Genomic DNA, 50066 nt, shown 5'->3' on the forward strand with positions numbered 1-50066 from the left:
CCAATGCGGTCGCGACGAAGCCTTGCGCCCGCCATGACATAGCTGCACGCCAAATGCGCCAGCGCTGTTTTCATGGAAGAACTTGCATATTCGGCCAATCGCAGCCTCTTGCGCGTCGGTGTACAGCGCCAAACTTGCTGGATTGTTGCGGGCAATCGCCTCCACATAACATGATTCGGTAAACACCATGCCGGCCCCAGAGACCGCGAACTGCCCGAGATGCATAATATGCCAATCGCCGGCCACACCTTCGTCGGCGGAAAATTGAGTCATCGGTTCAACGACAATTCGGTTGGGCAAGGTCAGGCCTCGCATCGTCACAGGTTCAAACAGTCGAATAGTCATCAATCAACCTTCTTAGATCGGATTAGTCGAAACGCGCTTTCCCACGACTATCTTTGAATAAAATTGTGGAAATCAATGCAAAAAGTCCCGGTTGAGGCTCCTGCCCAGCACTGCACCAACTTCTCACGTGCCATATAGACGAGCAATAATTTAATTGTTAAATGACGAATTTGAAGACAAAATTTTATTTAGTCGTGACTGCGATATTAAAGACATCCTAAACTCGGTATTTCGGGGGCGTAGTATATAATCAAGGCCAATCTATATGAGTGATAATAAACGCGCGGCTGAACGCTATGAACTGCCGACATTGACGGCTGAAGTCGACGGCATGGAATGCGTGTTGCTGAACGTTTCTTCAACTGGCGTTCTGTTAGGGGATATGGCGAACAAGTTTGCGCTCGGCGAACCCATAACCGTTTATATTTTCATCCCCCTTAAACACGGCATGACCAACCTGAAGATCAAAGGCACTGTCGCTCGTTCAGACGGTGTGAGTATTGGCGTAAATTACAAGACCCCCACCAGAACCTGGGACCGATTGCTTAAGGTCTTATCAACGCTCTGAACATAGCGCTACTAGGCGACCGTCGACACTTCATCCGAAACTGTGGTGCGGCGCATGTCGCGGATATCTGTCGGTTCGTGCCAGCGCCCTCTGTGCATGGTGCAGCGGTTGTCCCACATCAGCACATCGCCTTGTAGCCAATGGTGGGTATAGACGTATTTCCGTTGCGTCGCGTGCTCCATCAAATCAAGCAGCAAAATCTTCGCTTCGGGAACTGGTAGGCCCTGAATGCTGCCGGCATGGGATGCTAAGTACAGGCTTTTGCGCTTTGAGCCGGGATGGGTGCGTACCAATACCTGCGGCACCGGCGGCAAGCCTTCGTGTTCTTCCTTGGTGAAGTTCGTAAACCCCAAAATGGCGCGAGAGTTAAAGATTGAATGCTCACAAATATAGTCTTCGATCTCCGCCTTGCGACCCTCTGACAGATCATCATAGGCCGCCCGCATGTCAGCCAGTTCGGTTTCGCCGCCCTTGCTTGGCAAGGTGCGGGCGGACAACAAGGAATAGCGGGCGGGAACGCGCTTGAAACTGCTGTCTGTGTGCCATAAACGATTGGCCAGACTGCTCATCAAGCGATAGTCATTCGGTTCCAAAATCTTGCCGGTTTCATCCAGGTTGGAGATATCCGACATATGAATATCAAGCCGGACTGGGTAGTCCAAGCGATGCGCCCGGCGCGATGTCTCCAATGGTCCAAACAGCTCGCTAAACCGCATCTGCGCGTCATCATCCAAGGCCTGATCACGAAAAACCAGCGCGCCATGGGTGTCCATGCCAGCAATTATTTCGGCTTGAGTCTCCGCGTCAACTGGCTCGCACAAGTCAATTCCCGTGACTTCTCCGACGAACGGTGAATTGAGAGCGGTGATTTTCATGGCGTCCTCATCGTGGTGACCTTCTGGTATAAACCTGAAATCTATGATGCCAAGCCTTGATTAAGAACATCTGCGATATTTTTAAGCTTTCCCTTCATCTCAAAGCCGCTAAGCGAAATTGAGGAACTGTCGAGCCAAAAAAATATTTTTTTAATGAAGGGTGCGCTTCTCCTTCGATTGGCGATGAGGGCTTCCAAATTCTTTGGAAAAATTTCGAGCGTGCTATAGTCCGCCAATCCAATTCTATTTATGTCGAGATCAATTCTGTCAATATCATCCCACGTCACCCGTCCGGCCCTAAGCCCTGATATATTATCGATAATGCCTTCGTCATCGATGATGAACACCGGAGAAAACTTTATTAAAAGCAAAACAGATCGGATCATCCCAGCGCCGAAAACAAGGGCAAAAATTAAACCGAACAGCATGCCCCACGAAGGATCAAATCCGTCTTTTCCCGAAAACCCGAGAGCTGCAAAAGCAACAAAACCATAAACAAACGTCCCCAAAAGCGACTTCACCTTTGACGTATAAAATTTATGAACACCGATATCTTTAGGCAATTCCAGACCTCCCCACTCAAAAGGTGGCTCTCGTTGCGATGGGGAAGTATGAACCTGTTCGCGGCGAATTCCAATGGCGTGAGGTTGGCAAGTGGTTTAGTGAGGGCTGACGATTCGCTCCAAGGGGAACTGAACTGTTACCGTTGTTCCCTCTTGCGGGATGCTTTCAATATCAAGGGTTCCGCCATGAATTTCCACAAGCTGCTTTGATAAGGGGAGCCCCAATCCGGTGCCCTCTTGCTTCCGCACTAAAGAGGACTTTGCCTGCCCAAAGGGTTCAAGTGCCTTCTTGATTCCCGCCGGGGTCATGCCCAGCCCCGTATCAGACACCACAAACCTGATACCTTCAGCCTTGTCCTGATGGCACGAAATCGATACATCGCCGTTCTCCGGCGTGAATTTTACCGCGTTGGAAAGCAAGTTCAGGAGGATTTGCTTAAAGCGACGAGAATCGGCTCGAATGGCGAACAGACTTTCGTCAATCTCATACGACACATTCACCTTGCCCGAATCAGCGCGGGTTTGAATTAGCGTCACCATTTCTTCCACAACAGGGATCACCATGACCTCTTCTTCGTGCATTTCCAGCTTGCCAGCTTCGATGGCCGAAATATCAAGGATATCGTTGATGAGTTGCAGCAGATGATTGCCACTGTCGAGGATATTTCGAAGGTAATCATCTTGCTTTTCCGCCAAGCGTTCTTTCGGCATATTCATCATCAATTGCCCAAACCCCAAAATAGCATTCATCGGGGTGCGTAATTCATGGCTCATGTTGGCCAAAAATTCCGATTTTACACGGCTGGCATCTTCGGCATCTTTTCTCGCTTCGGTTAGTGCCTGTTCGGTCTGCTTGCGGGTGGTTAGATCATGAAGTGTTCCGATGAATTTGACGACGCCAACGTCGATGAATTCGTTAACCGATAAGTCCAAAGGAAAAACTGATCCGTCTTTTTTCTTTCCGCTAACTTCCCGGTATCCACCGATGATTTTTGGCTTCCCTGATTTTAGAAAATTGGAAATGTAATTGTCATGATCCGCGTGATACGGCTTAGGCATTAATATTGAAATATTTTTTCCCTCTAACTCCTTAAACGAATAGCCAAACATTTCCTCTATGACGGGATTGACGTACTCAACATCTCCCTTAGCGTCGATTGTAACAACGCCTTCAGCCATGCTGTCGAGCAAAAGGTTCAGGTGGTCTCTCGCTTCCCTCACACGCAGTTCAGCGATATTGCCCTTAATAAGTTGCGCGCGAAGTTCGTCGGTCCGTTCTTTAACCCGCCCCTCCAATTCAACATGGGATTTACGGAGCGCTTCTTCGGCACGCTTGCGCTCTGAAATATCTGCCCTGATTGAACAAACCGCAGGCTCGCCGCCCCAATCAATAACGAACGAACGGCGAATTTCCCAAAACTCTGAACCATCTCTCCGCCGGCCCCTGACTTCCTTGTCCCAGCTAACGCCATCTCCCGCCAGCACCCGATTATGATCGCCAATGTTGAATTCTGGACTGGTCAATACTTCGGTTGAGTCAAGAGACAGAATTTCATCACTCTCCGCGAAATCATACATACTCGCCAATGCTTGGTTGGCATACAGCGGCTTATAATTTCGATGAACGAGAATACCTTGACTTGAACAATCTATCAGCGAACGGAAACGCGCCTCACTTACCCCCAAAACCGCTTGGTCTTGTTTCTGCCTGATCAGCAATAATGCCGTCGTCCATATGACGAACAGTGCCAACCCACGATTGGTCAGCACAACCCAACTTATGCCGCCCGATGGAGAGAACAAATATCCGAAAACCGTCATGATAGAACCGACGATTGCTAGTACAATGATATGTTTAGGTTTTGGAAACCAACCGCCCAATAGAACCAAAAGGACGTACGGAACCCCACCGGCAACACCAAGCGGCAAGGAAAAGTCAAATATCGCGATTAGCCCGACCAGCAGCGCAGCCAAACCAAATAATCGACTCGAATTTTTATTTTCGCTATGAGTCATCTAAGCGTAATAAGTTTTAATAACATTATAAATTTGCCATCAAACTTTATAAGGAAAAATGGCACACTGAACATAATCTGAATAACCTAAAGTAATATAGATAAGCAAGCCTAAAGTAATAAATAAATTAAGGAATCTGCCTTAAGAATTCACTCCACCATCAAAACGAGAAAAGTATTTTTAAATCACATCGTTAACAATGCTGTGATGCGGGGAAAGAGAATAAAATGGAAAAATAATACGGTTTCCGGCAGCACCATCAGTGCGACCAACGCCGCCAGCCCGCCGCCAAGCCGACGCTCAGCTAAATTTACCAACGGACTGACAATCACAGCACCCAGCACCAAAGCCAACGCCGCCTGCACCCAATATCCCATCCCCACAAATTCGAAGTCGCCAAGATACCATGGCACTAAAACGATTCCTAAGGAGACAAGGAGTATACCTTTCCAGCTTTTTTTCATGGTTAGGCTCGGCTTTATCGGATGTTGTGCTTACCTACCCCACCCCAGCAACACTCTCCGCCCCAGGTGCCCACAACTTCGTAGACCCCCGCTCATACTGCACGGGCCAATCCATCTCTACACCCAATACTTGCGCTGCGTGCAGACCCCATCTTGGGTTGAACAGGAAGGCGCGCGCGAGGGAGACCATGTCGGCTTCTCCGTTACGGATGATGCTGTCGGCTTGTTTAGGGTCGTAGATCATACCGACACTGGCTGCCGTCATGGTAGAGTTGGCTTTGACGGCGGTTGCAAATTCAAGCTGATAGCCGGGGCGGATGTCGATCTTTGCGCCCGAGTCCACACCACCACCTGAAAGCGTCACCAAAGATACCCCGGCTTCCTTGAGAGCGTTGGCATAGATCACGTCTTCGTCGGCTCCCCAGCCATCGTCGGTGAAGTTGGTGCCGTTAAATTTTACACCCAAGGGCTTGTCGGCAGGCCAGGCTGCGCGGACAGCACTGATAACTTCGAGCGGGTAACGCATGCGGCTTTCAAGGTCGCCGCCATATTCGTCGTCCCGCTGGTTGCTGTGCGACGACAAGAAGGTGCTGAGCAGATAGCCATGGGCACTATGGATTTCCAAGTAATCGAAATCGAGTTCGGCTGCGCGCTTCGTCGTGTTGATGAAATCTTGTTTGATCGCCGCCATTTCGTCTTGAGTCAGGGCCTTGGGCACGGGCCACTTATCAGCGAAGGGAATGGCGGAAGGTGCCACCGTGGCCCAGCCACCATCGGCCTCAAAGATCGGACCGCGGCCATGTTCCCAGGGGCGATATGTCGACGCCTTGCGCCCGGCGTGACCAATTTGAATGCCGATTTTGGTGTCAGAGTATTCCCGAACCGCACTGACCACGCGACCAATGGCGTCTTGGGATTCGTCATCGAACAGACCTAGGCACTGCGGCGTGATGCGGCCTTGCAGGTTGACACCTGTCGCCTCCATCACAAACAAGCCTGCCCCGGACAAGGCCATGGAAACCCCGTGCGCCACGTGCCATTCGGTGGCGACACCTTCGTTGGAACTGTATTGGCACATGGGGGCGACCATGATGCGATTGGGAAGGTCGAGATTGCCGCCCACATTACCGAGGGAAATCGGCGAGAAAAGATGATCCGTCATGTAATTTATACTTTCACGCTGGTGATGCTTATACTTTTACGCTTGTAATACTGGCACCGCCGCACACAAACAGCGTCTGGCCAGTAATGAATGAAGCTTCCTCGGAAGCAAAAAAACCAATTGCATTGGCGATTTCACGCGGCTCCGCCAAGCGCCCCATCGGCACCGTTTGCGCCATAACCTCTAAGTCCGGGTTGTTGAATTTCAGCATTTCTGTTGCCGTCACTCCAGGGGCAATAACATTCGCCGTCACGCCTTCGTCGGCCAATTCCAGCGCCCAGGACCTGAACATGCCCGTCATGGCAGATTTAGCAGCTGAATAACCGGTGCGGGTCACACGACCGAGTGCCGCCCGACTGGAAATCCCCACAAGTCGCCCATAGCCGCGTTCGCGCATCCCCGGCAGGACTGCTTGGGCGACCTGCACACAGGCGGTCAGGTTGATCTGGAGGGTCTGGCGAAAGGTTTCCAAGTCGACGTCTTCGATCAATTGCGGATTGGCGATGCCGGCGTTGTAGACCATATGATCGACTTGGAATTTTTTGGTGATTTCACCAAGAGCCGCTGCGGTTGAGGCGTCATCCATAAGGTCCGCCTGAAAACATTCCCCAGGGAAATCCTTGGGTGCCGCACTCCGGGCGATACCTACAACAATGTCCCCTCTCTCATGACACAAATCAGAAACCGCACGACCAATGCCCCGAGTTGCCCCGGCGATGAGGGTGGTTCTTTGGCTCATGGTAAGGACTCCGTCAAGATTTAGGCAAAGAATTAGGCGTTAGCAAGGATACACCAAGCAAGACCCGCCGGCGCAGCCAGGGGCTGGCACGATATCGGGGATCATGGGTGAAGTCGAACATATCATCCAGAATATCGAGCACGACCTCCGGCCCCACCTGATCGCCCCACTCCAATGGCCCAAGCGGGTAATTCAGGCCGAGCTTTACGGCGGTATCAATATCTTCAGGCGCAGCGATCCCCTTGGCCGCGACTTGGCAGCCAAGATTGACCACCATCGCGATCACCCGTTGGGTGACGAAGCCCGCACTGTCAGAAATTAACGTTACCGGGGCGCCATCTGACGCCAACAACGCCCAGACCGCATCCCGTGCCGACGGGTCCGTCAGGGGCGTCGTCATCACCGTCCAGCGCGTGTCAGAGCCGATAAAGGTATCAACAGCGACTGTGCGCTTGGGGTCTAAATTCAGTTCTACTGCCGCCGTCGTCGCATCGCAGCCAATAGGAGTGACCACGCATACGGCTGTGGCGGGCGGATCAAAAGCCTCAATCAAGTTCGCGCCGGCATCGCTAAGAACTTTGCCCAAATGATCCGGCGCATTTGGATCGAGCCAAATATCAACGTCTTTGACTTCAGGGGGAGCCGCCTCCGAAGGAACAACGGCCTTCCCGTCCTGATACTCATAAAATCCCGCCCTTGATTTTCTGCCTGTCACGCCGCCTGCAACCCGGGCTTCGGCAATTTCTGAGGGTCGATAGAAGGGATCGTTGTAGAACTGTGCGAATATTTGTTCGGTCACTGGATGGGAAATATCCAACCCGGTGAGGTCCAACAGCTCAAATGGCCCCATCTTGAACCCTGCGGAATCGCGGAGAATTCGGTCGATATCAACAGGTTCCGCGACACCTTCGCTTAATATCGCAAACGCCTCCGTCGCCAGCGCGCGCCCCACATGATTGACGACGAATCCAGGCGAATCCTTGATCCGAATGGGTATTTTTCCAATTTTTTCAACAAATTTTTCTATATTATCAATTAGTTGAAGTTCGTTCTTAATTGAATATATTAATTCAACGAGCGCCATAAGTGGTGGTGGATTGAAGAAATGCAGGCCAACGACCCGTTCCGGCAAACGCGTGGCGGCAGCGATTTCTGTGACGGAGAGCGATGATGTGTTGGTGGCCAGCACGGCATCTTCAGAAACGATCTCATCAAGCGCCCGAAAAAGGTCTTTCTTTACATCAGGGATTTCGGCAGCAGCTTCGATCACCAACCCACAGCCCGCCATGTCTTCCAGCCTGTCCACGATGCTAATTCGCGCCACGGCTTCGTCCGCTGCGTCGCCACTGATACGTCCCTTCTCAACCGACCGAGCCAAAATTTTCTGAATGAATTCAAAGCCTTCTTGGGCCACATCCGAAAAACTATCGTGCATCATCACGGCGTATCCAGCGACGGCACAGACTTGCGCAATGCCGCGCCCCATGGTGCCAGCACCAATTACGCCGACTGTCAGGCCTGGAGAGTCCGGATCAAACACCCGCCTATTTCCCCTTGAACACAGGTTTGCGCTTATCGAAGAAGGCTTGGATGCCTTCTGCCCGGTCTTCCGTCGCCATCAGTTCATAAAACAGTTCCCGCTCTTGCTTCATCGCGTCGGAAAACGGCTCTTCCTGGCTCATCAGCACCGCCTGCTTGACCTTTTTGGTCGCTAAGGGGGGCATGGCCGCGACGGTCTCGGCGACCTCAAGAGCGCGGCTTAATACCGCGTCATCAGCCACCACCTCGCTGGCCAATTCCATCTCCAGGGCATCTGCAGCGCCAATACGGGCCCCGGTCAGGATCATCTGCATGGCGCGATATTTACCGACGGCACGAGGCAGGCGCTGGGACGCGCCCCCACCCGGCATGAAACCCAAGGTAATTTCCGGCAGGCCGATCTTTACGCCTTCGCCCATAATGATAATATCGGAACACAGCATGACCTCACACCCGCCGCCCAAGGCATAGCCATTGACCGCAGCAATCAGGGGCTTTGGAAACACACCAAGGTCATGCCAAAATTTCTCATGGTTCCAGGATCTGATTTCGGCTACGTCAGCCGCAGCAAAGGCCTTCAGGTCAGCGCCCGCGATGAAGGCCTTTTCGTCCCCGGTCATAACCACCGCACGCACATCATCGTCCGCCGCCGCCGCATCCAACAGGCGCATCAATTCGTCCCGCATTTCCTGGTTCAGGGTGTTAAGTTTTTCCGGATTGTTAAACCGCAGCAACAGCACTCCAGATGATGGAGCCTCGGTCAAAATTATCGGCACTGTCGCCTCCCACTTTCGTAGACTTTACAGAACTTATTCTAGCGATGTTTAAGATCACTACCAGTCCCGCATTTAGGCCTTAAGAAATCTGTTTATGCGAAAGTTATAATATAATAGACTGCTCGGCAGAAAAATTTTTAGCCCCTCGCATTACCGAAAGGGCGCAACCAAAATAAATTGGAGCCTACTTGATGACCATCGAACTTGATACCCAAGGAATGAACTGCCCGCTTCCCATCGTAAAAACAAAAAAAGCACTAAAAGGAATGAGCGCTGGAGAGGACATTAAGGTTCTGGCGACCGATCCCGGTGCCGTTGCTGACTTTGCAGCGTTCTGCCGCTCAACCGGAAACGAGCTTGTCAGTGAAACTGAAGCGGATGGCGTCTTCACTTTTGTCATTCAAAAGAAGTGATTGTAGGCGCGGTGTAACGCAAACCCGCCGAACATCGCCAACACAAACCAGACAGAGCCCATGTGGCCGTAAGCCAGCCCCGCAATAGCTGGCCCCGGGCATAACCCGACGATGCCCCAGCCAAGGCCGAAGATTCCCGCGCCCAGCAATAGTTTTGCGTCAATGTCGTGCCGCGTTGGCACATGAAAGCTGACATCAAACAAAGGCCCTGGACGTTTCAGGATGAAACCGAACGTTCCGCCTGTCACTAGCAATGCACCGCCCATGACCAAGGCGAGGCTGGGGTCCCAATTTCCGGCAACATCCAGAAACCCCAAAACCTTTTGCGGATTGACCATTTCTGACACGGCAAGCCCCAGTCCGAAGATAAGGCCTGCAACTGCTGCTACTAGTAGACGGCTCATAACGCGGCTCCCATCAAATGACGGGTCACATAGACCGTAATGCCTGCGACCCCCATAAACGTCATGGTCGCGGCTAAGGACCGGCCCGAACGCCGCCCAAGGCCACACACGCCGTGACCACTGGTGCAGCCACTGCCAAGACTGCTACCAAATCCGACCAAGCCACCGCCCGCCAACAGGAACAGCAACGACGACGTGATCTCAATGTCTTGCAGCGCGCCCCCAGCAGAGCGATAGATAAACACGCCAGCGATCAATCCCATCGCAAATAAAATGCGCCAGGTTACGGAACCGATATCGCGCGAAAGAATGCCGCCCATAATGCCGCTGACTCCCGCAATTCGACCATTACCCCACAACAATATTACCGACGAAAGTCCAATTAAAACGCCACCTAATATCGCCTCAAAAGGCGTAAAATTTTCCATTTCCAATGACCAACCTACAAATTCACACAAAAAAATCGTTGTTAGTCAGTGACCTAAAGGGTTGATCGATTAAAATCAAATAAAAAACATTGTATTATCATAACAACCCCATAACTTGTGTGTTATAGTTCTTGATGAATCTTAGAGACGGATAAAAGGGGAGTATCGGTCTCTGTGATAAATTAATTTTTTTTTGTATCTCGTTGCTCCAAAAATTTTGGGGCCAGAAGGTGGTATGCGATGATGGCAATCGGTGGCGAAAGCGGCCCTACGTTGCGCTTCCTCATTGTTGAGGATGACGCAGACTACGCCAATTATTTGGAAACGATGATTGCTAGCGTGTGTCCAACCAATCGTGGCATCAAAAGAACGGAAAGCGCTGCGGAAGCTATTGATCTTTTACGGGGGTCCTTTTTCGATGTTTGCTTTCTGGATTATTTCTTAACCGATGGCGGCACGGGCTTTGACGTGCTCAACGGCCTCAAAGATAAAAATCTACTGACCGCTTTCGTGTTCCTGACGATGAATACCAAACGTCAAACCGCGTTTGAGGCGCTTCAGTTGGGCGCGATGGATTACCTCATAAAAGCCAAGTTTGATGAATTTGAGCTTGCGAAGTGCATTTCTTATGCGCTGTATCGCAAATACAAAGAGGTCGAGCTTCAGACCTCTGCTCTGAAAGATTCCCTGACCGGCTTGGGCAATCGCGTGCTGTTCGAAGAAAACCTTCAGATGGCGGCCTTACAAGCCAAACGCTCGGACGAAAACCTCGGCGTGCTGTACATCGACATCGATGATTTCAAGGAGATCAACGATACGCACGGACACGTTGCTGGGGACTAAGTTTTGAAGTCAATCTCGGAACGTATCGTAGATCAAACCAGAGAAAGTGACGTGGTCGCACGGCTGGGCGGTGATGAGTTCGCGGCGGTTCTAGTCCGCGTCGATAAACCTGAGCGCGTTCAACAAATTGCACAAAATATAGAGCAAGCGATCTCCAGCAAGCCTTATGAGATTGACGGAAAGATGGTTTCCGTTGCCGCCAGCGTCGGGGCGTCGGTCTTTCCAAACGATACCTCCGACATCAACGAATTGGTCAAAACCGCTGATATGCGCATGTATGGCAGTAAGAAGTCCAAGAAAGATAAAAAGAAAACCGATTCAAACGTCCATTTTTACAACCCCGTCAGCGGCGATGTAATGTAAGCCTGACCGGTTTTCCGTTTACGCTCGGTAAACACTGCAACTCGTACGCACGACATCGGCGTCAATGAGGCGCTCGTGCATTCGTTCGCCGTAGATTCTTTTTCTCATATATACATACCCCGAGCCATCATACATCCACGCCGTCTTATCAAGGTCATGCCAAGTCGTTCGGGTAAATACACGATCACCTTCATAGGTCATTTCAATCTGTACGGTGCAGGAAACATTTGCCCGAAAAGACCTTTGCTCGTCCGTCTTTATATCCACCCAAACACGAAGGCCGCAGCTTTCTGCCCCGCGCCCGAATTGTTTGCGTCTACAATAAGTGTATTCGGATGAAATCGTATGCTCGAACCCTTTGTTATTGTTTGAAGACGACCGATGGGAACGTCCATGATGGCGTTCCCTGTAACGCGGGCGATCTAGTTCCCAAGGTTTTCGGGCGCGCGCTCTGTTGTCTCGACGGTACTCCCCGGCTCCATTCTCAGAAACCCGAACGCCGCCAACGCGGGTATCTGCGGCTTCGACTGAAGCCGTTTGAAACAACATGGCAGTGGCGAAAAGTGCGCTGATAATTTTGATCGTGGTCATGGTCAAGGTCCCCCAATTTAGATTTCACTAAACCCTATGAAAGGGTCAGGGGGCTTTTCTCTAAGTCTCAGATATTGCATAATAAATTCAAGCAACTTAATTGGGAGACGCCTTGCCATGCCCAACGTTTCAGCTCTCGCAGCACCCATTCACGTTCTTGCCGCCATTGTTTGGGTCGGCGGTATGTTTTTTGCCTACTTGGTCTTGCGGCCGGCGGTTGACCAAATGGAGGGACCAGAGCGGCTGAAACTGCTGAACCGTGTGTTTGAAAGATTCTTCGCCTGGGTCGCACTGGCCGCGGCGTTGTTGCCAATGAGCGGGTATGCGCAGATTTATCTGGATTTCGGCGGGTTTGAAAACGTCGGGTCCCACATCACCACCATGCAAATCACCGGGTGGATCATGATCGGGCTTTTTCTCTATATCTACGCCGGGCCCTTCCAGGTATTTAAGCGCCACGTCGCCGCCGAGGAATGGCCAGAAGCGGCAGCTCGGCTAAACACCATTCGGCTGATCATCGCGGTTAATCTGGTGCTCGGGTTGGTAACGTCAGTGTTTGGCGCGTCAGGGCGATTCTGGGTCTGAACCCTTCCAGTACAGAAGTAAATCTTCGCGCTCTGCAATCAAGGACGCTCCGATCCCCGCAACAATTGCCCACACGGCAGAGGTGATCCCAGCCACCGCGAAAGGCGTCGCAGAGACCGCAAAGGCGACCAAGGCACCAAACGCGAGCTTACCCTGAAAGGCTTTTTCAACGGCCCCCTGTAAAGATGTAAAAATCGCCAACCCGGCCAAGGCAAAAACGAACGACTTCGGTAAAATTCCTACCAAGGCAGCAACAGAACTCGCCGACAATGCCATGAATATTACCAATCCTGACGCGACCAGATTTGCACAATACCGTTTCTCCATCGGCCCGGCATCTTCGCTGGCAACAATCGCCGCCCCCGCACGGGCCACAGTTCCTGGATGCCCGCCGAACAACGCATTGATCATGGAGTTAATGCCAACAGCCACAGTGACCTGAGTCACCGGTACCTTGTAGCCTTGCGCCACCAAGAACCCCAAGCCCTGTATATTGCCAAGCCCCATGGTGAGGATGATCAGCGGTAGGCTAACGGCGATCATGGCTGACGGGTTAAATGACAACGCATAAAGTTCCACATTCGGCAATTCGAACGGTACAGCAGCCGCCTTAATATCCCCCCATAGCCAAGCGGCAATTCCGCCAATAACCACGGCGAGCCCCATCGGTGGCAGCTTTGGATTCTTGAGCCCACGCCCCACCAGATACGCCGCAACAGTTAATCCGGCAACCGACGCATCGGTCACCGTCGCTTCGACCATGCGCGTGACATAGATCAGAATACTGCCGGCAAACATTCCCATGATGATCGGCAACGGCATCCACGTCATGATCCGCTGCCCAAATCCGTAGATACCAAGAAAGGTAATGGCAATCCCGGCAACCAAATTGGCCCCCAAGATTTCAGCAAAGCTATATTGCCCTGCCAGGGTGCCGATATAAATCATTCCAGGGATGGTCCAGGTGATGGGAATGGGCTGGCGATACTTTATGCTGAGGAAGATCGACGTCACTGCGCCTGTGAACCAGACAATAAAAACCCAGCTTGATGTCTCAGCCGCGGTCAATCCCAATTGCACCGATACCGCGACATGCAGCGGCAAAGCTCCAAACGCATACCAAACAAAACAAGTCAGCCCAGCCCAAAACGCAGACATGGAGAAATCGCCGTTGATCGAAGGCCTAGACACGTGGAAATTCCCCTGTATCCCGAACACACACGCATGTGACGAGGAAGTATAGGGTGGAAATTGGTAAGATGTAAGGCTCCCCCCCTAAAACAAATTCTTCACATCCGACGAAAACGTTGGGAAGGCGAAGATGTCGTCTTTTAGGGCGCTGGCAGCAATTCCGTGGCGCATGGCCATGGCGAACAGGTGAATGAGGTCTTCGCCGTTGTGGCCGACCATGTGGGCGCCGACGATTTTGTCTTCTTTCTCATCCACAAGCACCTTCGCAAAAGCAACTGATTCCGCGTAAGCCTTGCCTGAAAACCAGTCGTGCATGTCGTTGGTGGTGACTTTGACGTCCAGACCTTGGTCTGCGGCTTCTTGTTCGGTCAGGCCCACCGTGCTGAGCGCGGGCACGGTGTAGACGCAACTGGGGATAACACTGTAATCCGGCTTAACTGAGGCTCCATTTACAATATTCTGGCCGACAATCCGGCCTTCGTAGCTGGCAATCGGCGACAGTTGAGCTGATGTCACCAATGAATCGCCACAAACCCAGACGGACGGGTTCGAGGTCGAGCGCAAATATTCATCAATCTCAACCGCTAAGTGATCGTGCTTTACGTTTCCAGCATCCAGATCAAGGGTGTCGACGTTGGCCACCCGGCCCGCGCCATTTACGACCCGATCAGCGAGCACTGTGTGTTCGCCGCCTTCGTCTTGATAGGCTACCTGCAGCCTGCCGTTCGTCTCAATGATCTCTTTGACTGCGACGTCGGTTTTCACCGTAATGCCAATGCGTTCGCTTTCGGCCTGGATTGCTGCCACTGCATCGCCTTCGATCTTCGGCAAAAGGCGCGACATGACTTCCAAAATCGTGACCTTGGTGCCAGCTCTGGCGTAGACATGGCTGAATTCCATGGCGATGACGCCACCGCCGATGAAGACGACTTCGTCTGGTTGGGTCTCTTCCGACAAGACTTCGTCTGACGTGATCATCAACTCCGCCCCCGGGATCGGCAGCGGGCGCGGCTTTGAGCCTGTCGCGATGACGATATTATCACCCTCAAGGACTTGGCCATTTACGTCGATGGAATTAGGGCCGACGAACTTGCCTGTGCCCTTAAAGACATCCCCGCGCTTGCCGGCCAAGCCTTCCATGGCCCCCGGAAGGAAGCCGATCATGTCATCCTTACGGGCGACCATCTTGGCCCAATCCAGCGATGGTTCGCCGACGGTGATGCCGTGAACTTCCGCAAGCTCTATTTCATGCAGGGAATGGGCAGCCGCGACGAAAACCTTCTTCGGCGTGCAGCCCCGGTTGGGGCAGACACCGCCGAAATCTAGCTCTTCGATAAAGGCGATCTTCTTGCCGGCTTCGTGGGCGATTGCGGAAACACCAAACCCGGCGTTTCCGCCCCCCAGAATGATAATATCGTACTTGTCCGCCATTGGTCCCAACTCCCTGTGCGCTTTTTTATATTTACTCCAAAAAAGACTACTCGGATTGAGAAGAGATCAAAAGCTTTACGCGGTTACGCCGCCAGTCGGTTTTCGGGAACCTCAAACAGACTTTCTTTTCCCTGAAAGTCAGCTTTGATCACGCGCCCACTGCCTCTAGATACTTGTGGCATCATACCACCGTGGCTGATTGCATTGATCTGATCCCGTCTGAGACCAAGATCGCGCAGTTGGTAATCAGACAAACCGGTCAGATCAAAGCGTTTGGAACGGTGAAACAGAGACCAAAACCCTTTTAAGGCCTTTGTGCCCAACGTTTTCAGCCGTTCTGCCTTTGAATCGTTCGATTTATAGGCGATTGCAATTAATGTCATGGTCTTACTCCTAAGTCGCGGTTCATGTTGGAGCCGACCATAGGAGGGATGCCGAAATCTAGATACTTCGTGAAATGTAGCAATCAACTATTTTTTATGTAGTTAGAAAAAGAAGCTACGCCCCGTCCTCTCTCTCGACCCCCAACCGCCGGGCGATCATGTGATCAACACTCACTGGACCAGGGCCGGTAATAATCAACCAGACGAACATAATGACGTAGAGGACTTGTGGCAGGTACAAGAACCAATCCAGCCAATCCAAAGGCCCCAAGCCCGCCGGAATGGCGTGATGAATCTCCACCGTCACGATGGCGACGATCATGGCAATGGTGAGCGCGATCGAACAGAACGTCGACAGAAACCCAACAATCAAAAACATCCCGCCAAAGCACTCGACCGACGCCAAGAACACAGACATGAACTCAGGAAACGGGATCCCTGCCTCAACCATGGTCTTGAGCAAGCTTTCGCCATGCTTGGCACTAAACAGCTTATTCCACCCCGAAATCGCAAAGAACGCGCCCAAAGATACCCGTGCCAGCAATATCGGCGCCCACTGCCACCGAGGCTCGCCTTGGAGGATGCGTTGGATCAAAGAGATAAATCTTGAGGACTGAATATTTGCCATCTACTTCCCATGAATTCGACATTTTATAACAGCGTTCCAGGAACGACCTCGCGCAACGCATCTTACACATTTGCTAACCCGTCGTCTCATAGTAAATCGTTCCTGGCACTCACTGCGACTGAGCACACTCTCTTACATCCCCCGCCGCATTTTCATCACCTGAAACAATACCGTCAGGTGCAGGATGATGAAGATTGGGACGCCGAAACTTGGGAACAGGTTCAGTGGCCATATCTCCATCGGCCCACTGGTTACAGTCCCGCTGATCAGACTTGGGATGCTGCCAGCGGTGAGCATGGCTGTCCCCGCCGCGACAATAAAATCAAACAGACCTAACAAGTTCCACACGATAAAACGCCGACTCTTTACGAAATCTGGCCGACGGATGAGAGTTAGCACGATCATCGGCGCGCTGAGGCCGAGCAAGACATCACCCACACCCGCTGGCCAGGCAAAAAAACCCGGAAGCGTGCCCCACGCATAGAGCATCAGAAACGTAAATCCCAACACACGCCAGGATTGGAGCATGGTCAAAAAATGGATGTCACGGGTTAGGATATAATTTTGGAACCGCTTTGATCCGACGTAAAAGGCGAGGAACGTCGCCACTGGCACGGCGACTGAAAGAAGGATCGGACGGACAAGGGCATCTGGCCCCGCCGTGAAAACCCCGGTCATTCCGGCGGCCGCTGCAAGGCCAAACCACACTGTTAAGATTACCATAAAAATGGCTTTCTCGGTAAAACGGGATTCAGGTTTTGTATCGTAGGTTATAGCTGACATTTTAGGTCTCCATGGAGAAAGTTGTATATACATATAATTGGGGAAAATTTTTATCGTTCGGGATTACAGGCGACTTCAATCTTACCAAGTTGCGCCCTTAACACGTACCAAGGTTCCGGCTCCAGAGCGACGAGAACTTGGTGTTGTGCCTCCTGCCACAGCGGCAAAGCCTCCTCAAACATTGCATTGCCCAGTTCAGAAAGACGAAGGTTTCTAACCCGCCCATCGTCCATCCCAAAATTTTCAACTAAGCCCTTTTTCACAAGTAAGTTCAAATTGCGGGTTAGGGTCGTGCCATCGATCGCCAAAGCTTCAGATAAATCACCAATGTTGGCTTCCTTAAACCGCCGGAGCGAGGCCAAAAGGGTAAATTGGGTATTCCGTAAACCACACGGTTTTAAAGCCATATCGTAAAATCTTGCAGCTGTACGAGCTGCCCGACGAAGCCGATAACTGACGCAATCTCCCGGCTGTAAAATTTCCGCAGGCATGGGGTCTTGATCACTCATGGGTTTTCCCAACTTCCTAAAATTCCAATGGCATAACCATTATATGTATATACATATTTAAGTCAAATATCAAATAAACCAACATCTTCAAAACAAAGTTACGACAAAAATTTGAGTAAATATGACGAAAACGAAGCCGGTTGAATACAATAGCATTCAACTTACCGGAATAATCCCCCTACCCCTTCCATTATCACAAGTAGATAGTTAAGCTGAAGCGCTATTCTAAGGGGGATTGAATTGCCGAAGACGTTATTTTTTGTTGCTGCTTTAATTCTATTTGTCGGCTTACCAGGGGCTCGAATGTCTCTGCACGCGCTAGCAGCGGAAGCAGACAAGACAATCCAATACAAGTCGCCCCCCGTCGGCACAAAACTCATCTACGGCCCCTTAAAAGATTCAATTTCAGTCACAGAAATTGATGGGAATGCCACGACTTACGAATCTTCCAAGGTTGATCCCTACACCCGTTACGGAAACATCGTACAGATCACAGGCGATCCCTATTCACCTTTTCACGGCAATATTGAAACCGAGTTAAGCGATGATAACAAAAAACTAGTAGACGCCTTCTGGCCTCTAAAAGTCGGCAATAAGATCACCTATAAAATAGAAGAGAACTGGCCCCCCCGGTATTGGCAGGTGTGGTCTCTCACCTCTGTCGTCGACTCCATTGGACCGTTATATGTTGGCGGAAAATTCTACGCGTCGGTCAAAATTGTCACCAAAGGTCTGTCAGTTGAAAATTGTGCGTGTTCGACCTGGGCCGAAGAGGGTCGAAAGTTTGTTGAAACCGTTTGGCTTCATCCAGACACCGGCGTGATGCTCAAATTTGAGCGCACCTGGAGCGGTAAAGAGGCCACCTATGGCCACCCAAACGGCCACTTTGAACAAATGATATTGGAGCAAGTAAAATTCCCGACTGGATCGAAATTAGTCATCAGGCCGCTTAATAAGGACGAGTTAAAACCCGAATATAATTTGGTCTCCGCTGAGAAAGCCCGCAAGACCGATGAAGCCAAACGCCGTGCCCTGCGTCAACGCTTAGAAACAATTCGACTTGCAAAAATCCAACGCAAAAAAGAGGCAGACGCTGAGCGCAAACGCCTTGCCGAAATAGAAAGGACCCGCCTTGCCGCCCTGGAATTGAACAAAGCCAAACAAAGCGCCTCTGCCATTGGTGGGGCAAATATTCTTAAGCAGCAATTGGCAAGTCTGCATCAACTTCGCGCCAATGGCCTTATTAATGAACAAGATTTTGCCTCAAAGAAGAAGGCCTTGCTGACGTGGTTCCTTGGTTTAAAACCGCCTTCGACGACTCAAACCGTGGCCCCACATCCCCAGCATGCCAACGTAAATAGAGAAACGACGATCGAACTTAATCTCGCTAAATATGCGGACGTTCAATTCGGCGCCTACCACGCGCTCATCATTGGCTCCAACAACTACAAACACCTCCGAAAACTGAAAACCGCCAAGACTGACGCCGAAAGCATCGCTGATGTTCTACGAACCTTCTATGGCTTTAAGGTAAAGCTTCTGACCGATGCCAGCCGGGACAATATCCTCGACGCCTTGGATGAATACCGAGAAAAGTTAACCAGCGCAGACAACTTGCTGATTTATTACGCCGGCCACGGTTGGTTGGATAAGGGCTCTGACCGGGGCTACTGGCTGCCAGTTGATGCCAAAGCAAATCGTCGGCGCGATTGGCTTTCGACAGTCGACGTCACTGACACCCTGAAGGCGCTGAACGCCAAGCATGTTCTGGTAATGGCGGACAGTTGTTATTCTGGCACCTTGGTGCGCGGCATCAAGGTTCAAGCGCACATGCCTGATTACGTGCGCAAAGTCGCAAAGAAACGCGCGCGCCTGGTCATGACCTCTGGCGGGTTGGAACCGGTGGTTGATAGCGCCGGCGGCAACCACTCCCCCTTCGCCTCCACATTCCTCAATCTTCTTAGAACCAACAAAGGCGTCATGGACGGAACGAACATGTTCAGCAAATTGCGCCGACCGGTGATGCTGAAAGCCGACCAAACGCCGGAATATGCAGACGTCCGCAAGGCCGGGCACGAAGGTGGCGACTTTTTGTTTGTCAGACGGCGCTAGAGGCCGGCTATTTCTTCAAACGGGTTGGGTCGATGGGAGGAGAATTCAGCGCAGCGGTCAGCCTGAGTTCCAGCGACTGCCTCGAAATGGGCTTGGTGACAAACCCATGAATGCCCGCTTTTACGACTTCCTGAATATTGGCCATGTCACCGTGTCCAGATACGATCAGAACGGGAATGTCCTTATGTTTGGGGTTCGGTGACTGACGTAGGGCTTTAACAAAACCGAAACCGTCTAGTTCCGGCATATCCAAATCGCAAATTATAATGTCAAATTCGCCGCGCGACCGGCGAACAGCCTCAAGCCCGAAGTTGCCATCTTCCGCTTCCATAACGCTTTTGACCCCAAGATCGCTCAAGACTCGAATGATCAATGTACGCATGTGCGCCTCATTATCGATCACCAAGATCTTCAATGTGGATAGGTCCGTAGAATTCATCTTCGCCCTCCTTCAACGCATCAATCTAGTCAGCATGGAAAAAAATTACAATATCTGGTCACGCCGCGTCACCACCCAGTCCGAGTGATAGGGTGGCCTAAGACAACAGATATTTTGGGCATGGAACCGCTGCAATGCCTTTCCAGCCTCAACTTTTACAAACACACGCGATGTGCTATAGTGATTTTGCAATCGAAAATGATCAGCAAAATGCTGGTTGAAGGGCAAGAAATGGCCGAGATTCGAGATTTCTTTATCAACATCTTTAACGCCCGTCAGGACGCGGCGAGCAAAGCTGCCTCTACGTCCGCTGCCACGAAACCTAGTGCAGCACCAGAGGCACCAGAGGCCCCGCAAACCCAGCGCACCATCCGCGATACCGTGACGCTTTCGGATGGCGGGCAAAAGATTGTGAACTTAGCCCGTGGCAGCGAACTCGCCAATGAATTCCGCAATGCCCCGGTGGATAACGATTACGGCAAAAAGCTCGCCAAGGCCTTCGAAGACATCACCCGCGTCGCCCGCCTGTTCACCGAGACCTTCAAATCGGCTTTCTCCAGCCGTTCAAAATAGCCTAAAGTTAGATATCCAATAATTCTCTGACAACGGATCCTGGAGCCCTCCAGGACTGAGAAGTATGAATGAGGGTTGGATGTTTAATTTATTTCAAGAGGATATCTTCAAATGGCACTAAATGTACGAAGGGTTATCACTGGCCACGATAAAGCCGGCAAGGCCGTGGTGGTTTTCGACGACGCCAATAAATACCAAAGCAGCCGCCGTCCCAATATGAGCCGCCAGTTGATCTGGACCACGGAAGAACTACCCATCAAGATCGAAGAGAACGGCGAAGACAACGGTGCCCGAGAGATCGCAACGACCATCCCTGGGGGATCAGTCTTTCGGGTCATCGAATACCTCCCCGGCGTCACGCCGCGCAATCACCGCACCGACAGCATTGATTACGCGGTGGTTATCTCCGGCGAAATTGATATGGAAATGGATGATACTGTTGTGCATTTGAAAGCTGGCGACGTTTTGGTCCAGCGGGCAACGATTCACAATTGGGTCAACAACGGCACTGAACCCTGCGTCATCGCCTTCGTGCTGATCAGTTCAGAGGGCGAAACGGCGGTCGGCTAGGCAAAGAAAAGCCCGGTACTCCTAAAGGGAATACCGGGCTTTATTATCGCAGCATTTGGTTTCTAGCGCTTCAGAAGCCCCAATGCCTTTAAGACAACACGCATCTGAGCGTCTTTTTCGTCCTTGAACTTCACGAATTCCTTATGGCCCAGGAACTTCCCAGCCAGCATCCGTTTTTTGGCAAAACCCTTCCATTCTTTTGTTTCGACGGTTTTGCGAAGAACACCTTCCCAATAAGAAATCATGTCGGCGGACAGGCCTTTCGGGCCAAACACTCCTCGGAAGTTGGCAACCACGGCATCGACACCAAGCTCTCTCCAGGTCGGAATGTCTTTTGCCGCGCCGCCCAAACGCTCAGGTGCCGCAACAGCGACGATACGAAGCTTGCCTTTTTTATGATGTTTGATGAACCCACCAATACTTGATTGTGCGGCATCAACGTGCCCACCCAAAAGATTGGTCCGGCCAATGCGTCCGGATTGGAAAATTACAAACTTCAAGGCACCCGGATCGATCCCGTACTTAAGCGCCGCCAGTGAAATTGCCATGTGATTTGAATTACCACGGCTCGTCGCTGTTCCAACTGCAACAGACTTCGGATCTTTCTTCATTTGTGCCAGCAAGGCCTTACCGTCCTTGTAGGGCGAGTCGCCTTTAACAGCGGTAGAAATATAGGCCTGCCCCATAACAACAAGCGGGGTCATTTGGTGTAAGCCGATTTTGGTGCGCCCAGTGAGATACGTCGACAACGCACTCGCACTGGCGATGCCCAAATAGTGACCGTCACCCCGATGCGCATCGATGTACCCTAATTGGATCCCACCACCGCCACCGGCTTTATTGTGAACAATCACGTCTGCATCGACGAGCTTTTCAGACTTCCAAATCTTCTGCAGCATCCGGGCAATCCGGTCTGGACCACAGCCGGCTTTGCACGTCGTTGAAATCTCAACGTTCTGTGACGGCTTCCAACCGGCATCCGCAGGTGTCGCGCCACTCGTCAGTGCTAGAAGACCAAAACCTACGACAGGCAATGCTATATATTTGAATTTTTTCAACATAATTTTTCTCCCCGTTTGATTATTAGATTTCACGAACGACATTCAAATGTGGAATTTAACTTAGGTCAATGGTTAAAGGCTCGCTTCACGTCTGTTGCGTACAAAGGATATGATGGCCGGGAGGAACATCGCCGTCAGCGCCAAGATCAACAAGATGATGCAGATCGGGCCCGTGACCAAAGCCTTTAAGCTGCCATCAGAAATGATCAACGCCTGGCGGAAAGACTGCTCCATCAACTTGCCCAGGACGAGCCCCAGAATCAACGGCGGCACTGGAATTTTCAGCTTGCGGAAGACGTATCCGAGCCCGCCAAAGAACAGCAGGACATATAAATCGTAAGTGCTGTTGCTGATGGAATAAATTCCCACCGACGCCACGGCGAGAATAATCGAGAGTAAAATACCCGGCGGCAGATACAGCATTCGAACAAAGATACCAATCAAGGGCAAATTTAAGATAATCAGGAACACATTGCCGAGATACATGCTGTCGATCAGGCCCCAGACCAGTTCTGGATGGGTGTCGAACAATTCAGCCCCCGGCTCCAAGCCGTATAGAATAAACGCGCCCAGCAGGACTGCGGTCGTACCGGACCCAGGAATTCCCAACGTCAACAAAGGCACAAACGCGCCGCAGGTTGAGGCATTATTGGCGGCCTCTGGGGCAGCGACGCCTTCAATTGCGCCGGTGCCGAATTCATGGCCGTTTTTGGATAGCTTTTGTTCTGTTGAATAGGCGATCACGGTCGCGATCGTGCCACCGGCGCCCGGTAGTATTCCAATAAAGAAACCGATTAAACCGCCTCTGATGATCGGCCGCCAGCAACGCTTCCATTCATCCAAGGTCATCAGCAGGCTACCTTGAATTTTCACCGGCATAAGTTGTCCCATGAACCATTTTTCGATGTTCACGAAGACTTCGGTCAGGGCAAACATGCCAACGATAACGATCAGGAACGACACCCCTGTTTGCAACTCAGGCACATCAAACACATAGCGCGGCATGCCGGTTTGAAGGTCCATACCGATGGTCGCGATCATCAATCCAAAGAACGCAGCGAATAGTCCTTTGGCAGGAGACTTCCCCGCCAGCGACGAGACCGCCGACATGGAAAAGAACATCAGCATGAAGTATTCAGCCGGGCCAAATCGCAAAGCGAACTCGGCAAACGGGATGGCTAAGAACGACAACCCCAAAATCCCGATGGTCCCGGCTGCGAATGATGCCACGGCAGCCGACGCCAACGCAGCCCCTGCCCGCCCCTTCTTCGCCATAGGATAGCCATCCACAGTGGTCATGGATGCAGAGGCAGAGCCCGGAGTATTGATCAGCACAGCCGACGCCGTATTGCCATACATCGCGCCATAATAAATGCCCGACAGCATGATCAGTGCCGGGATCGGGTTCATGCCATAGGTCATCGGCAGCAACAGTGCGATCCCTGCAGACGATCCAATACCCGGCATCATACCAATGACGGTACCCAGAACCGCGCCGATAAACAGAAATAAAATATTCTGCCACTGCAGGGCCACGCTAAACCCGTTCATTATGTGATCGATTGTTTCCATATGCCTGATGAATTCTACTAGTAGAAAAGAGGTCCCGGAGCGAGTTTAACCTCGAGAAGCTGGGTGAATATGATGTAAATGCTGAATGAAAATGTAACCGACACGATGGCGTTGGTGCGAAGATGTCCGCGATTGAAAACCGACATCATACCGAGCAGGAACAACGAACAAGAGATCGCAAATCCGAACCACTCAAAGATGGTGAAGTATAATCCGATCCAGACCATGACACCGATAATCGCGAGGGGGCGACTGGGAACGCGCTGTTCGCCGAGCTCGGGCGAGTCATCTTGTTCTTTGAGACCTTCGATGAAGACGAAAATACCACAGAGGGATAATCCCACACCGATTAAATATGGAAACAACTGGGGACCAATAGGATCACCAATATCTTCAACCGGAAGCGAATAAGTTAAATATAAGTAAGTTATCGACAGGGCTAAAATACCGATGCCCAGGATTCGATCCCGCATAAAATTCTCCCCGTGACGGAATTCCGCTTGAGTTGCCCGTCTTTTTATTCGACTGACCTTGCCCTTTCGATGCAACTAACGTCAACCCCAATGGCATAGGAGTAATGGGGGGTGTGATGGTCATCAATTCCAATAGTGTTCAAAATTTTATACTATCGCTTCTCGTTTAAATCTGATCAAATTAGGAGCGTTTGACCATGTACATCAGGATTCTCTTTATCTTCCTCCTCGCCATCGTGATAGGGCTGTCTGGCCTGAACACTCCTGTTAACGCCGCCGGGTCCTCTGATGACGAACCCTCAAAATCTGACGTCGATTTTGCTTCCGGGAAGTCGGCTTTGAAAGCTGGCAACTACAAACTCGCCATTCGGAATTTTCAGCGAGTCATCGAAACCAATCCGAATAATGCGGATGCGCTGAACTACCTCGGCTATAGCTACCGCAAAATGGGCAATTTCAAAGTCTCACTGCCTTATTATAAAAAGGCACTGGCGATCAATCCTGGTCACCGTGGCGCGCGGGAATATTTAGGTGAGCTTTATTTACAGACCGGCAACTTGAAGGCCGCCAAAGCACAGCTGGAAAAATTAGATAGTCTCTGCACCTTCGGCTGTGAAGAATTCGACGACCTGAAAAAGGCGATCACCACTTATGAGACGAAGAAATAGCCAAGACACTAATGCTGAACACACGAAACCATTACCAAAGGATAATCAATACTATTCCATTAGTCTTAGAATTTTTCTATAATTTAAGACCGAGATATTTTAAATTCAAAGAATATTCGGTGTAAATTTTAAGGCAATAATTAAAGGCAAAAAGGATTTGTTGGAAACATTCCAGCATACAAGAACGTTTCTGCGGAAAGTAAAAACCGCAATCGGTATCCTTTGCCTCTTCTCCATTTTTTTATGTGAAACTGCTGCTGCGGATCTAAACAAAGAAATTATCTTCGGCGCCATCGGCAACTTTCCTCCGTACTACCAACTCGACAAAAATGGCAAAACTTTTGGCTTTTCAATAGATACAACAAAGGCGATCGCACGTCGGCTTGGTTTAAAGATTAAATTCAAGGTCTTTAAAAGCGGACGACTAATGCACAAGGCTTTGCGCGAAGGCGAGATCGATGCGCTTCCCAGTTTAGGCATCACGGAATCCCGAAAGAAAATTTATGATTTCACCGCTCCTATCGAGACATTCCAAATCGTTTATTTCATCCGCAGTGACAGTCACGAAATAAAGACGATGGACGATATACACCAACGCAAAATTGGCGTTACGAGAACCAATGCGGCAAACCGAATTCTCGCAAGACGAAAAAATGTAAAACGCAAAGTTTTTGCAGACGCGCCAAGTGCACTCTTTGGTTTGCTATCCGCTCAAGTGGATGTCGTAGCTTACCCAAAACCTGTGTTTCAAAAGTTGGCTCGGGACGGTGGCATAACAGATCGCTTCAAGATCGTGGGCTCTCCCCTTATTGAAATTAAACGGGGAATGGTCGTCCAAAAAGGACAATCTGAGCTTCAGGCACTCCTCAATCGGGGTGTGAAAGAGTTTATTACTTCGTCTGAATTCGGAACAATCTATGCACGTCATTTTGGGCGGCCTGCCACCTATTGGACCACAGATCGTATCGCGCTTGTCATGGGCATGGCCCTGGTTTTAATGACATTCTTTATGGGCGCTTGGCGGTATTATTCGACGTTACAGCTTAATCGGAGGCTTACCGCCAGCGCTCAAGAACGCGAACACATCGCCGAAGAACTTCGGAAAAGCGAACGTCGTTTCAAGGATTTCGCTGATGCTGCCTCTGATTGGTTCTGGGAGACCGACTCGGATCACAGGTTCACATACATTTCGCAAAGTTATTTTGAAATAACCGGATTTCAGCCTGATGAACGTTTAGGGAAAACCCGGCAAGAGTTGGTAACAACCAACGATCTAAAGTCAGAAAGCGGCAAATGGACGAAATTTGAAGAAGACCTGAAGGCTCGACGCCCCTTTAAAGATTTGGAAACATCGACCTCTTCATCCGAAGGGAATGGTTTTTATGTCTTAAACAGTGGCATCCCCGTTTTCGACGACAATAAAAAGTTTCTGGGCTACCGAGGAGTCTCCACCAATATTACCCAGCAAAAACTTGCCGAAGAAGATCGGATACGGTCTGAAAGGAAGATGCAACAAGACCATACAGAGAACCTGGAAACGCGTATCCACGAGCGAACCGAGCAATTGCGAGGTGAAATTGAGGAACGCAAACGCATTGAAGAAGACCTAATTGAAGCAAGCACCCGCGCCGAATCTGCTAATCAAGCAAAGTCCGAATTCCTTGCCAACATGAGCCATGAACTTCGCACGCCTCTCAATGCCATCATCGGATTTTCAGAAACCCTTAGCCAGAATATCTTTGGCGATCTCGCAAACGACAAACAGAAAGAATATATAATCGACATCCATTCATCAGGCATACACCTGTTGGATCTCATCAACGATATTCTTGATGTGTCGGCGATTGAGGCTGGGAAATTAGAATTGCATGAATCCGACGTCGATATGAAACAGATTGCTGACGAAGCCATCTTGATGGTCACACCGCGGGCTGAAAAAGATGGAATTAAGTTGCAAAATCTCGTCGCCGGAAACGGCCTAAAACTCCGTGCAGACAAACGGCGCTTAAAACAAATTTTGGTGAACCTTCTATCCAATGCGGTTAAATATACACTTGAGGATACACCGGTGAAAATTACCGGCGGCGCGGGACAAAACGGTGGATTTATCTATAAGGTGGAAGACAGTGGCGTCGGGATGGATGAAGCTGAAATTGCGACGGCACTGGAAAAATTTGGCCAGATACAGACCACCCTCGGCATAAGCAGAGAAGGCACGGGCCTTGGGCTTCCCCTCACCCACGGATTGGTCGAAGCCCACGGCGGCACCCTCAATCTTGAAAGCAAACCCGGCGTCGGGACAACCGTTACCATCGAGTTTCCAAAAGAACGGGTCGTGTCCTGACCTTTTCAATTACTTAAGATTTAATGGAATTTATTGGGATTCGAGCAGGCGGTACCCCTTTCCCTCCACATAAATGTATCTTCGGCCGTTAATTGTCCGAACGTAGTTTTTACCAGGTGTTAGCACGCGGATCTGATTCTTGCCCAACCACTGGGCCGCCCCGCCATGACCATCAAGTGCGGCCTTGGTAATTTGCTTCAGTGCCTTGCTCCTATCCTTAGGCATGCCAATTCCATAGTACTGCATGACGCCAACATTAAATCGTGCCGCATGATTGCCTTGCTTCATTGCCTTTTGGAACCACTGAGCGGCAACAGTAGAGTTCTTCTTAACCCCCCAGCCATTGGCATAAAGCGCGCCTAAGTTAAGCTGCGAAGATGCGATCCCTTTAAGAGCCCCGAGCTTAAGCCATTTAGCCGCAGCTTTGTAATCGACCTCTTCCTTGCGGTCTCGCATATACATCAGGCCGAGCATTCTTACTGCACCAAGGTCGCCCTTTTCGCCCGCCTTAATGTACCATTTCCGAGCTTCTTCCCGATCCAGGTCTGTATCGCGCCCGGCCAAGTAGGCATCGCCAATTTTAGCCATTCGACGCGGACTTAACTTCGCCCCATTTAAGCCCGCCTCACGGTACCATTTAATTGATTCACCCGTATCTTTTTCGACCCCACTGCCAGCCGCATAGGCCTCTGCAACCCTGACCTGAGCCTGTGCATTGCCGCGTTCCGCCGCCTTTAGATACCATTTGAAAGCAATGTTAATATTCTTTTCGACGGAAATTCCATGCTCATAAAATCGCCCAACGGCGACCTGCGCTAATTTGGACCCTTCTTCGGCCGCAAAATTATAAAGCTGAAATGCCTTTGTGGTGTTTTTCTCGACCCCCCATCCGCGTTCGTACTGGCTGGCCAAGAGATATTGAGCATCTATATTTCCCTGGTCACCCGCGCGCCCAAACCACTTTGCGGCGGTCTCGTAATCCTTTGCCGTGCCTTGGCGCTCAAAATAGATTTTACCGAGCGCGAGACTCGCTTCTTCATCAAACCGTTGCGCCTTTTTCTCGAGCGCATTTATCTTAGCTTGATCAAGCTTCTTCAGCGGCTTATCGAGATTATGCTTCTTGATCAATTCCGCAGCCAGCTTATCTCCGTTGGCCGCAGCCTTTTTGTACCAAGTTGCCGCATGAACGCGGCTGCGAATGACCCCTTGTCCCAGAAGGTACAACCGACCCAGGCCGTTTTGAGCCTTCACATGACCCTGAGCAGCGGCGTGACGATACCAGCGCGCGGCCTGATAAACATTTCGCTCCTGGCCTTGGCCGATTTCATAGGAGCGACCGAGCACATACTGTGACTCCCGGTCTCCCTTCTGAGCCTCGGCTTTAAGCTCTTTTAATTTTTGTTCTGCGGCCTTGAGTTTCTCATCTGATGATTGCTCTTTTTTACTCTTCGGGGCGTCAGGCTCCGCCACAACGATAGAAGACGCACTTACCAACACGGCTCCAATAAGACTTAAAGTTACTATAATTCCGTGCAAGTTCACCGCTCCGTCAAAGGTTCCTTGAATTGAGCCCCATCCTCCTCAATAAAGGGTCTTCGCGCAACCCAAGGGAAGACTAAATTGATGAAAAAATCAGATGTCGAAGTGATTGAACACAAGACTGTCTTTCAAGGTTACTTTCGGGTTGATCAATACAAACTACGTCACAAGCGGTTTGAAGGCGGCATGACAGACATCATGACCCGCGAGATTTTCGAGCGCGGCCATTCCTGTATCGTGCTGCTGTATGATCCAGATTTAGATCAGGTTGTTTTGGTTGAGCAATTTCGCCCCGGTGTTTTAGCCGCCACGGCATCGCCATGGTTTCCGAATGACTACGCGCCGTGGCTGATTGAGGCCGTCGCCGGTATCATCGAAGAAGGCGAAAGCCCCGATGACGTCGCGCGCCGTGAAGTTAAAGAAGAAACGGGCTGCGAGTTATTGGATATGATGCCGCTCAATCAGTTCTTTATCAGCCAAGGCGGCAGTTCTGAATCGTGCTTTACCTACTTGGGACGGGTCGATGCGTCTAAAGCGGGTGGCGTTCATGGCTTGGCGCACGAACATGAAGATATTCGGGTTTTCGTCGCCGATGCGGATGAAGCGTTTGATTGGGTACGCACCGGCAAGGTCGCAAACATGGTCTTGGCAAACGTTCTGCAATGGTTACAGATCAATCGGGATGATGTTCGCATCAAGTGGGCTTGATTAGCCCTTACCCCCCCGCTACCTTTCATTTTTCCAATTTACGCCTTTCATTCTTTTAATTTACGAACGGACCGAACGTATGGCAATTCGCAAAGACTTCCTCGACGCCATTGGTAACACGCCGATGATCCGCCTGAAAAAGGCGTCCGAACTAACAGGATGCGAAATCCTGGCGAAGATGGAGTTCCTGAACCCGGGCAGCTCAATAAAAGACCGCGCAGCCCTGTTCATCATCAAGGACGCGCTGGCCAGCGGCAGGTTGGAGCCCGGCGGCGTCATTGTTGAAGGCACGGCAGGTAATACAGGTATCGGTCTTGCCTTGGTCGGAAACGCCATCGGCAGCCGCTCTGTCATCGTCATTCCAGAGACCCAGACCCAGGAAAAGAAAGACGCGCTTCTATCCTGTGGTGTGGAACTGATCCAAGTCCCTGCCCTGCCTTATAAGAACCCAGACAACTACATCCGCTATTCAGGTCGCCTGGCCGAAGAACTGGCGGCAAAGGAACCCAAGGGCGCGATCTGGGCCAATCAATTCGATAACGTCGCCAACCGCCAAGCCCATATCGAAGGCACGGGCCCGGAAATTTGGGACCAAACCGAAGGTAAGGTCGATGGCTTTATCTGCGCGGTCGGCACGGGCGGAACCTTGGCAGGGGTCGCCACCGCGCTGAGAGAGCGCAACAAAGACATTAAAATTGGGCTCGCCGATCCGTTTGGGGCGGCATTGTATGAATGGTATAAGAACGGCGAACTAAAATCCGAAGGGGACTCAATCAGCGAGGGCATTGGCCAAGGCCGCATCACCGGCAATCTGGAAGGCCTCGAAATCGATATGCCGTATCAGATTTCAGATAACGAATGGCTGCCGATTCTCTATGACATGATTCAGGAAGAAGGCCTTTTGCTGGGGACATCCAGCGGCATCAACGTCGCCGGTGCCATGCGCATGGCCAAGGACCTGGGGCCCGGCCACACCATCGTCACCGTGCTGGGGGACTACGCCAGTCGCTATCAAAGCAAACTGTTCAACGTTGAGTTCTTAAAATCCAAAGGCCTGCCCTGCCCGCCTTGGATGGTTTAGGGAATATAATCATGGAATACACCAACCCAGACGCCTTAGCCGAAACAGAATGGCTGGCCCAAAACCTGGAAGCCTCCGGCGTAAAAGTACTCGACTGCACCTACGCCATGCCGGGAATCACGATCAATCCCATCGATGAATTCAACAAAAAGCATATTCCCGGTGCTGTGTGGTTCGATATTAACGACATTTCGGATAATCCAGGCGGAAAGAACCATATGCTGCCGTCAGCAGACGCATTTGCCGAAAAGGTTGGCGCCCTTGGAATTTCTGCCGAAGACCACGTGATTACCTACGATCATATTGGCGGAATGTCAGCGGCAGCTCGGGTATGGTGGATGTTCCGCTGCTTTGGTCATGACAAGGTTTCCTGGCTAAATGGGTCCTTGCCTAAATGGGAGGCGGAAAATCGCCCTGTGACAGGCGATGCCCCCTCTATTACAGCAACATCCTACGCCGGAAAGCCGCTGAATAAAGACCTCGTCCGCTCCATCCAACAAATGAAGGACAACGTCAGCAGTCACTCTGAGCAAGTGATTGATGCCCGGGCCAACCCTCGTTTCACTGGCGAAGACCCGGGTCCGAACCCCAACATAAAGGCGGGCCATATTCCGGGCAGCGTCAATGTCCCATATAAGGTCCTGCTCGACCCCAGCGACGGCACCATGCTGCCGGCGAATAGCTTGACCGATATATTCTCCGATCAAGGCGTTAATCTGGGCCTGCCCATCGCCAACAGCTGTGGCTCCGGGGTTACAGCTAACATCCCGCTTTTGGCGCTTTATCTGCTCGGTAACACCAATGCCGCTGTCTATGACGGGTCGTGGAATGAATGGGGTGCAGACGCCGATACGCCTGTGGAAACGGGGTAATTTGGCTATTAACACCCATTAACACCACCGTCATACACTCCATATCACCTGTTCACATCGCTCTGTCATAGTGAAATCCTAAACAGAGTAGAGCAGGTAAAAGATCATGTCGGCGGCACCCATGCGGTATTACGCGATTTTAAAAGACGGCGAGATCTTTTCGGTCATGCTGGCGACCGAATTCGCCGCAGAAAGCAACGCTGAATACATGGCAGGCCAACAAGTGGACGCCCTCTGGTCTTATAAGGCTGTGGCAAAACCAATTTCACAGACGAAAGACGCCTACCACCGACCAGGAGGATTCTAAGACCACAGAATCGTTACTCAACGAGACCTCTATGACTGAGAATTGGGACTAAGTCCCGGAATCTCAGGCTCTACCCGCCAATATGACCCTTGCGCCCCCAAGCTGAATTAAGTTGACATCACACCCGTGAATTTGCGTCATGGATCAATCAAAAATTTAAATTCGGGAGGGTTCAATGAAAAAGTTATGCGTTGCTGCCGTGGCGGCAGTTATGTTTACCGGTGCCTATGGCGCACCGGCGTATTCCGCAAATGTTAAAATCACACCATTGGGCAGTCACGATGGTGAATTCTGTGCCCGTGACCGGGCCTTTGTTTTAGAAGATCCAAACGGTACACGCATTCTGTTTGATGTCGGTATGACCGTTGCCGGGCCGGATGATCCACGGCTGGGGAAAATTGACGTGGTGTTGATCAGTTCGCTTCACGGTGATCACATTGGCGCCAAACATATCCCGGAAGTCGGTGCCGGCACGTGCGGCAAGCCCGGCATCAAAGTCTCTGCCATGCCGGAATCTCTGACCGTCAAAATCGCTGCCAATAAGGGCGCGAAGCTGGTTGGGGGCGGCCACATGAGGGCGTTCTTCAAACCCCGTCTAAAGTGGGCTGGTGGAGACCCAAAGCAGATGGACATCCTGCGCTTCGGCGGCAAGCGAACCTATAACGGAATTAAAATTGCCACCGTTCAAGCCATCCATGCCTACGGCGCGTCCCCCGGACTTCTCAAGGGCGATCTCGGCAAAATGATGAAGGAAAATGGCCTAACTGCCATTGCTGGCCCGGACAGCGGGTTCGTTATTAACTTCACCAATGGTCTGGTCGTCTATTTGTCCGCAGACACCGGCCACACATCCGATATGGATACCATCGTTCGGCGCTACTATGGCGCTGAGTTGGCGATTATGAACATCGGCGATATCTTCACCATGGGGCCGGAAGAAGCCGCCTGGGCGGTCAATGAATTGATCCGCCCCAAAGCTGCAATCATGACCCACGCCAACCAGGAATCCACTAAGGGCGGTAAAGTCGTTCCCGGCACCAGGGCCGAAACCTTCATCAAGGGCGTACGTTCCATTCCTGTCCATGTCCCGCTATCAGGCCGGACGATGGAATTCGATGGCAATGCCCAGTGTTTGAAGGGATGCAACTGATAAAATCAGAATAACATGATCACTTAAAACCCCCGGTTTTCCGGGGGTTTTTTTATCTAAACGGTGATTTCACCCTTATTAATACTCATTCACATATTTGAAAGGTTTCTGAAATTCTGAGTTAACACCCCTCCTTTAGAGTTTTAATTACTGAAACAAGGGAATGGGAGAAAACAAATGTCAGCACATCTTATGGACCACTATGCGATCTTGCGGGACGGCCACCCCTACAAGGTCATGCACTGCACCGAAAACATCATTCAATTCAGCGTTGGCTACCTGAGCCAAGAACACCGCAATTGTAAATGGTCGTTCTTTAAGGTTACCGACTGCGACAGCAATATGCCCAGCCCCCAGATTCATTAAAGCGTTACCCGCGGGGTGGTTGGGCCTGGTGTTTTTAGCCCCTCCTGTTGGCACCAAGGACCGATCACTCCGCCTTTTTATCCCCTGCACGTTGCTATTAAATGCAACGGCAAAACCTGCCCCTCGGTATAAAAGCCGAGGGGCTTTTTTTGCCTAGGTCTGGCGTCACCCTTCTGGCGGCGCTAAAGTCTCCCCATGTCTATCAAACTAAAAAATGACCCCGCGTATTGGAAAGCCGCGGACTTGGCGGATCGGGACGATTGGCGGCTAGAATTAAGCACCTCTGCCATCGCTGAGTTGGAAGCCGCTGTCGGTAATTTGGGCGATAAATCCCCGCCAGATATCACCTTGGAAGGAACACCCCTGCTCCACTGTAAGGCACAGATGGCAGAAATTCGGGAATTGGTCGAACACGGGCCAGGATTGGCGCTGTTAAGCGGTCTTCCTGATTGGTCGTCAGAAATGATGATCAACGCGTTCTGGATGCTGGGCCTGAATTTGGGTGCCCCCCATCCGCAAGATGCCGCCGGTAAGCTGATCCATGATATCCGCGATACCGGGGCTGATATCACTCAAGACAATGTGCGCATCTATCAAACCAACCTGGAGCAAGAATTCCACAACGACGGCGGTGATGTCTTTATGCTGATGTGCCGTCGTCAGGCCAAGCTAGGCGGCCGTTCACGAATCGCCAGCGTGCCCGCCCTGTTCGCAGAAATACAAGACCGGCGCCCAGACTTGGCGGAAATTCTGACCCAGCCCTTTCACTTTGATGCACGGGGTCAAGAACTGCCGGGCCGCCCGCCGGTTCAGAAAATTCCTGTTGTGACCCTTCACGATGGTCGCCCCTATGCCATACAGAAACGTGCCTACATCCGCTTTGCCCAGCGCTTTGATGATGTGCCGCGCTTGACCGATGCTCAAACCGAAGCGCTCGATCTCCTGGACGAACTCTGCGCCGACCCGGAATTTCAGTATTCCTACCACATGGAACCGGGCCAGATTGTGATCGGCCTCAACCACGTCACCTTTCACGCGCGCGATTCCTATGAGGATTTTGAAGCCCTGGATGACCGCCGCCACATGGTGCGGCTGTGGCTCGGTCTGCCCGACGGCCCCCCACTACCTGATTTCTACCGCGATACACGCGAATTCGGTGCGTTGTTTGAGATTACTGAGCGAAGGACTACTACTACATGACTGAACCCGTAAAAATTAAATTCGGCGGCTACGGCCCGCCGACGACGACCTTTAGCCGCGCCTTCAAGCGGGTGGGCGACGCCCTGGAAGCCCAGTTCGGCGACAGGGTGGACGTTAAATACGTTTGGAATATCATGGACTTGGGCTACAAGGGGGAAGAAATCTTGTGGTTGGTTGAGGAAGGGCTGCTGACCGTCGGCTATCAGTCGTCAAGCTATCTGACCGACCGGGTGAAGGAACTGGGTTTCGTGGATTTGCCGTTCCTGTTCAAGTCCAACGAACAGGCAAGAAACGCCATGGCGGGTGGTCTGGGGCAACACCTCAGCAAATGCATCGAAGACATCTGCAATTACCGCATCTTGGGCTATTTCGAAAACGGCTTCAGGCATATTTCCAACAAGCTGCACCCAGTGCATGTGCCAGCTGACATGAAGGGCCTAAAAACGCGCGTGCTGCCAAGCAACATCCAGGTGCGAACCTTCCAACTTTTGGGCGCAGACCCCCTTCGAATTGACCTGTCTGAAGCCATCAAGGGTGTCGTCGAAGGCACCTTGGATGCGCAGGAAAATCCGCTCGCCAATACCGTGACCTATGGCGTGCATAAGTTTCATCCCTATCACACGCTCAGCAATCATTTCTATATTTCGCGGCCGATATTCGCGCATCGGGATTCATTCGAAGCCATGCCTGATGACATCCGCGAAGCTTTCCAAAAGGAAATATCCAACGTCATTCCGATGCAGCAGGAATGGGCCGTGGCGGAAGAAGACATCGCCCAACAAGCTCTCTTGGATGAAGGCTGTGAGATCGTGGAACTGAGCGATGAAGAACACGCCGCATTTGTCGCCGCGGTTGGCCCGTTGTTGGACGACGCACGAGATATGTTTGGAAATGAAATGTTTGAATTGTTGGAGCAAGCCTGATGAGATTTTGCCGCTATAATGATAACCGGCTGGGTGTGGTGCGGGGCGATCAAGTCCATGATGTAACGGACGTGATGAACGATCTGCCGTCCTACCGTTATCCGGCACCGCTGGGCGATGCACTGATCTCAAACCTTGATACCCTGCGTCCCAAGATGGAAGCCCTGGCTGACAAAGTGGCAGGTATTCCAATTGATGGATTAGATCTGCTCAGCCCAGTCGCCAACCCAACAAAAATTATGGGCACGCCGCAGAATTATAAAAAGCATGTGGACGAAACCTTCGCCGATGCCAACATCCACCACGGCAAACCAAAGCGCAGTCTCGCCGACCAAGGTCTTTTCTTGAAAGCTAACAGCGCCTTGGTTGGGCCATCAGCAGGCGTGACGCTTCGTTTTCCAGATCGGCGCACGGATCACGAGGCAGAACTGGGTGTGATTATCGGCAAAGTCGGATCAGAGATTTCTGAAGCAGACGCGCTTGATTACGTCGCGGGCTACGCCATTGCGCTGGATATGGTCGTCCGCGGACCAGAAGACCGAAGCTTTCGGAAATCAGTTGATAGCTATGCGGTGCTCGGCCCCTGGTTCGTCACCCGAGATGAAATTTCTGATCCGCAGGACCTAAACTTCAACATTAAAGTCAGCGGCGAAATTCGCCAGCAGGCCAACACCAAAGACATGATCCTGTCCGTCGCCAAACAAATTGCCTGGGCGTCAGAATTCTACACCCTGCATCCCGGCGATATCCTGATGTCCGGCACCTGCGAAGGCGTCAGCCAGGTTAAACCCGGCGATGAAATGGTGATAGAATTCGACGGCGTTGGGACCATGGTTATGGGGATAAACGAATAGAGTAAATCCGGAGATTATATAAAGCATGTCAAATTCGGATTGGGATATATCGGATGATGCAGCGGCGCTGCATGATCGGGCGGTAATCTGCAATACGACGCTCAAATCCATCGTGTCACTGGGCGCGGAACAACTTGGCGAGACCTTGCCGAGGTACTTGGCATCGGGTTTCACCTATGTGTCTTTGACCGTCGGTCTTGATGAAACGCCCTTGCAGGAAACCGTGCTCTATTGCGCGCGCGAACGCCGCCGCTACAAAAACTCAAAGGACTACATCTTCGTTGAGACCGTGGACGACATCCTCCGGGCGAAGAAAGAAGGCAAGCTCGCGGTCGGATTTCATTTTCAAGGATCAAATCCGCTTATGAGTGAACTCGCCATGGTTGAGCTTTATTACAACCTTGGCATCCGACACATGGTGATGGTCTTCAATCACAAAAACCCGGTCGGCGATGGTTGCCTTGAGCGCACCGACGGCGGCCTCAGCCAATACGGCATTCGATTAATCGAAGAAATGAACCGCGTCGGCATCATGGTCGATTGCACCCATGCCGGATATACGACAAGTATGGAAGCCATGGATGTTTCCAAAGAGCCTGTAATCTTTTCTCATTGCAATGTGCTCGGGCTTCGTGACCATCAACGCAACATTCGCGACGATCAGATTACCGCGTGCGCCAAGACCGGCGGCGTGATCGGGATCAGCGGTATCGCGCGGTTCATGGCAGATCCCCAAGATGATTCCACTGAAAAATTTTTTGAACATATTGATTATGTTACGAACTTGGTCGGCCCTGAGCACGTGTGTATTGGACTGGATCACAACTACTCGCTCACGACGCGGCACAAGTACTACGAGGACAATCCACACCTTCTGTCAAAAGACGATCCAAACTTCCCCTTCAAATACGTCCAGCCAGAACAATTTCCGAAACTCACGGAAATGATGCTCGAGAACGGATATAGCGAGAGCGATGTTGAAGGGATACTCGGAGAAAATTTCTTAAGAGTCGCTCGCCAAGTTTGGAAATAGCAAAAACCTTCACACGCCCGCTTGGTTAAAGACCTCGGCAATCGCCGCCGCCAAGGCTTCCCAATCGGGGATGGGCCGATCCTTCAGGGCATCGTTTAGGAGCAAACTTCGGTCTTTGAAATTAATGAAGACAGGGACGCCCGCGCCATAGTACGCCACCAGGAGTTGGACAACATCAGGAGCCTGGAAAGATTTGATGTCCTCAGTCGCCTTCGCCGCCAGCCCAGGTTTCCTGCCGAACCGTTCGGGGATGTGCTCCGTCGTTAGGTGAAACAAGACACCGCATTTGTCAGGCCGCAGCCCCTCCCTAAATGCATCGTCCAAGCGCCATAAGCAGTACCAGTCTTTACAGATTTCCGGCCAATCGGGGTAAATTCCGCATCCTTCATCAAAAACGCAGTTCGGGCACCAAATGTCTGCGTCCTTTTTAAAGTCAGGTTCGTCGATGACCAATTCCTTGCAGCACGCCGTACAGCGACCACATTCGCGCCCCACCACAAGCTGGTCGATTAACAAATTTTTTGCGTTATCAGGCATCTAAATTCGCTTCCGCCATATCTAAAGGAGGGTGTCGCGTGTTAAAATAATATGATCTCATAGATGGATACTGAATATCACAATGCTTTTGGTTGTCTAACCGCTTGGTGAAGGAAAATGCCCATGTATTTCTTCCGCAAAGTATCTTCAATCATTGTTATGTCCCTTCTGGCAGTCGGCTTGGTCGCAGGTGACGGATCGTTCTCTCCGGCGAATGCCAACCCGAAGAAAATTAAACGCATTTTCAAAAAGAATGACTCCGATGGTGACAATAAAATTTCTGCCGATGAATGGCCCAAGTCAACGGAAGCCTTTAAGAAAATTGATGCCGACGGCGATGGTTACCTGACGAAGAGCGAGTTCAAAAACTTTTTTGCCGGTGGCGGCGGCCCTGGCGGGAGTCCAAGAGCCGATAGAGGCGAGGGACCAAAACTTGAAGGAGAAATCCAAAGAAGCGACATCGACGAGACCTCTATGGTTGCCTTTAGGGCCCGCCTTAGTAACCCCGAGTCACAAGAAAGAGGGCTGCTTGAAAGTACATTGGAGCCGATTTACCCGGAAGGTTTAAAATGTCCCAAAATTGACCATATATATGGCGAGGAATGGCAGGGGCCCGTCCCCGACCGCATCCATACCGGTTCTGATATTCCCGCTGGCTGGGACGATCCGATCTACGCCATGGCTGACGGACAGGTCGTCGCGAAGTTCCTTGGGGAGAAGGGTCACCGGGGATTACAGTTAGTTCTTCGGCACACGCCGGAGGAAACAGGTCTGCCCGTATGGGTCTACACACTATATTCGCATTTTTTTAAATTGCCGACGTTGAAGGTCGGTGACCGCGTGCGCATGGGTGACTACCTGGGTCCCAATGGCGCAAGCGGGGTTCCCAGCAGGCACCGCGACCCGCACTTACATTTGACGGTCTACTATTCCACGTCTCCCGAATACGCGGTGTCCAGGAATTTCATTTTCCCACAGAAGCTTCATTTTACGGATGCTGTCGCCCTTTTTCGGGGAGGAATGCCCTTGCACCCCGCCAAGCTTCGAAAATTGCCCGATGACCAAAAGAAAGTGAAGATCGTTTACAAGACCAAGTCGGGCGAAATATCCAAACCGGGAAGCAAGTTCATTTGGCCCTTTGCATGTCGTAAAGAGTAGCCGGTGTAGGGAGAGGTCAATGAGTCGCATCATCCTAATTGCCATAATATGCCCCACCATTTTCCTGAGCGCCATAGCTGCGTTTGCTGCGGACTACAAAATCACTCACCTGGAACAAAGTCGGGTTTTTGCCGGCACGACCTTGCTGGCTGATATGTCTGATCCCAGTGAGCCCAAGGTGGTCGAGGTTGATTTTGACGGCACGGTCTTATGGAAGTTCACGCCGCCTCGGTCCATGAGCGGCGATATTCTGGACGCCGCCAAGCTCGCGAACGGAAATGTTCTGATCACCGTCCGAGACTCTGGAATTTATGAAATCAGGCGTGATGGTAGGGTCGTGTGGGGGCATGAAGATTCCGGCGCGTCCCACGATGCGGACCGTCTCCCCAATGGCAACACGCTATATAATCGCGGCTGGCAGGATAAGGGCGACGACGTGGTGCGGGAGATTGATCCCGAAGGCAAAATTGTTTGGGCTTGGACAGGACTCGCCGACTACGACCGCGAACCGTTTGAAGATATCGATGTCCATGGCTGGATGCATGTGAATTCAGTCTCGCGTCTGGCCAATGGCAACACCCTGGTCAGCATGCGCAACTTCAACACCGTCGCCGAAGTTGGCCAAAATGGACGTGTGGTACGGAGTTGGACGTTTAGAGGGAAAGACCGCCGATCAGGACTCAAGACCCGCGGCGAGATAAAGGGGCAGCGCAACCACGAACCTGAGATTCTCAAAAACGGTAACATGCTCTTGGCATTGCGACGGCCGAACCGCTTCGTTGAATTCAACCTTGAGACTCAAGAAATCGTGTGGAGTTGGAAGCACCCTGACGGCAATAGCGAGTTGCGCACCAACCGTGAAGCCAATCGCCTTCCCAATGGCAATACGCTTGGTTCGGCAGGTAATAAACTAATTGAAATCGCGCCGGATGGAACCATCGTCTGGCAAATGTTGGCTCCCAGTGGTAGCGATAACCATCGTAAATTTCACAAGGCCATTCGCATTGGCACAGACGGCAAGGCCTATGGTGGCTAGTATGGTGAATTCATGAATACCCCAACCAAATATTCCGATATGCATGTGCTTGTCGTCGAGGATGACAAGTTCATGCGCGATATGGTGCGCCGGGTCCTAGAGATGATCGGCGTGACTAAAATCACTGAGGCAACAGATGGCAGTGACGGCCTCAAGAAACTCGTTGAAGTGTCCCCTGATTTGATCGTCCTCGATATCATGATGGAACCGATGAACGGCCTACAGTTTCTAAAATCGGTTCGAACGGGTCTCAGTACCCGTCGTGATTATCCGGTCGTTGTCTTAACTGGATCAAATGATGAATCGGTCTTAGGGACGGCGATGTCATTGGATTGCAATGCATTCGTAGACAAAGCCGTAAGTCTCGGTGAAATTAAAGATCGCGTGGCACGGGTCATTGCGGACCCGGTACGCTTACGCAGCCCCGACGCTTATCAAGCCGTGCACATTCCAAACATTAAAAGCGGTGCTGTCATCGAAAGTCGGCTGCGGGCCTCCGCTCCCCCCCCTGCCAGAGCTCACGAAATTCCGCTCGAGATGGTCAAGCCGGGATCAACCCTGGCCCGTGATGTATTGTCGGATAATGGCAACGTGTTGATGATCGGAGGCACAGTTCTCGGCGTTTCAGTTTTAAACAACCTGAGAGACATCTCAAAGATCATCGATTTACCGACGCTTTGGGTTAAAGAATAGCGCCCTCAATTCCCCCTACCCCTTCAAGACCTTCAGCACTCGCTCCGGCGTAAACGGCATGTGAGTTAACCGCTTGCCGGTTAGTTTGTGGAAGGCATTGGCGATGGCGGCTCCGATAAAGGGATTGCCGATTTCTCCAAGGCCCGTGGGTTTGGTTGACCGATCAATGAATTCAACGTGGAGTTCTTCCGGGGCTTCCGACATTCGCAGGACTTCGTAGTCATGGAAATTTGACTGTTCGACCACGCCGTTTTTAATCGTCACGCGTTCTTTAAGGATGCTTGATATCCCGTAGATCATGCCGCTTTCAATATTGCGCCGCGCCATTTCAGGCTGCACAACGGTCCCGCCGTCAATCGCCGCCCAGACTTTATGCACGCGAATTTTTCCAGTCTTTTCATCGAGCGATATCTCGACAACGCCAGCACCCAAGGAGCCTGAGCGTTCACTGACCGAAAGCCCCACGGCACGGTCTTTGGGTCGCTTGTCGCCCCATTTTGACATCTCCGCCACTTTGTCGAAGACGCGCTTGGCCTTGGCGTTCATCGCCATGCGTTGACGGCGGAATTCCAGCGGGTCCAGTCCTTCGCTTTCCGCCATCTCGTCGACGACGCTTTCGATGGCGAAAATATTGAACGGGTGCGCCACCGCCCGCCAATGCTTCAAGCGGATGCCATGGGATTGGCCGCGACGTTCTATCAACTGATTGGGAATACCGTAGTACCGATCCAGCTTAATGCCCGAGACTGTCAGCCTAGGACCATCCCCAACGACGCAGTGCTTCCACCCGGCGATCTTGCCGCTGGCATCCAACGCCGCCTCAACACACTGATAAGTTTGCGGACGAAACATGCCATAGGCGATGTCGTCTTCCCGGGTCCAGATCATCTTCACCGGACGTTTCACCTGACGTGCAACAACAGCAGCCTCGACCGTGTAGTCGGAGATTGAACGCCGACCGAACCCACCACCCAGATACATTTGATGATGATCCACCTGAGACGTTTCCAACCCAAGTGCGCGGGCAATATAACGCCGCGAAATGCCGGGGGCTTGTGTCCCCTCCCATACTTCAACACCGTCGCCTGCCGCATTAAATCGCGCCACGGCGTTCAGCGGTTCCATCTGCGCGTGGTAGCCGTAGTCAGACCTAAATTCCCGCCGGAAAATTTTGCCACCTTTGGTCTTGGAGAAAGCAGCACCGACGTCGCCTTTCTCCTTCACCGTCTTGGACGGGGCGGATGAACTGCCTGCCACCTTCGCATAGGTGTCTTCCAACGAAGCTTCTGAATCATAGCCTTCGGCCATGGCATCCTTCGCCCACTCCACTTTTAGCTCGGCTTTGGCTGCCAGCACATGCTCGAACGTATCTGCGACCACGGCAACGCCATGGCTCACAGGAACGACATCGACCACACCGCGCATGGCTTTGATCTTCGCATCATTCCAGCTTTGCGGGCTGGCTTGCTGCACCGGGGCATGCAAGGTCCCTGCATAGACCAGTCCCGGTAGGTGAACATCGATGGCGAACTTGGCCGAGCCATCCACTTTTTCTGGAATATCGCGCCGAGGGACTGACTTTCCGATCAGTCGGAATTGGCTTTTCTTTTTAAGCTCAGATTTAGCCACCGCTGGCATTTTCGCGGGTACATCTGCAAAAGCAGAGATTTCACCATAGGTCATTTTCCGGCCTGTGGATTTATGAACAACGCGGCCCGGCTCCGTCGTCAGGCTGGCTTTGGACACACCCCATTTTTTAGCTGCCGCCGCGATCAATACCTTCCGCACCTGAGCACCGGCAATGCGCATGTCGTTATAATAATATGCAATCGCGTGACTGCCGAAGATGCCCATGAGTTTCCGCGACCGGCCCCGGCGCGTCATGGTATAGCCGTAAACTTTGGGCTCTGCTGGTGCCATCTCTAATGTCACCTTGTCCCAATCCGCATCCAGTTCTTCAGCCAACACGGTGGGAACCCCGGTCATAGACCCCTGCCCCATTTCGGCGGCGGGTGTGATGATGGTGACCTTGTTGTCCGGCGTAATCCGAACCCACGCGCCGACATTGCGCTCCGACGTTCGTGCTTCCGCCGCTCCGATCAATGACGCCCCTTTGGGGCTGACCGCAACGGCGAATGTCAGTCCGGCACTGCCTGCTATAAATCCGCGCCGTGAAACCTTGATCTTTTTTGCACTGAGATATGTCATGGCTTAGCCCTCCTTCGCTGCGCGCTGGATGGCGGCAATGATCCGGGTGTAGGTTCCACACCGGCAGATGTTGCCGTTCATGTGAGAAACGATTTGATCCCGGGTCGGGTCGGGAGTGGCTTTTAACAACTCAGCTGCCTTCATGATCTGACCTGACTGGCAGTACCCACATTGCGGCACTTGCTCAGCGATCCAAGCCTTTTGAAGGGCGTGGCTTTTACCCATCGACAGGCCTTCGATGGTTGTGACTTCCGCCCCATCAACATCGGAGAGCGCCGTCTGACACGACCGCACCGCCTTACCGTTAACGTGAACAGTGCAGGCTCCGCAGAGCCCAGCCCCGCACCCGAACTTTGTTCCGGTAAGTTGCAAATGTTCGCGGATCGCCCACAGCAGCGGTGTATCCCCCTCAGCCGACACCGTTGCCCGCTTGCCGTTAATATTAAAAGCAACCATGACGTTCTCTCCTGACCCTTTGACAAGATTAAACCCAAATTTTTAGAAATCGCGCCAAGCCCTGTGCGCGTTATTTCGATAAAGTTTGGACTTCTTTGTGGCCAGGATCAAGCCTGTAACGAAAGATTGAATGAAGGTCCCGAAGTTTGGAAAATGGAAACGTATTGATGGCCAATCGATTTACCGACGCTGTCGAATCAGCAACAGCGTCAGCCAGGTTAATTCTGGCAACGTGATGAGAGTGATCTTTAACGGCACCGGCGAGATGGTCGTCAGAATTAACGGCTAAGCAGTTAACATGCTGTCGCCGTCTACGGTCGCCTTCCCCTCACCGCCAAAGCGTGTGGCGAAGTAGCCAATAATCAGGCCGAGAACAGCCCCTTCCAAACTGAACCAGAAGGGCGATTGCAGAAGCCCATTCAGACCAAACACACTCTCCATCATGGCCTTCATCGCGTCATAGGCGAAGAACGTGAGCACAAAATTCATCCATGTCCCGACAAACGGCGCACGAACCCACCACGGCAGTGGCAAATTAAGGATGGGATGGCGTGTTACGACGCCGAAAACACCAATGATGGCGCCTACTGTCGGATACCACAGTAATATGCCCCACCGAAGAAAGTCGCCCCCATCCGGCAGATAGTAAGGCACCATGATAAATCCGATAAGTCCGAAGATCAGTCCAATCCCCTTGCCGATGGCAATCCGCGTGAAAAGCGAAGGATTTTCAAACATGATGATCCACCTTTCAGTGACCTTCTAAAATTCGAAACATTATAGACCCAACGCCACCATTCCGCCTTGACCTAAGCCAACTTTGATCGCTCAAGAAAAATCTCGTACACTCGCCGAAATCAAAATTATTGTTCCCAAGGAGCCTCCCATGGATATCTACGACCGCATTCCCTATTCCGCCATTGTTGACCGTAAACCGTTGAAACTTCCTGATGGCGGGCGGGTAATTGTTTGGCCTGTTGTTAATTTGGAAGAATGGGTGCCGACGGAGCCCTTGCCACGGCGGATCCTGACGCCTCCGGGGGAAGGCCAGCATGTGCCGGATATCCCGAACTGGTGCTGGTACGAATACGGTATGCGGGTTGGCATTTGGCGGATGATGGAGGTGCTGAACGAATTCAACATCACACCGACTGTTTCGATGAATGGCACCGTCGTCGATGTTTATCCCAGGGTCAGTGAAGAAGCCCTAAAACTCGGCTGGGAATTCATGGGCCATAGTTTTGTGCAGAAACCGATGTTCCAACTCGATGATGAACTCGAAGCCATCCAAAAGACCAGCGAACACCTAAAAGCTTTCTGTGGCTACAAACCGCGCGGATGGATGGGCCCTGGCCTGACCCAGACGGAAAAGACACCTGAACTACTAGTAGAAGGTGGGTTCGAGTACACCGCCGATTGGATTTTGGATGATCAGCCCTGTTTGGTGAACACTGACAACGGGCCGCTTTATTCCGTGCCCTACACGACGGAACTTAATGACATCCCGATTATGCTGTCCCAAGCCCATGTCTCCACCATCCTTTATGACCGGACGATGGATTACTTCAATACACTCTACCGCGAGGGCGAAAGCAACGTGCGGGTGATGTGTGTGGCGGTCCATCCCTATATCCACGGCGTGCCGCATCGTATTCCCTACTTCCGCAAAATTTTTGAAGAACTCTCAAGCAAGCCCGGCGTGGTATTCATGACGGGGGCTGAGATTCTGGACTGGTATCTGGCACAGCAGGACTAAACCATGACTGACACCACACATAAAAAGGCGTTAATAACGGGAGCATCAGCAGGGCTCGGCCTTGAAATTTCGCGCGCTCTGGCACAGGAGGGCTACGATGTCGCCCTGACCAGCCGCGATGCAGGGAAGTTGGAGAGCGTACTCAGCCATGACGACTTCGCCAACGTGAAGACCGTCGCCATCGAACTTGAACTCGCCTCAGAAGACAGCGTTAACCGCGCGATTAAAACGGCAACGGATGAGCTGGGCGGCATTGATGTTCTCGTCAACAATGGGGCCACCCCGCTGATTAAGCCGGCGATTGAGGTTACATGGCAAGAGTGGGACAGGGTTGTCGATGCGACCTTGAAGGGGACTTATTTTCTGACCTGCCGATTTGCTGAGCATTGCATAAATACGGAGCGTGCTGGATCGGTCATTAACATCGCATCTACCCACGGCATTGTCGGATGGCCCCTCCGAACAGTTTACGGCACCGCCAAGGGCGGCATGATCCAGATGTCGCGCATGCTGGCCATCGAATGGGCAGATAAAAACATCCGCGTTAATACGGTTTCCCCGGCAACCGTGATGACAGAGTCCAGAATGGAATCCTTAAGTGACCCGAAGAACCGCGCGAGCATGCTTGGACGCATTCCCACCGGCCGCTTTGTCGAAGCCTCCGAAATCGCCGCCGCCACACTTTATTTCGCCGACCCAGACAATGCCTCCGTCACCGGACAAATGCTGGTCATCGATGGCGGACTGACAGCGGTTTAAAGCGGACTTTTTACCGGAGAATAAAATGTCGGAGCAAGAGTCTGAAAGTGTGGGACGCCACGACCAAGGATTTCTGGCGATCAGTGATTGGCTGATTGAGGGCGCGCTGGGTGAAATTGATCTTGAGGCACAGTTCCTCATCTTCTGCCGTCGCCTCCATGAAGCGGGAATCCCCTTGATGCGGGGGCACCTTGCGACCCGCGCCCTACACCCCTTATTTGTTGCCGCAACCGCCACCTGGGAACGCGACGGCAAGGCAGAGGTTACCCGAATTCGATCTGAAGATGATAATGGTGAGGACTGGAAGCAAAGCCCTTTATCTAGGCTGTTGCAGTCGAGGAAACCCGACGTCCGCTACCGACTTAGCGCCGATGGTGATTGGCAAGAATTCCCCCTGCTCGTCAGTTTTAAAGAACGAGGCGCCACCGATTACTATGCTCAACTCGTCATGTTTAGCGAAGCCCGACAAGCACGATTGCGCCAGGACGGCTGCATCTTGTCCTGGACCAGCGATCACCCAGATGGGTTTAGTGATGACCAGATCAATGTCCTTCGCTGGCTTGGCTCTCGGTTCGGCGTCGTCGCCAAGCTGGATAAGCGCGAGCGGACAGCTATCAATGTTGTCTCGGCTTATCTCGGTTCCGATGCAGGACGGCGGGTGCTCGATGGACAGATCAAGCTCGGCGATGGAGAAGTTATTCCGGCGGTTATTTGGTTTAGTGACCTCCGCCAATCAACACCGCTCGCTGATCGATTGGCGGGCGATGACTTCCTACAGGTCTTGAATACTTATTTCCAATGCACAGCTGGAGCCGTTTTGGACCACGGCGGCGAAGTCCTCCGGTTTATTGGTGATGCGGTGCTGGCGATATTCCACGTCGACGGCGTCGATGGTCACACCCGTGCTGCCCGTGTCGCCTTAGCCGCAGCTCGCGATGCCGAAAGACGTCTCGCCGAAGTCAACGCAACCCGCACAGAAAGCGGCGAAGAAGCCCTCGACTTCGGGCTAGGTCTGCATTCGGGAGACCTGATGTTTGGTAACATTGGTGTGCCGGAGCGGGTTGAATTTTCCGTTGTTGGCCCTGCTGCCAACGAGGTCGCTCGGCTTGAAAACCTGACTAAGGACCTAGACCGCCGTATTCTAGTTTCTGAAGCCTTCGCCGATTTACTACCGTTACAATGGGAGAAATTAGGCGCCCAACAGGTAAAAGGCGTCGCCAGCGAAATGACCGTATTTGCACCGCCAAGAGGATAGGCGAACTCGCAAGTCAACTTGCTAAACTCTATAGTACAGTTCTAAATTTTACATTACGCCCCAATCTAGCCGAGTTCTTTATGGAGAGCTGTTTTGAGATCAATCAATTTTATTGTTGCACTGCTAATCGGCCTTCTCGTTGATGGATCAGCGACGGCACAACCCAAAAATATTCTAACTTTGGTCGTGAGCCCATTTCCTCCCTTCATCATCGTCAATAAAGAAACGGTTTCTGGATTTATTCCTGATTTGATACGTGAAGCGGCATTAAAGTCCGGAATAGAGCATAAATTCGAAATTTTCCCTTGGAAAAGGGCGTATCAAACCGTCCTAGAAGGTCCCCGAATGGCCCATATGGCACTGGCTCGGACGCCACAAAGAGAAAATAAATTTCAATGGGTACATCCGCTCTTTAAAGCCGAAATTGTGTTTATCACCAATCATTCCCCCCCTCTGGGAATGGAAAAAGCCAGGGCAATACAAACGGTTTGCGTCGTCGGTGCGACTCCGATGCTTAAGTTCTTAAAAAAGAATGGATTTAAAAATATCTATGAGGTTACCAAGATAAGAACATGCGCCAGCCTGCTTAAAAAAGATAGAGTGAGCGCTATATTCGGAGGCTGGTTCAGCACCCTTCACGCATTTAAAGAACAAGGCTTAACTGTCAAACATTTGGAAAAAGGTCCGGCAATTCTATCACTGGACATCTACTTAGCGGTTTCCAAAGATGTCGATCAGACAACTGTAAAAAAGCTCCGCTCTGCATTGCGCAACAGCAGCAAGGATGGGACCTACAACAAATTTCTATCCCTATATGATTTAGGCAGTTTAACCGCGCCTCAATATCAAACCTCATCGCCTAAATAGAAGAACTAAGGATCAACGAATTTAATCCCGCGATGAAACTTTAAACGCTATTCGGGTTTAATCCGTTTGTGAGTTTTCAGGCAATCGAGCAGACCCTTCGACCAAAACATAATCGCTGATCTTGTATATTAATATTTTCTAATGTAATGATGCTGGTTCCTTGTAAATAAACCAACAGCGGAGTTTGCCATGTCTGATGCACCGCCCCTAACCCTTGATACCCGCTTCCAAGAATTCAGCAATGGCTGGCGGGAACGGGGCCCGGGCATTTTAATATGTGTCACTGTCGCGGCCGCGGCTCAGCTTTTGTCACAACATTACGGCGCACCTCAGATGCTGTTTGCCTTGCTGCTGGGTATGGCCTTCAATTTCTTGTCGGAAGAAGGCCCCTGCGTCACCGGCATCCAGTTTTCCGCGACGACGTTGCTGCGGTTCGGCGTCGCACTGTTGGGCCTGCGCATTACCATTGATCAGGTCTTGGGACTGGGGTTGGATACGGTCGCGTTACTGGCGGGTGGTGTGATCCTGACCATTCTGTTTGGGATTGGCGCATCGAAACTTATGGGCCGGGGTGCACGCTTTGGGACATTGACCGGCGGTGCCGTCGCCATCTGTGGCGCCTCAGCCGCCTTGGCAATTGCCGCCATCTTGCCGAAGTCTGAACACGGCGAGCGGGACACAATCTTTACCGTCATCGCGGTCACAACTTTCAGCACTGTCGCTATGGTGATCTATCCTTTGATTGCTGGACTAATGGGATTGGAAGATCGGATTTCCGGTATTTTCCTCGGCGGCACCATTCATGATGTGGCCCAGGTGGTCGGGGCTGGCTACACCATATCCGAACAATCAGGCGACATCGCGACGGTCACAAAACTGTTTCGGGTTTCAATGCTGGTTCCCGTCGTTTTGGTGCTTTCAGTCATATTCCGCAGCGATAACAAAAGCGCGGGCCGCGCCCCCCTCCCCCTCTTCGTTCTTGGCTTTTGTGCACTGGTAGCGCTCAACAGCAGCGGCGTGGTACCGCCCACCATTCATAGCTTCATCGTCGACTTATCCCGTTGGTGCCTGGTCACCGCAATTGCAGCTCTCGGCATCAAGACTGCCCTGAAAGCAATGATGACCATTGGCTACCAGCCTGTGGTGGTTGTGATGTTGGAAACCGTTTTCATTGCGCTTTGGGTGCTTGGTGGTATTTTGTATCTGAACTGAGAAACGACCCGATGGTCCTTACCGGCGGAGCTTTTCGTAAACCATTCTAGCCAAGTCCAGTAGGTCGCCCCGCTTCATTGACCCTGTAAGCGCATACCCCAGCGGTCCATCGGTCCAGTAGAAAGCCACCATGTCGTTTTCAGCCACCAAGCGGAAGGTCATGTCCTCTTTACTAAACCCGCTTTGCACATAAAGTGTGACCATGCGGTGTGCGGCATCCTTGTACATGAATTGTGCGGCAGATACGCCGTTGTTTGTCAGCAGTCGCCCGCCAGTTAACTTAAACCCGGCCCCGGCGATATTCGGCACTCGTAGCGCATAATTTAGATGACGTGAATAAATGCCGCTGGGCTTTCCGCCACTTGCAATCGCCAATTCTTTCACACTGCTATCGCCGGATACAAAAACAACATGGGCATCCAAGGCTTGCTTAACGAATTTTTGTTCAGACACTTGTTGTTCAGATTGCGCGCTGTGCAGCCCCCAGCCAGAAACCCCACCACCAATGAGCAAGACAAGTGCGGCTGCAATTTTCATCCAGGATGGGGCCACAAATGTAGAATTTGTTTCAGATAGCTCTGCCTCAATGGGAAGGGGGACAATCGCTTCTGAAGTATTATCGTAAAGTGCCTTTATATGGATATTCTGTAATTTATAGGCATGAACTTTGGCCGCATCTTCCGGG

57 protein-coding genes are annotated in these 50066 nt (G+C 51.6%); 29 read left to right on the forward strand and 28 right to left on the reverse strand.

From position 1 onward, the window contains the following. Positions 1–345 (reverse strand): hypothetical protein (locus HOM51_19705; GenBank protein ID MBT5036743.1); only part of this gene is annotated, 345 nt, incomplete at its 3' end. 265 nt (positions 346–610) lie between these two features. Here HOM51_19705 and HOM51_19710 point away from each other — a divergent pair. Next, a complete protein-coding gene (locus HOM51_19710) occupies positions 611–913 on the forward strand; it encodes a PilZ domain-containing protein (protein ID MBT5036744.1) in 303 nt (100 codons plus the stop codon). A gap of 11 nt (positions 914–924) precedes the next feature. Here HOM51_19710 and HOM51_19715 read toward each other — a convergent pair whose 3' ends face one another. From HOM51_19715 to HOM51_19750, 8 genes are all read right to left on the reverse strand, one after another. After that, complete coding sequence (locus HOM51_19715) at positions 925–1788, reverse strand: TauD/TfdA family dioxygenase (GenBank protein ID MBT5036745.1); 864 nt, start codon at positions 1786–1788, stop codon at positions 925–927. A 41-nt stretch (positions 1789–1829) separates the two neighbouring features. Further along, the gene (locus HOM51_19720; protein MBT5036746.1) at positions 1830–2351 is read right to left on the reverse strand and encodes a hypothetical protein; all 522 of its coding nucleotides are present in this window, start codon (positions 2349–2351) and stop codon (positions 1830–1832) included. Positions 2352–2447: 96 nt separating this feature from the next. Beyond that, on the reverse strand, positions 2448–4325 hold the full coding sequence (locus HOM51_19725; GenBank protein MBT5036747.1) for a PAS domain S-box protein: 1878 nt from the start codon (positions 4323–4325) through the stop codon (positions 2448–2450). A 227-nt stretch (positions 4326–4552) separates the two neighbouring features. Continuing rightward, positions 4553–4780, reverse strand: a complete 228-nt coding sequence (locus HOM51_19730) for a hypothetical protein (GenBank protein MBT5036748.1) — start codon at positions 4778–4780, stop codon at positions 4553–4555. A gap of 85 nt (positions 4781–4865) precedes the next feature. Further along, complete coding sequence (locus HOM51_19735) at positions 4866–5993, reverse strand: NADH:flavin oxidoreductase/NADH oxidase (GenBank protein ID MBT5036749.1); 1128 nt, start codon at positions 5991–5993, stop codon at positions 4866–4868. A 28-nt stretch (positions 5994–6021) separates the two neighbouring features. Continuing rightward, on the reverse strand, positions 6022–6732 hold the full coding sequence (locus tag HOM51_19740; protein ID MBT5036750.1) for an SDR family oxidoreductase: 711 nt from the start codon (positions 6730–6732) through the stop codon (positions 6022–6024). 13 nt (positions 6733–6745) lie between these two features. Continuing rightward, a complete protein-coding gene (locus HOM51_19745) occupies positions 6746–8218 on the reverse strand; it encodes a 3-hydroxyacyl-CoA dehydrogenase (protein ID MBT5036751.1) in 1473 nt (490 codons plus the stop codon). Positions 8219–8276: 58 nt separating this feature from the next. Beyond that, positions 8277–9047 carry an enoyl-CoA hydratase gene (locus tag HOM51_19750; GenBank protein MBT5036752.1) on the reverse strand — a complete coding sequence of 257 codons (771 nt, stop codon included), beginning with the start codon at positions 9045–9047 and terminating at the stop codon, positions 8277–8279. A gap of 191 nt (positions 9048–9238) precedes the next feature. Between HOM51_19750 and HOM51_19755 the strand changes: the two genes are divergently transcribed. Continuing rightward, complete coding sequence (locus HOM51_19755) at positions 9239–9460, forward strand: sulfurtransferase TusA family protein (protein ID MBT5036753.1); 222 nt, start codon at positions 9239–9241, stop codon at positions 9458–9460. Here the strand turns inward: HOM51_19755 and HOM51_19760 are convergent. After that, positions 9448–9864, reverse strand: coding sequence for a YeeE/YedE family protein (locus tag HOM51_19760; GenBank protein ID MBT5036754.1), 417 nt, complete (start codon positions 9862–9864; stop codon positions 9448–9450). The genes HOM51_19755 and HOM51_19760 overlap by 13 nt on opposite strands. Beyond that, positions 9861–10292, reverse strand: coding sequence for a YeeE/YedE family protein (locus tag HOM51_19765; GenBank protein ID MBT5036755.1), 432 nt, complete (start codon positions 10290–10292; stop codon positions 9861–9863). The genes HOM51_19760 and HOM51_19765 overlap by 4 nt, the downstream gene beginning before the upstream one ends. Before the next feature lie 240 nt (positions 10293–10532). Between HOM51_19765 and HOM51_19770 the strand changes: the two genes are divergently transcribed. Together HOM51_19770 and HOM51_19775 are read left to right on the forward strand one after the other, a co-directional pair. Further along, positions 10533–11135, forward strand: a complete 603-nt coding sequence (locus HOM51_19770) for a diguanylate cyclase (protein ID MBT5036756.1) — start codon at positions 10533–10535, stop codon at positions 11133–11135. Positions 11136–11138: 3 nt separating this feature from the next. Then, positions 11139–11498, forward strand: a complete 360-nt coding sequence (locus tag HOM51_19775; protein MBT5036757.1) for a GGDEF domain-containing protein — start codon at positions 11139–11141, stop codon at positions 11496–11498. A gap of 18 nt (positions 11499–11516) precedes the next feature. Here the strand turns inward: HOM51_19775 and HOM51_19780 are convergent, their stop codons facing one another. Continuing rightward, positions 11517–12089 carry a hypothetical protein gene (locus HOM51_19780; protein MBT5036758.1) on the reverse strand — a complete coding sequence of 191 codons (573 nt, stop codon included), beginning with the start codon at positions 12087–12089 and terminating at the stop codon, positions 11517–11519. A gap of 117 nt (positions 12090–12206) precedes the next feature. Here HOM51_19780 and HOM51_19785 point away from each other — a divergent pair, with 117 nt between their 5' ends. Further along, on the forward strand, positions 12207–12674 hold the full coding sequence (locus tag HOM51_19785) for a hypothetical protein (protein MBT5036759.1): 468 nt from the start codon (positions 12207–12209) through the stop codon (positions 12672–12674). Here the strand turns inward: HOM51_19785 and HOM51_19790 are convergent. The 6 genes from HOM51_19790 to HOM51_19815 form a co-directional block, all read right to left on the reverse strand. Beyond that, positions 12654–13865 carry a hypothetical protein gene (locus HOM51_19790; protein MBT5036760.1) on the reverse strand — a complete coding sequence of 404 codons (1212 nt, stop codon included), beginning with the start codon at positions 13863–13865 and terminating at the stop codon, positions 12654–12656. The two genes, HOM51_19785 and HOM51_19790, sit on opposite strands and share 21 nt — an antisense overlap. 84 nt (positions 13866–13949) lie before the next feature. Next, the gene (locus tag HOM51_19795; protein ID MBT5036761.1) at positions 13950–15296 is read right to left on the reverse strand and encodes an NAD(P)/FAD-dependent oxidoreductase; all 1347 of its coding nucleotides are present in this window, start codon (positions 15294–15296) and stop codon (positions 13950–13952) included. Between the two features lie 83 nt (positions 15297–15379). Then, positions 15380–15679 carry a DUF1127 domain-containing protein gene (locus tag HOM51_19800; protein MBT5036762.1) on the reverse strand — a complete coding sequence of 100 codons (300 nt, stop codon included), beginning with the start codon at positions 15677–15679 and terminating at the stop codon, positions 15380–15382. 115 nt (positions 15680–15794) lie between these two features. Continuing rightward, positions 15795–16307 carry a DoxX family protein gene (locus tag HOM51_19805; protein ID MBT5036763.1) on the reverse strand — a complete coding sequence of 171 codons (513 nt, stop codon included), beginning with the start codon at positions 16305–16307 and terminating at the stop codon, positions 15795–15797. Between the two features lie 132 nt (positions 16308–16439). Continuing rightward, positions 16440–17090, reverse strand: coding sequence for a hypothetical protein (locus tag HOM51_19810; protein ID MBT5036764.1), 651 nt, complete (start codon positions 17088–17090; stop codon positions 16440–16442). Positions 17091–17140: 50 nt separating this feature from the next. Then, the gene (locus HOM51_19815; GenBank protein MBT5036765.1) at positions 17141–17599 is read right to left on the reverse strand and encodes a winged helix-turn-helix transcriptional regulator; all 459 of its coding nucleotides are present in this window, start codon (positions 17597–17599) and stop codon (positions 17141–17143) included. Positions 17600–17839: 240 nt separating this feature from the next. On the opposite strand from HOM51_19815, the gene HOM51_19820 reads away from it, so the two are divergent. Further along, on the forward strand, positions 17840–19711 hold the full coding sequence (locus HOM51_19820) for a hypothetical protein (protein ID MBT5036766.1): 1872 nt from the start codon (positions 17840–17842) through the stop codon (positions 19709–19711). Between the two features lie 7 nt (positions 19712–19718). Here the strand turns inward: HOM51_19820 and HOM51_19825 are convergent, their stop codons facing one another. Then, the gene (locus HOM51_19825; GenBank protein MBT5036767.1) at positions 19719–20150 is read right to left on the reverse strand and encodes a response regulator; all 432 of its coding nucleotides are present in this window, start codon (positions 20148–20150) and stop codon (positions 19719–19721) included. Between the two features lie 231 nt (positions 20151–20381). Between HOM51_19825 and HOM51_19830 the strand changes: the two genes are divergently transcribed. Beyond that, entirely contained in the window at positions 20382–20723 is a 342-nt protein-coding gene (locus tag HOM51_19830; protein ID MBT5036768.1) for a hypothetical protein, read from the forward strand. A 111-nt stretch (positions 20724–20834) separates the two neighbouring features. Beyond that, positions 20835–21293, forward strand: a complete 459-nt coding sequence (locus HOM51_19835; protein ID MBT5036769.1) for a cupin domain-containing protein — start codon at positions 20835–20837, stop codon at positions 21291–21293. A gap of 62 nt (positions 21294–21355) precedes the next feature. Here HOM51_19835 and HOM51_19840 read toward each other — a convergent pair whose 3' ends face one another. The 3 genes from HOM51_19840 to HOM51_19850 all read right to left on the reverse strand — a co-directional run bounded on the left by HOM51_19840 (position 21356) and on the right by HOM51_19850 (position 24399). Further along, on the reverse strand, positions 21356–22354 hold the full coding sequence (locus HOM51_19840) for a tripartite tricarboxylate transporter substrate binding protein (GenBank protein MBT5036770.1): 999 nt from the start codon (positions 22352–22354) through the stop codon (positions 21356–21358). Positions 22355–22426: 72 nt separating this feature from the next. After that, positions 22427–23926, reverse strand: coding sequence for a tripartite tricarboxylate transporter permease (locus HOM51_19845; protein ID MBT5036771.1), 1500 nt, complete (start codon positions 23924–23926; stop codon positions 22427–22429). A gap of 17 nt (positions 23927–23943) precedes the next feature. Next, on the reverse strand, positions 23944–24399 hold the full coding sequence (locus tag HOM51_19850) for a tripartite tricarboxylate transporter TctB family protein (protein MBT5036772.1): 456 nt from the start codon (positions 24397–24399) through the stop codon (positions 23944–23946). 197 nt (positions 24400–24596) lie between these two features. On the opposite strand from HOM51_19850, the gene HOM51_19855 reads away from it, so the two are divergent. Both HOM51_19855 and HOM51_19860 read left to right on the forward strand, forming a co-directional pair. Next, positions 24597–25067 carry a tetratricopeptide repeat protein gene (locus HOM51_19855; protein MBT5036773.1) on the forward strand — a complete coding sequence of 157 codons (471 nt, stop codon included), beginning with the start codon at positions 24597–24599 and terminating at the stop codon, positions 25065–25067. Positions 25068–25224: 157 nt separating this feature from the next. Beyond that, complete coding sequence (locus HOM51_19860; protein ID MBT5036774.1) at positions 25225–27411, forward strand: transporter substrate-binding domain-containing protein; 2187 nt, start codon at positions 25225–25227, stop codon at positions 27409–27411. Positions 27412–27441: 30 nt separating this feature from the next. Here the strand turns inward: HOM51_19860 and HOM51_19865 are convergent, their stop codons facing one another. Beyond that, positions 27442–28947 (reverse strand): sel1 repeat family protein, encoded by a 1506-nt coding sequence (locus HOM51_19865; GenBank protein MBT5036775.1) that lies wholly within the window; start codon positions 28945–28947, stop codon positions 27442–27444. Positions 28948–29034: 87 nt separating this feature from the next. Between HOM51_19865 and HOM51_19870 the strand changes: the two genes are divergently transcribed. The 10 genes from HOM51_19870 (at position 29035) to HOM51_19915 (ending at position 37444) form a co-directional block, all read left to right on the forward strand. Beyond that, complete coding sequence (locus HOM51_19870) at positions 29035–29658, forward strand: NUDIX domain-containing protein (GenBank protein MBT5036776.1); 624 nt, start codon at positions 29035–29037, stop codon at positions 29656–29658. Positions 29659–29737: 79 nt separating this feature from the next. After that, the gene (locus HOM51_19875) at positions 29738–30739 is read left to right on the forward strand and encodes a cysteine synthase A (protein ID MBT5036777.1); all 1002 of its coding nucleotides are present in this window, start codon (positions 29738–29740) and stop codon (positions 30737–30739) included. A gap of 11 nt (positions 30740–30750) precedes the next feature. Continuing rightward, on the forward strand, positions 30751–31611 hold the full coding sequence (locus tag HOM51_19880) for a sulfurtransferase (GenBank protein MBT5036778.1): 861 nt from the start codon (positions 30751–30753) through the stop codon (positions 31609–31611). A gap of 106 nt (positions 31612–31717) precedes the next feature. Next, the gene (locus tag HOM51_19885) at positions 31718–31918 is read left to right on the forward strand and encodes a hypothetical protein (GenBank protein MBT5036779.1); all 201 of its coding nucleotides are present in this window, start codon (positions 31718–31720) and stop codon (positions 31916–31918) included. Between the two features lie 175 nt (positions 31919–32093). Next, positions 32094–33068 (forward strand): MBL fold metallo-hydrolase, encoded by a 975-nt coding sequence (locus tag HOM51_19890; protein ID MBT5036780.1) that lies wholly within the window; start codon positions 32094–32096, stop codon positions 33066–33068. Positions 33069–33245: 177 nt separating this feature from the next. Beyond that, the gene (locus HOM51_19895) at positions 33246–33434 is read left to right on the forward strand and encodes a hypothetical protein (protein ID MBT5036781.1); all 189 of its coding nucleotides are present in this window, start codon (positions 33246–33248) and stop codon (positions 33432–33434) included. 195 nt (positions 33435–33629) lie between these two features. Then, positions 33630–34634, forward strand: coding sequence for a TauD/TfdA family dioxygenase (locus HOM51_19900; protein MBT5036782.1), 1005 nt, complete (start codon positions 33630–33632; stop codon positions 34632–34634). Then, positions 34631–35557: a TRAP transporter substrate-binding protein gene (locus HOM51_19905; GenBank protein MBT5036783.1), complete on the forward strand. Its 927-nt coding sequence runs from the start codon at positions 34631–34633 to the stop codon at positions 35555–35557. The genes HOM51_19900 and HOM51_19905 overlap by 4 nt, the downstream gene beginning before the upstream one ends. Further along, positions 35557–36411, forward strand: coding sequence for a fumarylacetoacetate hydrolase family protein (locus HOM51_19910; GenBank protein MBT5036784.1), 855 nt, complete (start codon positions 35557–35559; stop codon positions 36409–36411). The genes HOM51_19905 and HOM51_19910 overlap by 1 nt, the downstream gene beginning before the upstream one ends. Before the next feature lie 25 nt (positions 36412–36436). After that, positions 36437–37444 carry a peptidase gene (locus HOM51_19915; protein ID MBT5036785.1) on the forward strand — a complete coding sequence of 336 codons (1008 nt, stop codon included), beginning with the start codon at positions 36437–36439 and terminating at the stop codon, positions 37442–37444. 9 nt (positions 37445–37453) lie between these two features. On the opposite strand, the gene HOM51_19920 is transcribed toward HOM51_19915, so the two are convergent. After that, a complete protein-coding gene (locus tag HOM51_19920) occupies positions 37454–37981 on the reverse strand; it encodes a hypothetical protein (GenBank protein ID MBT5036786.1) in 528 nt (175 codons plus the stop codon). A gap of 123 nt (positions 37982–38104) precedes the next feature. On the opposite strand from HOM51_19920, the gene HOM51_19925 reads away from it, so the two are divergent. From HOM51_19925 to HOM51_19935, 3 genes are read left to right on the forward strand one after another with little or no spacing between them, the layout of a single operon-like run. Beyond that, on the forward strand, positions 38105–39139 hold the full coding sequence (locus tag HOM51_19925; protein ID MBT5036787.1) for a peptidoglycan DD-metalloendopeptidase family protein: 1035 nt from the start codon (positions 38105–38107) through the stop codon (positions 39137–39139). 19 nt (positions 39140–39158) lie between these two features. After that, positions 39159–40175 (forward strand): hypothetical protein, encoded by a 1017-nt coding sequence (locus HOM51_19930; protein ID MBT5036788.1) that lies wholly within the window; start codon positions 39159–39161, stop codon positions 40173–40175. Between the two features lie 12 nt (positions 40176–40187). Next, a complete protein-coding gene (locus HOM51_19935) occupies positions 40188–40868 on the forward strand; it encodes a response regulator (GenBank protein ID MBT5036789.1) in 681 nt (226 codons plus the stop codon). Positions 40869–40883: 15 nt separating this feature from the next. Here the strand turns inward: HOM51_19935 and HOM51_19940 are convergent, their stop codons facing one another. Further along, entirely contained in the window at positions 40884–43076 is a 2193-nt protein-coding gene (locus HOM51_19940) for a xanthine dehydrogenase family protein molybdopterin-binding subunit (GenBank protein MBT5036790.1), read from the reverse strand. A gap of 3 nt (positions 43077–43079) precedes the next feature. After that, on the reverse strand, positions 43080–43532 hold the full coding sequence (locus HOM51_19945) for a (2Fe-2S)-binding protein (protein MBT5036791.1): 453 nt from the start codon (positions 43530–43532) through the stop codon (positions 43080–43082). A gap of 130 nt (positions 43533–43662) precedes the next feature. Between HOM51_19945 and HOM51_19950 the strand changes: the two genes are divergently transcribed. Next, positions 43663–43821: a hypothetical protein gene (locus HOM51_19950; GenBank protein ID MBT5036792.1), complete on the forward strand. Its 159-nt coding sequence runs from the start codon at positions 43663–43665 to the stop codon at positions 43819–43821. On the opposite strand, the gene HOM51_19955 is transcribed toward HOM51_19950, so the two are convergent. Further along, positions 43818–44270, reverse strand: coding sequence for a hypothetical protein (locus HOM51_19955; protein MBT5036793.1), 453 nt, complete (start codon positions 44268–44270; stop codon positions 43818–43820). The two genes, HOM51_19950 and HOM51_19955, sit on opposite strands and share 4 nt — an antisense overlap. 148 nt (positions 44271–44418) lie before the next feature. Here HOM51_19955 and HOM51_19960 point away from each other — a divergent pair, with 148 nt between their 5' ends. From HOM51_19960 to HOM51_19980, 5 genes are all read left to right on the forward strand, one after another. Continuing rightward, on the forward strand, positions 44419–45288 hold the full coding sequence (locus HOM51_19960) for a polysaccharide deacetylase family protein (protein MBT5036794.1): 870 nt from the start codon (positions 44419–44421) through the stop codon (positions 45286–45288). A 3-nt stretch (positions 45289–45291) separates the two neighbouring features. Beyond that, complete coding sequence (locus HOM51_19965) at positions 45292–46047, forward strand: SDR family oxidoreductase (protein MBT5036795.1); 756 nt, start codon at positions 45292–45294, stop codon at positions 46045–46047. Between the two features lie 25 nt (positions 46048–46072). Continuing rightward, positions 46073–47302 (forward strand): adenylate/guanylate cyclase domain-containing protein, encoded by a 1230-nt coding sequence (locus HOM51_19970; protein ID MBT5036796.1) that lies wholly within the window; start codon positions 46073–46075, stop codon positions 47300–47302. Between the two features lie 93 nt (positions 47303–47395). Beyond that, positions 47396–48169, forward strand: a complete 774-nt coding sequence (locus HOM51_19975) for a transporter substrate-binding domain-containing protein (protein MBT5036797.1) — start codon at positions 47396–47398, stop codon at positions 48167–48169. 189 nt (positions 48170–48358) lie between these two features. Next, on the forward strand, positions 48359–49381 hold the full coding sequence (locus HOM51_19980) for a putative sulfate exporter family transporter (GenBank protein ID MBT5036798.1): 1023 nt from the start codon (positions 48359–48361) through the stop codon (positions 49379–49381). An 18-nt stretch (positions 49382–49399) separates the two neighbouring features. Here the strand turns inward: HOM51_19980 and HOM51_19985 are convergent. Further along, positions 49400–50066, reverse strand: a 667-nt coding sequence (locus tag HOM51_19985) for an anti-sigma factor (GenBank protein MBT5036799.1), incomplete at its 5' end; no start/stop codon positions are given.

The sequence above is a fragment of the Rhodospirillaceae bacterium genome, from assembly GCA_018660465.1.
Classification (GTDB): domain Bacteria; phylum Pseudomonadota; class Alphaproteobacteria; order Rhodospirillales; family JABJKH01; genus JABJKH01.

What these genes read in the sequence shown, in the direction of transcription:
- HOM51_19710 (MBT5036744.1), top strand. Translation starts at nt 611, where the DNA reads ATGAGTGATAATAAACGCGCGGCTGAACGCTATGAACTGCCGACATTG.
- HOM51_19715 (MBT5036745.1), bottom strand. Translation starts at nt 1,788, where the DNA reads ATGAAAATCACCGCTCTCAATTCACCGTTCGTCGGAGAAGTCACGGGA.
- HOM51_19735 (MBT5036749.1), bottom strand. Translation starts at nt 5,993, where the DNA reads ATGACGGATCATCTTTTCTCGCCGATTTCCCTCGGTAATGTGGGCGGC.
- HOM51_19740 (MBT5036750.1), bottom strand. Translation starts at nt 6,732, where the DNA reads ATGAGCCAAAGAACCACCCTCATCGCCGGGGCAACTCGGGGCATTGGT.
- HOM51_19745 (MBT5036751.1), bottom strand. Translation starts at nt 8,218, where the DNA reads ATGGGGCGCGGCATTGCGCAAGTCTGTGCCGTCGCTGGATACGCCGTG.
- HOM51_19755 (MBT5036753.1), top strand. Translation starts at nt 9,239, where the DNA reads ATGACCATCGAACTTGATACCCAAGGAATGAACTGCCCGCTTCCCATC.
- HOM51_19760 (MBT5036754.1), bottom strand. Translation starts at nt 9,864, where the DNA reads ATGAGCCGTCTACTAGTAGCAGCAGTTGCAGGCCTTATCTTCGGACTG.
- HOM51_19765 (MBT5036755.1), bottom strand. Translation starts at nt 10,292, where the DNA reads ATGGAAAATTTTACGCCTTTTGAGGCGATATTAGGTGGCGTTTTAATT.
- HOM51_19770 (MBT5036756.1), top strand. Translation starts at nt 10,533, where the DNA reads ATGATGGCAATCGGTGGCGAAAGCGGCCCTACGTTGCGCTTCCTCATT.
- HOM51_19780 (MBT5036758.1), bottom strand. Translation starts at nt 12,089, where the DNA reads ATGACCACGATCAAAATTATCAGCGCACTTTTCGCCACTGCCATGTTG.
- HOM51_19785 (MBT5036759.1), top strand. Translation starts at nt 12,207, where the DNA reads ATGCCCAACGTTTCAGCTCTCGCAGCACCCATTCACGTTCTTGCCGCC.
- HOM51_19795 (MBT5036761.1), bottom strand. Translation starts at nt 15,296, where the DNA reads ATGGCGGACAAGTACGATATTATCATTCTGGGGGGCGGAAACGCCGGG.
- HOM51_19800 (MBT5036762.1), bottom strand. Translation starts at nt 15,679, where the DNA reads ATGACATTAATTGCAATCGCCTATAAATCGAACGATTCAAAGGCAGAA.
- HOM51_19805 (MBT5036763.1), bottom strand. Translation starts at nt 16,307, where the DNA reads ATGGCAAATATTCAGTCCTCAAGATTTATCTCTTTGATCCAACGCATC.
- HOM51_19810 (MBT5036764.1), bottom strand. Translation starts at nt 17,090, where the DNA reads ATGTCAGCTATAACCTACGATACAAAACCTGAATCCCGTTTTACCGAG.
- HOM51_19815 (MBT5036765.1), bottom strand. Translation starts at nt 17,599, where the DNA reads ATGAGTGATCAAGACCCCATGCCTGCGGAAATTTTACAGCCGGGAGAT.
- HOM51_19825 (MBT5036767.1), bottom strand. Translation starts at nt 20,150, where the DNA reads ATGAATTCTACGGACCTATCCACATTGAAGATCTTGGTGATCGATAAT.
- HOM51_19830 (MBT5036768.1), top strand. Translation starts at nt 20,382, where the DNA reads ATGGCCGAGATTCGAGATTTCTTTATCAACATCTTTAACGCCCGTCAG.
- HOM51_19835 (MBT5036769.1), top strand. Translation starts at nt 20,835, where the DNA reads ATGGCACTAAATGTACGAAGGGTTATCACTGGCCACGATAAAGCCGGC.
- HOM51_19840 (MBT5036770.1), bottom strand. Translation starts at nt 22,354, where the DNA reads ATGTTGAAAAAATTCAAATATATAGCATTGCCTGTCGTAGGTTTTGGT.
- HOM51_19845 (MBT5036771.1), bottom strand. Translation starts at nt 23,926, where the DNA reads ATGGAAACAATCGATCACATAATGAACGGGTTTAGCGTGGCCCTGCAG.
- HOM51_19850 (MBT5036772.1), bottom strand. Translation starts at nt 24,399, where the DNA reads ATGCGGGATCGAATCCTGGGCATCGGTATTTTAGCCCTGTCGATAACT.
- HOM51_19855 (MBT5036773.1), top strand. Translation starts at nt 24,597, where the DNA reads ATGTACATCAGGATTCTCTTTATCTTCCTCCTCGCCATCGTGATAGGG.
- HOM51_19870 (MBT5036776.1), top strand. Translation starts at nt 29,035, where the DNA reads ATGAAAAAATCAGATGTCGAAGTGATTGAACACAAGACTGTCTTTCAA.
- HOM51_19875 (MBT5036777.1), top strand. Translation starts at nt 29,738, where the DNA reads ATGGCAATTCGCAAAGACTTCCTCGACGCCATTGGTAACACGCCGATG.
- HOM51_19880 (MBT5036778.1), top strand. Translation starts at nt 30,751, where the DNA reads ATGGAATACACCAACCCAGACGCCTTAGCCGAAACAGAATGGCTGGCC.
- HOM51_19885 (MBT5036779.1), top strand. Translation starts at nt 31,718, where the DNA reads ATGTCGGCGGCACCCATGCGGTATTACGCGATTTTAAAAGACGGCGAG.
- HOM51_19890 (MBT5036780.1), top strand. Translation starts at nt 32,094, where the DNA reads ATGAAAAAGTTATGCGTTGCTGCCGTGGCGGCAGTTATGTTTACCGGT.
- HOM51_19895 (MBT5036781.1), top strand. Translation starts at nt 33,246, where the DNA reads ATGTCAGCACATCTTATGGACCACTATGCGATCTTGCGGGACGGCCAC.
- HOM51_19900 (MBT5036782.1), top strand. Translation starts at nt 33,630, where the DNA reads ATGTCTATCAAACTAAAAAATGACCCCGCGTATTGGAAAGCCGCGGAC.
- HOM51_19905 (MBT5036783.1), top strand. Translation starts at nt 34,631, where the DNA reads ATGACTGAACCCGTAAAAATTAAATTCGGCGGCTACGGCCCGCCGACG.
- HOM51_19910 (MBT5036784.1), top strand. Translation starts at nt 35,557, where the DNA reads ATGAGATTTTGCCGCTATAATGATAACCGGCTGGGTGTGGTGCGGGGC.
- HOM51_19915 (MBT5036785.1), top strand. Translation starts at nt 36,437, where the DNA reads ATGTCAAATTCGGATTGGGATATATCGGATGATGCAGCGGCGCTGCAT.
- HOM51_19920 (MBT5036786.1), bottom strand. Translation starts at nt 37,981, where the DNA reads ATGCCTGATAACGCAAAAAATTTGTTAATCGACCAGCTTGTGGTGGGG.
- HOM51_19925 (MBT5036787.1), top strand. Translation starts at nt 38,105, where the DNA reads ATGTATTTCTTCCGCAAAGTATCTTCAATCATTGTTATGTCCCTTCTG.
- HOM51_19930 (MBT5036788.1), top strand. Translation starts at nt 39,159, where the DNA reads ATGAGTCGCATCATCCTAATTGCCATAATATGCCCCACCATTTTCCTG.
- HOM51_19935 (MBT5036789.1), top strand. Translation starts at nt 40,188, where the DNA reads ATGAATACCCCAACCAAATATTCCGATATGCATGTGCTTGTCGTCGAG.
- HOM51_19940 (MBT5036790.1), bottom strand. Translation starts at nt 43,076, where the DNA reads ATGACATATCTCAGTGCAAAAAAGATCAAGGTTTCACGGCGCGGATTT.
- HOM51_19945 (MBT5036791.1), bottom strand. Translation starts at nt 43,532, where the DNA reads ATGGTTGCTTTTAATATTAACGGCAAGCGGGCAACGGTGTCGGCTGAG.
- HOM51_19950 (MBT5036792.1), top strand. Translation starts at nt 43,663, where the DNA reads ATGAAGGTCCCGAAGTTTGGAAAATGGAAACGTATTGATGGCCAATCG.
- HOM51_19955 (MBT5036793.1), bottom strand. Translation starts at nt 44,270, where the DNA reads ATGTTTGAAAATCCTTCGCTTTTCACGCGGATTGCCATCGGCAAGGGG.
- HOM51_19960 (MBT5036794.1), top strand. Translation starts at nt 44,419, where the DNA reads ATGGATATCTACGACCGCATTCCCTATTCCGCCATTGTTGACCGTAAA.
- HOM51_19965 (MBT5036795.1), top strand. Translation starts at nt 45,292, where the DNA reads ATGACTGACACCACACATAAAAAGGCGTTAATAACGGGAGCATCAGCA.
- HOM51_19970 (MBT5036796.1), top strand. Translation starts at nt 46,073, where the DNA reads ATGTCGGAGCAAGAGTCTGAAAGTGTGGGACGCCACGACCAAGGATTT.
- HOM51_19980 (MBT5036798.1), top strand. Translation starts at nt 48,359, where the DNA reads ATGTCTGATGCACCGCCCCTAACCCTTGATACCCGCTTCCAAGAATTC.